Genomic DNA, 51,782 nt, shown 5'->3' with positions numbered 1-51,782 from the left:
CCTCACCCTCCCGCGAGAGTACGAAAAGTGCCCTTAAGAAGCGGGTTTAAGGGCCACAAGTGTGCTCTCGCGGTCGTGCGACGACGGTCGTCGCGCGGGCGACGTGGGGGCTACGACGGGCGGGGGGAACGGATGCGCGGAGCAGGCGCTCAGGATTCGGTGACGGTGCCTGCGACGACCTTCCAGTGCCGGTCGGTGTGGACCGTGGCCAGCATCCGCCGGTCGTGGGTGACCAGGAGGAGAGTGCCCTCGTAACTCTCGAGGGCCTGCTCGAGCTGCTCGATCGCGGCGAGGTCGAGGTGGTTCGTCGGCTCGTCGAGGACAAGGAGATTGATGCCGCGGGCCTGGAGCAGGGCGAGGGCCGCGCGGGTGCGCTCCCCCGGCGACAGCTCGCCGACCGGCCGGGTGACGTGGTCGGCCTTGAGCCCGAACTTGGCAAGCAGGGTGCGCACCTCGGCGGTCGACAAGTCGGGCACGAGCTCTTCGAAGCCCTCGGCGAGCGGCCGCGAGCCGAACAGGAGTGATCTGGCCTGGTCGATCTCGCCGATCCGTACGCTCGCTCCGAGGCTCGCCGTGCCACTGTCGGGCGCCGACCGGCCGAGGAGGGCGCCGAGCAGGGTCGTCTTGCCCGCCCCGTTCGGCCCGGTGATTCCGATCCGCTCCCCCGCGTTCACCTGGAGCGACACCGGCCCGAGGGTGAACCCGCCCCTGCGGAACACGGCCTCGTTGAGGGTCGCGACGACCGCGCCCGACCGCGGCGCCTCGCCGATCGTGAAGTCGAGCTGCCACTCCTTGCGCGGTTCCTCGACCTCGTCGAGGCGCTTGATCCGGCTCTCCATCTGCCGCACCTTCTGCGCCTGTTTCTCGCTCGATTCAGCGGATGCCTTCCGCCGGATCTTGTCGTTGTCCGGCGACTTCTTCATCGCGTTGCGCACGCCCTGGCTCGACCACTCCCGCTGCACCCGGGCGCGGCCTACGAGGTCGGCCTTCTTCTCGGCGAACTCCTCGTAGTGTTCGCGCTTGTGCCTCCGGTCGGTTTCGCGCTCCTCGAGGTAGGAGTCGTAGCCGCCGCCGAAGACCCGGTTGGCGCCCTGGGCGAGGTCGAGTTCGAGCACCCGGGTGACGCAGCGGGCCAGGAATTCCCGGTCGTGGCTGACGAGCACGACCCCGCCCCTGAGCCCCTGCACGAACGCCTCGAGGCGTTCGAGGCCGTCGAGGTCGAGGTCGTTGGTCGGCTCGTCGAGGAGCACGACGTCGAAGCGGCTGAGCAGCAGGGCGGCGAGGCCCACCCGGGCGGCCTGGCCACCGGAGAGGGAGGTCATCGCCGCGTCAGCCGCGAGGCTGAGGCCGAGGTCGGCGAGTTGGGCGGGCATCCGCTCGTCAAGGTCGGCGGCGCCGCTTGCGAGCCAGCGGTCGAGCGCTGCTGAGTAGACGTCGCCGGGGTCGCGGTCGTCTGGGCCACCGCCGGCGGCGCCATCGCCGCCGGTGCCATCATCGACGGGCGCCTCACCCGCGAGCAGGGCGGCGGCGGCATCGAGCTCTCGGCTCGCTTCGGCGCACCCGGTTCGGCGGCCGATGTAGTCCGCGATCGATTCGCCGGGCCTGCGGTCCGGTTCCTGCGGCAGCCAGCCGACGAAGGCATCCGCCGGGGAGAGCCCGACGCTGCCGGCCTGAGGGGCGAGTCGGCCGGCGAGCAGCCGCAGCAGCGTCGACTTGCCGGAACCGTTGACCCCGACCACCCCGACGACGTCGCCGGGCGCGACGGTGAGGTCGAGAGAGTCGAAAAGGGTACGGTGCGCGTACCCGCCGGCGAGGCCCTTGGCCACGAGCGTTGCGGTCATTACTCCATGGTCTCATTGCGCCTGTTCTTCCGGCACCGCGTAGCCTGTTACTGCCCCGTGACCGGCACGACGGCAGTTCGAAGGGCTTTCTTGTGGACACCACCCTGCTCCGGCGTTTCGTCACGACCGCCGAGGCCACCAACTGGGGTGCCGCGGCGAAGACCCTCAACATGACCCGGGCCACCCTGCTGATCTCCATCCGCAAACTCGAGGAGGAGGTCGGCGGCGAGCTGTTCGTCACCGTCGACGACGTGCCCACCCTGACAAGCGCCGGTCTCGAGCTGCTCGAGGTCGCGCGTCCCGTGGTGCGGAAGCCCGCAGCACCGGCTGCGCCCCAGAAGCAGAACCAGGCGAAGGCCGGCGGGAAGGCGAAAGCCTCCAAGGGCCAGGGCCGGGCGCCCGCGGTCAAGGGGGCGCCGAAGCCCAAGGGCCGCCGCCAGTCCCGCTGAGCGGCGTGACCGGCCCGCCCGATAGGGTGGTCTCGTCCACCCCGAGGAAGGGCACGATCATCAGAGAACCACGGCGAATCGATTCAGAGTCCGTCCAGCGGATGGCTTCCGCATGAACTGGGTGATCGCCGGGCTGCCCCTGCACCCCCTGCTCGTGCACGCGAGCGTGGTCCTGATCCCGCTGGCCGCCCTCTGCACGATCCTGACCCTGGTCTGGCCGGCCGCCCGGCGGCGGCTCGGAATCGTCACGCCGCTGCTCGCGTTCGCCGCGCTCGGCGCGACCCTGCTGACCGTGCAGGCCGGAGAGGCCCTGGCGCAGATCATCACCCCGACCGCGCTGAGCGGGGCGCACGTCGCCATCGGCGAGACCGTGCGGCCGTGGATCTTCGGGCTGTTCCTCGTGGCTGCGGCCCAGTGGCTCTGGTTCCGCTATTTCGGGACCGGGCAGAAGTACGGCGCCCGAATTCCCTCCGCGGGGACCCGTACGGCCCTGACGGTCGTACTCGCTGTCGCGGTCGCCCTGACGAGCGTCGGATCCGTGGTCTCGGTCGTCGTCGTGGGTGATTCCGGCGCCAGGGCCGTGTGGTCGCCGGTCGTCGACGGCACGAAGTAGGGACTGACGACGGGCCTGGTTCCCAACCTTCTGCGGGGCCTTGACCGCGACTCGCGACGGGTGTACTACGGACGCCGTGAGGGCTCGGACGGGTTCCGGGCATGCCGTCCAAAGGAGGAATCATGGCGTCCTTCACCCTTGACTCTCTGCGTGAACGCGTCCGCGGATCCGTGATCGGACCGGACGATCCGGGGTACGACGACGCGAGAGCCGTCTACAACGGAATGATCGACAAACGTCCGGCCGTCGTGGTCAGGCCCTCGCAGGTCGCCGACGTGATGACGAGCGTCGCCTTCGCCAGGGAACACGAACTGCCCGTCGCTGTTCGCGGCGGAGGGCACAGCGCCCCCGGCTTCGGCACCGTCGACGGTGGCCTCGTCGTTGATTTCACGGCCCAGACCGGTGTTCGGGTCGATCCGGCCACGGAGACAGCACGTTCCGGGCCCGGGGCGACCTGGGCGGACTTCAACCACGCCACCCACGCCTTCGGCCTGGCCACGACCGGCGGCATCATCGGCTCGACGGGCGTGTCCGGGCTCACCCTCGGCGGCGGCATCGGGTACCTCTCCCGGCAATACGGGCTGTCCTGCGACAACCTGCTCTCGGCGGATGTCGTGACCGCGGACGGACGGTTCCTCGTGGCGAGTGAGACCGAGAACGCGGACCTGTTCTGGGCCCTGCGCGGCGGCGGCGGCAACTTCGGAGTCGTCACCTCTCTCGAATTCCGGCTGCACCCGGTCGACACGATCTACGGGGGCCTGGTGATCTACCCCGCTGCGGAGGCCGAGACCGTCGGCCGCTTCTACCGGGACTTCATCGCGAACGCCCCGGAGGAGTTCGGCGTGTTCCTCGGCTTCCACCAGGGACCGCCGGTGCCGTTCCTGCCCGAGCAGTGGCACGGCAAGCCCGTCTGCGTCATCGTCGGCGCCTGGACCGGCCCCCTCGACGAGGGCGAGAAGCGCTGGCAGCCGATCCTCGACGCCGCGCCCGTCGCCGGTTCCTTTGTCGGGCCGCTCCCGTACCCCGTGCTGAACGGCCTGTTCGACCCGATGCTGCCCAAGGGCATGCAGGCGTACTGGAAGGCGGACTTCCTCGCCTCCCTGACCGACGACGCGCTGGGCGTCGCCGTCGACTTCGGCAGCCGGGTGCCGAGCATGGAGTCCGCGAACCACTACTACCCGATCGACGGGGCGGTGCAGCGGGTCGCGCCGGGGGCGACGGCGTTCGCCTACCGGAGCGTTGCCTTCGCGCCGGTCATCGCCGGGATGTGGCACGATCCCGCGGACAATGCGGCGAACATCCGCTGGGTGCGCGAGTACTGGGAGGCGCTGCACCCCTTCGCAGAGCCCGGCGGCTACATCAACTTCATGGACGCCGACGACCAGGGGAGGATCGCGCAGAACTACGGCCCGAACTACGAGCGGCTCGCGGAGGTGAAGGCCGTCTACGACCCGGACAACGTCTTCCGCGTCAACCAGAACATCAGTCCGCGCGTCGATGCCCAGTCTGCCGGCACGGCATCGGGAGGCACCCCGGCACCAGCGGCGCAGCAGGGCGGCGCCACGAGCGACGAGGACTGACGAGTGGTCGCCTGACCTTGACCACGCTGACCCGGGTCAGGCCTTCTTGACCACGCTCGACTTCAGCTGCATCGCACCGACGCCGTCGATCTTGCAGTCGATGTCGTGGTCGCCGACGCCGTCGACCAGGCGGATGCCGCGCACCTTCGTGCCGACCTTCACCACGGTCGAGCTGCCCTTGACCTTGAGGTCCTTGATCACCGTGACGGTGTCGCCGTCCGCGAGAACGGTCCCGAAGGCATCCGTGATCACACGCTCGGCGGATGCCTCACCCGGTTCGACGGTCCCGGTCGCGTCAGAGGCGGCCCACTCGTGCCCGCACAGCGGGCAGACGAGCAGTGCGCCCATCTCGTAGGCGAGGTCGCTGGAACATTCGGGGCACGGGCGCAGGGTATCGGTCACTTCCCCACCGTAGTCGAGCGGGGTCGCGACCCGGTCGGCTAGCGCCAGCTGCCGATGATCAGGCCCATGATCGTGAGGTTGAGCACGTCGCTCGCGACCTCGATCAGCCAGACCCGGAACCCGACCCCGGCGAAGAGCCGGTGCGACAGCGATGAGGCCGCGGCAAGCCCGAGGCCGAGCAGGAAGCCGGTGAGAGCGCCCTGGAGCGGGCCGAAACCGGGAGTGGCCGGCGCGACGAACGAGATCACGACGGCGACGCTCACGGCCTCGACGAACGCGGCGACGGCCGTCGCGCCGAAGACGACGGCCATGTTGCTGCCGGCGCCCGGCACCGCCGCCGGGTCGTTGCCCATCAGCTTCCACCAGACCGGGAAGAACGTCTTCGGGCCGAACCAGATACCGCCCGCGATGAAGGCTGCGACAGTGGCGGCCAGGATGGCGAGCCAGTTGAGGTGGGTCAGGTCCACGATCGTTCCAATCGGTCGTCCGGTACGAAGAACTCGACTGTATCGACAAGCGGACGTCCGCAGCCAGCCGCCGCTCGCGGGACGCCGGCATCGAGCGTCGCCGTAGGGCGAGAATGCCGCAGCGGCGAGGCTAGGCCTTCGTCTTCGCGGCCGCCTTGGCCGCTCGCTTGGTCTCCCGCACCCGCGCGAGCGACTCGGCGTCGACGATGTCGGCAACGGATGCGTGTGAGCCGTCCTGCCCGTACGGCGCCGATGCCTCCTGCCAGCCCGGTGCTGCGAGAGCGAATCGTTTCCCGAGGATCGCCAGGAAGATCTTCGCCTTCTGCTCACCGTAACCGGGCAGCGTCCTGAGCCTGCGCAGGACCTCGGCGCCGTCCGGGGCCCCGGAGGTCCAGATCGCGGCGGCGTCGCCGTTCCAGTCCCTCGCGACGACCTCGGCGAGAGACTGCACCCTTGCGGCCATCGAGCCGGGAAAACGGTGCACGGCCGGCGTCGTCCGGAACACCTCGACGAACGAATCGGAGTCGAACGCCGCGATCGTCGCGGGGTCCAGGGTGCCGATCCGATCCCGGATCTTGGCCGGCCCGGCGAAGGCCGTCTCCATCGGGACCTGCTGGTCCAGGAGCATCCCGACCAGGAGGGCGAACGGGTCCTCGCTGAGGAGCGTGTCTGCGGCGGCGTCGCCGGTGATGTGCAGCGTCATGCGGCCATTGTGGCACCGGGAGCGCAGGCCTGCGCGGAGTGGCCGTGAGCGCCCGCAGGCGCCCCGTGCGCACCCACACCGGCAGCAGCAGGGACCACCGCGCCTGCTGGCGCAGCCCTCGCCTGAAACGGCAGGCGCGGGCCGCCGATTCGGGCGCGGCGGCGACGGTACCCCTCTTGAGGGGCGGGTGCAGTGAGCCGACCGGAGCGGATGCCTCCAGGTTCACGCGCGCGTGTCATACTCCGCGGGTGACGCTCTTCGAATCCGACCACGGCTGGCCTCCGCCTCCAGCGCGGCGACCGCCCCGGTGGCGGCTGCGGGGCATCGCGTTCGGGCTGGTGATCGCGGGCGCCGCCGCCGCGGGATTGGTTCTCACGGCGCTGCCGTCGAATCCGCTTTCCGCGCTCACGTCCTACTCCCTCTCGACGGAGACTGCACAGATCGCCGACCGGATCGGGTTCAGCGATGAAGGGCGTGAGATCTTCCTCGCCACGCACCCGCAGCTCCTCGACAGCAGCGACTTCCGTCGCGTCTGCGACGACAACCCCGATGGGGCACACGGTGGCGACTTTGCCACCGTCGGGTGTTACTACGGGCTCGGAGAGAGCTTCGGAAGGATCGCGATCTTCCGCCCCGGCGACGCCCGGCTGGCCGACCAGATCGTGGTGACGGCCGCGCACGAGTTCCTGCACGCCGCGTACGCCCGGCTCACCTCCGGGGAGCAGGCTCGCCTCGACGCGCTCCTCGACACACGCTGGTCCACTATTGCAGCGGACGACCCAATTCAGGCCAGCGTCGATTCTTCGGTGGGGTCTGCAGCGGAGAACCGGTCCACGGAGGAATTCGCGTATTTCGGTACCGAGATCGCCGATGCGGTCGACCCGGCCCTCGAGGCCTACTACGCCCCGTATTTCCGCGACCGCGGTGCGCTCGTCGCGATCCACGACGCGGACCGCGCCCTCTGGGACGGACTCCAGGCCGGCTACAGTGCGAAAGCGGATGCCCTCGCCGTCCAGGAACAGGCGAACGCTGACGCGAGCGCGCAGTTGCAGGCCGACCGCACACAACTGGCCGCCGACCGCGACGGGTACAACCGGCAGGCCGATGAGTACAACGCTCTCTCCCCGGAGGTCCGCGCCCGCACCTACGTCGCCGACTCCGACGCCACGTCGGGCGGTGAGCCGTACGGCAGCTACCTGGCCGGCAGGCTGGCCGAATTCGCGACGAGGGAGTCAGACCAGTCGCGGCGCCGGAGCGAACTCGACGCGGCCGAAGCCGCGGCCCCGGCGGCGCGGACGGAAGTGGAACGACTGTATGCGGACTTCGAGGCACTCACTGTCGCCGCCGTACCCGCCACATGATGCGGGGCGGTTATTGCCGAAATCCGACCGAGGTGCTCTGATGAGCGAATGAGCGAAACGCCTCTGCCCGTCCTCGCCACGAAGCTCTTCATCCCGTCTCCCCGACCGAACGCCGTCTCCCGCCCTCGTCTCCTCGAGCGTCTGCGGGAGGGGCTCCACTCCGGTCACCGAGCGACCCTGCTCTCCGCGCCGGCCGGATTCGGCAAGACCACGGTGGTGAGCCAGTGGATCGCCGACATCCTGGACGGCGAACCGGACGCTCACGTCGCGTGGCTCTCGCTCGACGCGAGCGACAACGACCCCTCACGATTTCTCACCTACCTCGTCGCGGCACTGCACCGCGCCGATGCCTCGGTCGCAGCGGATGCGTACGCACTTCCGCTGTCGTCGATCGAGGGCACCCTGGGCGCGCTCATCAACGATGTCGCCGCAGCACAGTACCCGATGGTCCTGGTCCTCGATGACTTCCACCTCATCGAGGACGGTACGATCCGCGACGGCCTTGTCTTCCTGATCGATCACCTGCCGCCGAACCTGCACCTGGCCATCATGAGTCGCTCAGACCCCTTGCTGCCGCTGGCCCGGCTGCGCGCTCGGGGTGAGCTGACCGAGCTGCGTGCGGCTGACCTCCGCTTCACCCCCGATGAAGCCGCGGCGTTCCTGAACGAGGTCATGCACCTCGAGCTCTCCCCCGTGCACGTCGCAGCCCTCGAAACCCGGACGGAGGGCTGGATTGCAGGCCTGCAGCTCGCGGCACTGTCCATGCGGGATCGCTCGGACGTCGGCGGGTTCATTGAGGGTTTCACCGGCAGTCACCGGTTCGTGATCGACTACCTCGCCGAAGAAGTGCTGCAGCGCCAGCCCGGGGACGTCCGCGACTTCCTCTTCGATACCGCGATCCTCGGCCGGCTGAGCGCCCCCCTCTGCGACCAGGTCACCGGCCGTTCCGACAGCGGCGAGATGCTCGCATCCCTCGAACGGGACAACCTCTTCGTCGTCCCCCTCGACGACCGGCGCGAGTGGTACCGCTACCACCACCTCTTCGCGGATGTGCTGACGGCCCGCATGCTGGCGGACGGTGCCGAACGGGTGCCGGACCTGCACCGACGCGCCAGCGAGTGGCTCGAGCAGAACGGGCTGCTGGAGGACGCGATCGCTCATGCCCTGGCCGCCGGGGATTTCGGGCGGGCCGCCCGGGTGATCGAGTCGACGGTGCCGGGCGTGCGCAGGAGCAGGCAGGATGCGACCCTGCTCGGCTGGCTCGCGCTGCTTCCCGACGACGTCATCGGCCGCAGGCCCGTTCTGGGCGTCTACCGCGCCTGGTCGCTGCTCGTGTCCGGCCAGGTGGATGCCGTCGAACCCGTGCTGGCGGACGCCGAACGGGCACTCGGAGCGACAACGGACGACGGCACGCCAGCCCACGATTCAACGGCCGGCGAGGAACTTCGGATACTCCCCGTCACGATCGCCCTGTACCGGGCCGCGGTCGCGCAGGCGCGGGGCGACGTCCCGGGAACCCAGGCGCAGGCTCGGCGGGCGTTCGATCTCGCCGGCCCCGACGACCACTTCGGGCGCGGCGCCGCCGCCGGTTTCCTCGGACTGGCGTCCTGGGCCGTCGGCGACCTCGGTGCCGCGGTCGACGCGTTCGGCGAGGTCGCCACGAGCCTCCGTCGGTCGGGCAACCTCGCCGACATGCTCGGAACCACGATCGTCATGGTCGACCTCCTCACCCAGCAGGGGCGGCTGCGGGAGGCCGAGCGCGCCTGCGAGGACGCCCTGCGGCTCGCCGCGGAGCAGGGAGAGCCGGTTCCCCAGTCGACGGCCGACCTGCATGTCGCCGTCAGTGAGCTCCGTCGCGAACGCTCCGACCTGGCCGCGGCCCGGGAACAGCTGTTGATGAGCCAGGCACTCGGCGAGCGGGCGTCACTGCCCGAAAACCGGTATCGCTGGTTCGTGGCGATGTCCCGGATCGACGAGGCGGAGGGACGACTCGACGGCGCCCTGGATGCGCTCGGCGCCGCGGAGCGCCTGTACCGGCCCGGGTTCTTCCCGGAGGTGCGGCCGCTGGGTGCGATGAAGGCCCGGCTGTGGATCAAGCAGGGACGGTTCGATGAGGCCCAGGGCTGGGCAGACGGCCAGGGGCTCGCGACAACGGATGCGCCGAGTTACCTGCGCGAGTTCGAGCACCTCACGCTGGCGAGGCTCTCGATCGCGCGGCACGCGTCCGATCCACAGGCCGGCTCCCTCGATGCCGCTGTGGCCCTGCTCGACCGGCTGCTCTCCGCGGCGGATGCCGGTGGCCGGGCCGGACGGGTGAACGAGATCCTTGTCCTGCAGGCATTGGCGCACTCGGCGGCCGGCCACACCGACCTGGCGCTCCGCCCGCTCGCGCGCGTCCTCGCCCAGGCAGAACCGGAAGGGTACCTGCGACTCTTCGTCGACGAGGGCGAGCCGATGGCGGCGCTGCTCCGCTCGGCGACCGTCGCGGGAATCGCCCCGGGCTATGTCGGCCGCCTCAGCGACGCATTCGTTCACGTCGACGGCCCGCGGGCATCCGCCCGGCCGCTCGCCGAAGCGCTGAGCGAACGGGAACTGCACGTGCTCCGGCTGCTGGCGACCGAGTTGAGCGGGCCGGAGATCGCCCGCGAACTGTACGTCTCCGTGAACACCCTCCGCACCCACACCCGGCACATCTTCGGCAAACTCGAGGTCACCAGCCGGGCGGATGCGATCCGTCGCGCTGGTGAACTCGGCCTCGTCTGACAATCACCACCCCGATCACCACACAGGGTGATGCCCCGTCATCACATGTCTCCCTAGATTCAGGGTGTCTTCAGGTAACCGCCTGGGCCACACAGAGCATCGGAGCCTCCCATGAGCATCACGCCATCCACCCTCACCCGCGCGGCCGCCGGAGCGGCCGCACTCGCCGGGCTCATCTACATCGTCATCCAGTTCATCCACCCCGCCGACGTGGTCGCCTCACTCTCCACCCAGATGTGGATCACGGTGCACGTCCTCAGCTTCGGCATGGCCGTTCTGGCCATGATCGGCCTCACCGGAATCTACCTGCGGCAGGTGCAAAAGTTCGGGCTGCTCGGACTGATCGCGTACCTGATGTTCGGACTCTTCTTCATCCTGCAGGCGTCCTTCAACTTCACCGAAGCCCTCATCGCGCCGCTGGTCGCGACCGCAGCCCCCCAGCTCGCCGTGGACATCGTCGGCCTGTTCGGCCGTTACCCGGCCGTGAACGACCTCGGCCCTCTCGCGGCGCTCCCGCAGGTCGGCGGTCTGCTGTACGTCGTCGGTGCGCTCCTGTTCGGCATCTCCATTTTCCGCGCCCGGGTCCTGTCTCGCGGTGCCGGCATCCTGTTGATCGTCGCAGCGGCCGTGACGCCCATCGCGGGCGCACTTCTCCCGCACGCCCTCGAACGCATGGCCGCCATCCCCATGGGCCTCGCCCTGATCTGGCTCGGATACTCCCTGTGGACGAACCTGCGCACAACGACGGCACCCCAGAAGGTGACCCACACCGGCGCACGCCTCGACACGACGCCGACGGTCTGACCCGGGTTCGCCGGACGACCGAGGAGCAATGACATGAAAAACCCACACGGGGCGCCCCTCGGGCGCGGTGGACTCGACACATATGAGATCCGTCTGCAAGGTCAGCTGGATGCCTGCTGGACCGACTGGTTCGACGGCTTCCGGCTGACCGAAGAGAGCGACGGAACAACAACCCTCACGGGCACGATCGTGGACCAGGCCGCCCTGCACGGGCTGCTGCGACGGGTCGGAGACCTGGGCGCCACGTTGATCTCGGTCAACCTCCTGACGAGAAGTGACCGATGACGAGGGACAAGATCACCCGAGCCGGGCCTACACACGACGCGGCAACATCAGGCCTGTCGACACACGACAGGAAGCCAAAAGGCCTGCCGACGCAAGGCCTGTCGACACACGACACGGCGACACCGGACAGGCCTACTGGCGCCGTTCCCGGCGCGGATCGAACCCGCACGCGGGCGCGGGCTCCCCGGCAGCAATGGCTCGCACCGGCCGCACTGATCCTGCTCAGCCTCATCCCGATTCTCGCCGGAGCCGCACGCCTCACCGAGCTGACGGGGGGCGCCGCCGCCACCGAGGACAACGCACGGTTCCTCGACTCCCCCGTACCCGTCACGACGCACATCGTGAGCGTGACCGTCTTCTGCCTCCTCGGCGCCCTCCAGTTCGTTCCCGCCCTGCGGCGCCGGGCGGGCAGGTGGCACCGCGTGGCGGGACGGATCCTCATCCCCGCCGGCCTGCTCTCCGCGCTGTCCGGCCTGTGGATGGTGGCGTTCTACCCGCACCCGCCCGGTGACGGCATCGCCCTCGGCGTGATTCGGCTCTTCTTCGGGTCTGCGATGGCCGTGAGCCTCCTGCTCGGTATTCGCGCGATCGTGCGCCACGATTTCGTCAGGCACGGCGAGTGGATGACGCGCGCCTATGCGCTCGCCGTCGCCGCCGGCACCCAGGCCCTGCTCCTGATCCCGGGGGCGATCCTTTTCGGGCCCAAGGACGAGCTGTCCCGCGCAGTCCTGATGGGTGCCGCCTGGGTCCTGAACCTCGCGGTCGCCGAGCATCTCATCCTTCGGCGCCGTCGTCGCCGGGGCTAGCCCGCGTCGGCTCACGTCCTTTTCTAAAAGGGTGTCGGGTTGTCGGTTTTGTCGGGTGTGGGTTCGAGGTTCCAGACGTCGACGACCGGGGTCGGCGGTTTGGGTGCGGGTGTGGGTTTCCGGGGTGGTCTCATGTCGGCGGAGGGTTCGACGATGTAGCTGTACCCGGCCGGGGACGTCCACTCGATCCGACCATCACCCAGATGTCTCGGCGACCACCTCGTGTAGCTCTTCACCGCGTGGTGGTACGGGCACAGGTGGGCGAGGTTCATCGCGTCGGTCTCGCCGCCGTGCTGCCACTCGACACTGTGGTCCAGGTCAGACCGTTTCGCGGAGCGGCGGCAGCCGGGGAAGGTGCAGGTTTCATCCCGCACCTCGAGCCATTTCTTGAGCGCGGCCGGGACCTTGTAGGTGTCGCGTCCCATCGAGAGCACGACCCCGGTTTCCGGGTGGGTGAGGAGCCGGGTGAAGCTCGGCGCACCCGCCGCGAGCCGCCGCGCGGTGTCGGGGTCGATGGGTCCGTATCCGGCGAGGTACCCGGGTTCCGCGCTTTTGCCCAGCAGGGTCAGGACGGGAACGGTGACGTTGACCTGCGCGGCCACGCCGGCTCCGAGGCCGTCCGGGGTGACGCCGCCGATCAGGACGTCGGTGAGCACGTCTACGGCGATCTGGGTGAGGGTGCGGGTTTCCTTGGGGCCTTGCAGGGTGAGGGCCACGTCGAGGGTGCGGTGGTAGGCGGCCTGCACTTTCTCGGCGTCCCCGGTCACATACAGGGAGGCCATGCCGTCGTTGAGGGCCTGGAAGACCACGTGCCGGTCCTCGACGCTTTTCTGGTGCCTCGCGGTGATGGTTTCCGGGTGGGTGCGTTCCCGCACCCGGCGGGCCCGGTCGGCGAGTTTTGCCACGGTCAGCACTTCCGCAGCGGGCACGAGGACGCCTTCGAACACCGCGCGGGCCCGGGCGGCCTCCTCCGGATCGTCCCCCATTCGGATACCCCAGGCCTGGTCCATGATCACTTGTGCGTGCCGGTAACTGATCGACCCGGAGGTCAGGGCTTCCCTCGTGGCGGGGAGGTCTTCGGCGAGGGTGCGGCTGGCCTCGATCAGGGTCTCCGCCGTGCGCCGCGGCAACCGGAGCAGCGCCCCGACCTCGCAGGCGAACTCCTCCTTCGTGGCTTCCTCCGGCGACCACAGCGGGCGCCGCCCGCCGGCGCGTTCTGCGGCTTCCGCGCGGGCCCGGCCGACATCGGCCAGCACCCGCTGGGCGGTATAGATCGCGTCGGCCCGGCGAGCGGTGGCCTGATTGATTTCGCGGTCCGCGTCCCGGATCGCGTCATAGAAATCGGCCAAGGACGGCTCCACGAGACCGAGGTGCGGTGGATTCACATTCGGGTCGGGAGGGGTCCCGGGCGGGGGTTCCGAGGTGCTGTCGACCGGGCTGTCCACCGGGCTGTCCACCGGGCTCTCCAGAGGGCTTTCCCGGTGGGGTTCTGAGGTATTTTCAGCTGTCATGCCGGTCACTCTACGGACCACAACCGACATTCCCGGGACATCCACCACCCCACAAGCCACCTGTGGATAACCCGGTCAGAACCACTTTGTTGAGGAGAGGCCGTCACGCAGACCTCCCGCGTCCGAAGCGGCCGCAGCTACGCCGACGCCGATCCGCATCGACGGGTCAAAGACTCAGTACTCGCCCTTGATCACGAAGTACGAGCCCCGAATGACACCGGCCAGCTTCGATTTCTGCCGTGCGAATTTGAAGCGCGACGCCAGTTCTTCGGGCACCTCCATGCCGTCGGCGAGCTTGAACCCGACGGCACGCTTCTGACCATCCTCGATGCCGTACATCACGTTGATCGACAACCCGGACTCATAGAACACGTAAGCCATCCGAATCCCCTCGACTTCGAAGGAGGTCACCTCGAGCGGGCGCGAGGCGATGACGATGTCGCGCTCCTCCGAGAGGATGTAGCTTACCCACTCGAGCACGTCCGGAGCATCGCTCACCGGGCTGACGGTGAAGACGTGGTCGTACTTGTTCCTGAAGTAGCGCGCCTCATTGGCCCGTAGGCCGGCGAGCGCTTCGACCACCGGCGACGACTCAAGTCCGACGGACGATACGTTCACGAAGTCGACAATGTAGGACATGCGGCCCCTCTTCGTTCGTGGTGCCGCCCACGCTAGCGCCGTATCCGCCTTCAGAGTATCGAACTAGCCACAGAGTTCTTTGGCGATGCCGGCCTGCGGCGACACGATGATCTGGCTCACCTTGTCCTCAAGCACCACAAAATGGATCCACTGCCCCTGGCCGCTGGCCAGTACGTACTGGGCGATGAGAGTGCCGGCATCCTGGTACGTGATCGAAGGGTACGCGATCGTGAGCTCGTCGAGCGTGGCACCGATTCCGATTCCCGCACTCGTCCGCGACGACGAGGTGGCGGAGTCAGCAGCATTCTCCCCGGTCTCCACGACGACCTGCTGGATGATGCCATCGCTGCCCTGATCGGCGATGACGAAGCTGGGGGTTCCGGCCTCGGTGAAAGTGACGACCGAACGAGCGGGGCAATCGTCCCAGACGGTTTGGGTGAAGGCGGTCATCGACTCCTTTGTCGAAGTCATGTCGGCCCCAAGCACCAGTGGTCCGACACCGGCGAACCCGATGATCCACGAACTCGGGTCGCTCGGGTTCAGTGGAGCCACCGTTGCGGTCACCGCCGGTGCAAGCGTGGGCTCGATCGTGCTGGCGGTCGAAGCTGCAGAAGCGGTCGGGGCCGGTGACGGCGCATCCGCTTTCTGGCTGGCGCATCCGGACAGCAGGATGGCCAACGCCAGCAGTCCCGCGAGCCGTGCGGTGGTGTACCTGGATGCGTCGTCGAACATGCCGATTCCCCCGAGTCCGTGCTGATCAACCTAGCCAGAAGGCTAGCGCACCCAGAGTCCCGGCCCGTAGAGGCCAAAATTGCGACTGACGTGGGACTTCGACTCTGGCGGCTGGGCACCCGGTTGCACAGTGGAATGAACAGTGGTTCCGTGGTTCCACGGATGCCGGAAACCCCCTCCCATCACCGCAACGACATGCACCATTCGACCTTCGAGAAGAGGAACCCGAACATGAATCTCGATCTTGCCGGAAAGACAGCCGTCGTCACTGGTGCCAGCAAAGGCATCGGACTCGCGGTGACCACCGCGCTCGTCGCCGAGGGAGCGCAGGTGATCGCAGGCTCCCGATCGTCGTCCACCGAACTCGACGCTCTGGGCGACGCTGTCCGATTCGTTGCGGTTGATCTGTCGACCCCGACCGGCCCGGACACGCTGATCGCCGAAGCCGCCGATGGCCTCGATATCCTCGTCAACAACGTCGGTGCGCTCACACCGCGCACCACGGGGTTCCTCGACGTGACCGACGAGGACTGGCTCACCACCCTGAACCTCGATCTGATGGCCGTTGTGCGCACGACCCGCGCGGCCATTCCCCTGCTGATCGAGAGAGGAGGGGGAACCGTGGTCACCATCGCGTCTGTGAACGCCTACCTTCCCGACCCTGGAGTCATCGACTATTCGGTCGCGAAAGCGGGGGTCTGGAACCTCTCGAAGGCTCTCTCCAAGGAGTTCGGTGACCGGGGCATCCGCTTCAACACGGTCAGCCCCGGGCCGGTCTCGACGCCGCTGTGGTTGGGCGAAACCGGGGTGGCGTCGACGGTCGCCAAGGCCATGGGCGTCTCCCCCGACGAGGCACGCAAGCGCATCATCGAAGCCGGCGGCGGGTTCGTCACCGGCCGCTTCACCGAACCAGCGGAAGTAGCCGACCTCGTGATCCTGCTGGCCAGCGGTAGGGCCGGCAACGTCACGGGTGCCGACTTCAGAATTGACGGCGGGCTGACGAAGGAGCTCTAGAACGACAGCGTGAGACGTTGCCTAGTGGGCAGGGAACATCCTGCTCATCGGAGGGTGGCCGTCGACCCCGATTCCGCCTTCGGATCCGCCGGCGAGGGCTGGATCAGGGTGTGCCTGGCCGGCCGGCAGGAACCGCTCCTGACGGCGCTCTCCCTCCTGCCCATACCCTGACCCTTCCCCCGGAGGATGCCCCAGGCCACAACGGGCCGGGCGGCTACCGCCCTATTCCCGGCCGTCCTCCAGCGGGATGAGCATGGTGCGGAACGGACCAGCGACGGCGTGGAGCTCCCAGATGCGATCGGCGACCCCGTCGATTCCGTTGGCCAGCTGAAGCTGGGGGATGCCGCCGGGAATCACCAGCTGGTTGACCCTGATGCCCTCATCCGCCAGGGCGTCATGGAGCATCTCGCCGTAGGCGCTCTCGGCAGGGAAGGCCACCGAGGTGCCGGCAAAGCCGGCACGGGCCTTCACCGAGGTTCCGCCGTTGATCAGGATGATGCTGCCGCTCCCTGCCGCCCGCATCGCTGGCAGCACGGCACGCGCCGCGTGGATGAGCCCGAGTGCCGAGAACTGCATTGCCTCCAGGGCCAGCTCCGGAGTCATCTCGAGGACGGGCTTCAGGTAGTCGCGCGACGGGAGCGGGCTGTACTGCAACGCCGTGATAGGTCCGAGCTCCGCTCCGGCACGCGCCAGGGCGACTTCGAGCGACACCGACGTGAGGACATCCGCTGCGTAAGCCCTCGCGGTGAAGCCGGCGGCGGTGAGCTCGGCTGCCATGGTGTCCAGTTTCGACTGGTTCCTGGCGATCAGGGCAATGGAGAAGCCTTCGCGCCCGAACTTTCGCGCTACGGCGGCTCCGAGCCCCGGTCCGGCTCCGATGATGGCGATGACAGGCACGAGGGTCTCCTTCGATGGATGCTGTTGCTGGTGCTGGTGCTGGTGCTGCGATGACTATCGCAAGGAGCCCGAGCCTAACGTCAAAGTGCACCTCCACCCGATTGAGCCATGGAATCGACCACCGGCGCCGACCGAAGTATGTCCGCCGACCATGGTTGCTCAGTTGAGACGTTTCTTCTCGCTTCCCACTTCCCGCTCGGGATTGGTCATAGACCTGATGCACCCACGAACACCTGTGCGAGGATGTCCCCGGACGCAGTAATTTGCCTGATGAACAAGGGGGACGCATGACTTTTCGGAGAGTGACGGGAGGGCACGGCGCGGCGCTCACAGCACTGGCCCTGGTTGCGAGCATTCTGCTGCTGACCGGGTGTGCGGGTTCGTCGGATCCCGTCCGGGGTACCGCGATTCCGGCGGCAACAGCGACGGCCCCCACTCCATCAGAGCGTGCCTCTGCTCCAGCAGCGGTGACGGACATTTTCGTCAGTGCCGCGTCAATCGAACTCCGCGATACATCAGGGGAGACGCTGTCCACGTTCGACTATTTCCAGTCGGCAAGCGAGGTGGTCGCCGGGCTCTCCCAGGCTCTGGGGAGCGAGCCCATTGTGGAGAATTTCGAGGGCCGCAATGATGTGCCACCAACGACACGGTATCAATGGGGCGGCTTCGTCCTCAATGACCCCGTGACTGGCGGGACACCACCATTCAGTTCGAATACGTGGGTACGAGTGTCAGCCGAGGCCGTGAACGGTGTTCACATCGGCACCGTCGACGGAATCGCCATCGGAGACAGCGCCGCAGAACTCGAGGCACGATATCCCGACACCTCGTTCCGGCTGCCGTCCGGAGGCCAATCTGAACTCAACATCGGCGTTGGGTTCGTGCCACTGCCACCCTCCGACGACAGTGCAGGATCCGCGCGCACGTTCTCAGTCCAGCTCCTCGCTCCCGACCCACTCGGACCCATCACACAGCTCACGACGCCCTCGCCGAACTGGGGTGCCTGAGAGCCCGCGAGATCTGCGACGCGGCCGGACGTGATTACGAAGTCTCCTGAACCCACAATGGCGGCGAAATCACCGGCGCCGGAACCGCCTTGACTCAATCAGGACTCAATCTGCAGTGCGGACTACACGTTGAAGCGGAACTCCAGGATCACGCCGGCGGCCTGCGGGGCGGTCCAGCCCTTGTGGATCGTCCAGGCGCGGGTCTCCTTGGGGCCTGCGGTCAGGTAGGTCAGCTCGACTCGTCCAGGCTAGATCGTGACCTGTGACGTGAGCGCTTACCTGTGGATACCGCACCCAGGCGAGGACAGAAATCGCCGCAGAACAGTCGTAACCGGCGCGCCTGTCCCACGGCGTGGCGTCCCGTGCCGTCGGTGAAAAAGAACGCGACGTGTCATTCCTGTTCTCTAAGCTGGGCACGGGGCCACCGCGCATGTTCCTCTGGACAAAGGAGCAGCATGTACGAAGATTTCTCTTGGGCACCGATCCGACCGGACCACCGCCGGCGAAACATCACCGCCTCCATTTCCGTGGGATTGGTCCTCGCGCTGGCCGGCGGCCTGTTCACAGTGAATACGGAGCGCGCGCTCGATTACGACGACGCGCAGTCCTCGCATACAGCAGCCGTAAAGATCCTGGATTTGCAGCGGACGTCGGCGCTCACCCAGATCGACGCAGCAGCCACCTCCCTGGCCACGGCGAAAACCACACTGGCGTTGCACGTCGCTGAGGTCCCGGCCGCTGACGTCCGCGCTGCTCTCACCACCAGCATCCAGGCCCTTGACGACCAGATCAACGCCGCCTGGGCTGAAGTCCAGGAGGCTGACGCTGCTGCTCTGGCGCCCGTCCGCGGTGATGATCTGCTCTCCCCCGGCGCGGGGTTCCGTGCTGCGACCACCGCCGTCAGCGTCCACCATTTCCCGGTCTCCTCTGGTCTCGCGGCCGCGATCGCCGCCCTCGACGCACCGTCGTCGTCGATAACTACCGCCGTCCTGACCTGGCAGAGTGACCAGGCGAAAGCTGTTGCTGACGCCTCAGCCAAAGCGTCGGCCGCAGCGAAGAAGGCGGCATCCAACGCGGTTTCTGCCGCGAAAGCCAAGGCGGGAACCCCGGCAAAGGCGGCCACCCCGGCCATCCCGATCATCGATCAAAGCCACGCACCGTCCAGTCAGGCGGAGGCTCCGGTCCGTCCGGCCGTGGCCACCGGCCCCTTCACGTTGAACGTCCGGGTCACCGGCGGCCAGACCGAAGTGGACGCATGCAACGGCGCTGTGGACGTCGCCGCCTACCTGGTCGCCGTGATCGCTGAGCATTGGTATTGCGGTGGGTCTGTCTTCCCTCAGTCTGCGGGGACCGTGATCACTCTCACTGGGATCCACGCGGGCAGATACCGTGTGGAGGGTGTGGTGGCTACGTTGAACCATGACACAGCCTTCGGCCGCGACATACCAGCAACCTACGACCTTCTCTTTCAGACCTGCCAGAACAACAACGACAAGACCACGTCCTTCACCGCGCTGACGAAGATCGGATGATAGGCAGACGATAGGGAAACAGCCCATCCGTCAACCCGCCGCACGGGCTAGACGTTGAAGCGGAACTCCACCAGATTACCGCACGGATATACATGATGGCCTAGAGTGAGGCCATGACCACCCGAGCCGCAGTCTACCTCCGCCAATCACTCGATAAACAAGAGGGCATTGACCGCCAGAGGAAGCGCACAGCGCAAGAGGTAAAGAATCGTGGCTGGGAGCTCGTCGGCGAGTACGTCGACAACGGCATTAGTGCGAGTAAGCCACGCGGGCCTGGCACCGACTGGGACCGGATGCTCACAGACATCCAGGCAGGCAAAATAGACGTCGTCTGCGCCGTCGACATGGACCGTCTGGTGCGGATGATCGATGATTTGGTGACGATCAAACTCTCCGGGGTCACCGTACTCACCGTCGACGGCGAGCTTGACCTGGGCACAGCAGATGGCGAACTCCGCGGAACACTAGGCGCCGCGGTCGCACGCTTTGAAGCAAAGAGGAAGTCGGAGCGCCAGCTGAGAGCGAACGAATTCCGTAGAGCCGGTGGTGTCCTGTTCACCGGCGGCGTCAGGCTTACCGGCTACAACCAGGACGGCTCGATCAATGAGGAGGAAGCGTCCCTGGTTAGCCGAATCTTCGCCGACTTCATCGCAGGAGGGACACTACGCGGTATCGCCTCGAAGCTCTCTGAGGAGGGAGTGACGCCGAGGCGTGCACCATCCACTAGAACCGGTAGCAAGCGCACAGGCCGGAACGAGAAACTCCCCGCTAGACGGTTTGAGTCCTGGCCTCCGTCGTCTATCTCGTCGATCCTAAGCAACCCGCGGTACGCCGGTAGGGCTTCTCTGGCTGGCAAAGCAACCGGTGTTACCGGGAAGTGGACGGCGATCATCGACGACGCCACGTTCGACATGGCGCAAGGCATTCTCTCCGACCCGCGGCGAAAGACGAACCAAGCCGGAACAGCCCGCAAGTACATCGGGTCGGGGTTGTGGGAGTGCTACCAGTGCCACGTGCCGGTTACCTCAACAGGGCAGCGCTACTGGTGCAGGGCCGGCGGGCACGTCACCCGCTCAATGGCGCAGGTCGACGCGTTCGTTCTCGATGTCGTGCGCGACAAACTGGGCAGGCCTAATTTCGCGAAAGCGTTCACTCCGGTCGACGACATCGCTGTGCGCCGGCTGGCCAATGAAGCATCCGCCGTCCGCAAACGCCTAGCCAACTTCGACTCTGACTATGACGCCGGATTTATCGACGGACGCAGGTTTGCTGAATCCACTGCAAAGGCCAGGGCGGAGCTCGCTCACATCAACAGTGAGCGCGCCAGGGTTTCTGACGGCTCGGCGACCGGCGATCTGTTGGCGTCCGCCGATCCGGTCGAGTTCTTCGACGCGGCAGGTCTGGAACGTCAGCGCTCGATCATCTCCGAGATGCTCACAGTCCGTCTGCACCCCTCCCCCCGCGGATCAAAGATCTTCCGCGAGGAGACCGTCGAGATCATCTTTCGCATGCCTCAGGACTGACGCTCGAGTGCCCGGTAGATGGTCGGCCGTGACACGTCGAAGTAGGTGGCTAGAGCCTGGACGGTCTCGCCGCTGTCATACCTAACCCGGATGTCCGAGATCTTCCGATCGCTTAGCTTTGCTTTGCGCCCGCCGACACGGCCGCGGGCCCTGGCGGCGGCGAGCCCGTCCATGGTCCGGGCCTTCATGAGTGAATGTTCGAACTCGGCAAATGCACTGATCATCGTAAAGAAGAGACGGCCCTCAGCCGTAGACGTGTCTACAGGCTGCTCGAGAACCTGCAGGTTAACACCTCGGGCATCTAGCTCGGTAACACATTCCAACAGGTCCTTCGTTGAACGCCCCAGACGGTCGAGCCGGGTGACGACCAACGTGTCCCCGCGCCGGCAGGCTTCGAGCGCCTTGTCCAACTCTGGTCGGTGCGCCTTCGTGCCAGTGAAGGTATCCAGGAACAACCTGTCGACTCCGGCCGCAGTTAGCGCGTCCTCCTGGCTGGAGTGCGACTGATCGGCTGTACTTACTCGGCCGTACCCAACGCGATATGTTGTCATGCGTCGACCGTAACACAAACGGTGGATAGTTGACATAGATTTCGTACACGGGTTTCGTACACCAACACGCCGTCGAACGTATCCGGTCGAGAACGCGTACGAAGACGATCGTTTGTGAAGCTCCCGCGCATGTAGGTTGTATGCCCACCACCCGTTCAGCCAAAGACCTCAGCATTTTCAATATCACGACGGATGCCGACGAACAGATCATGTTTGTCAGGCATAACGGCTCCGCCCGCAGCGCCGCGAGCGTTTCGTCCGATTCACCGTACGAGCAGTGCATCGGGGTATCGTTCGAGCTCGGAGAGACCGGGAAGCTCAACTGGCTCAGTGGCCGCGGCCACACAACCGCCGGCCTGGTCATCAACGTCGAGCAGATCTACGACCTGGAATTCGAGCAGATGCCGTGATGGACAACGGCGAAGGTCCCGCGAGAATCGATTTATCAAGCCACCGTGGATTTTCTTATACCGCCGTAACAGACGCCGAGATAGTCGTTGTCCGGCTCTATCCGAGCGGATCAATCCGGCTCGGCCGCGGCGTCGCTCGGGGTAGCGCCGGACCGCACCTGATCACTGATGGCCGGATGCAGCACGTCGAGATGTTCTCGCTCGCCCGAGGCGCGATCGGTTGGTGGACCTGGCGTGACCCAGACGACCAGATCGGCGACGGCGGCGAGACCTCAGCACCTGTCCTTTGGATCGACGCGGAGCCCCTTCCGGAGATCCGTCCGGAATGGCGGACCTCCTGACCGAGCCAGGCCCGCGCATGAAGCAGGCATGAACCAGCTCACAAGCGCAGACTCGCCCGGCATCTACACGGCTACCGGCGACGGCATCGTCGGCATCATAGAGATCAAAGCCGACGGCCACACGGTTATCGCCTGGTTACTGCACGAGGTCGCCGATGACGACGACAGCTACCCGGAAGACGAGTGGCCAGGTGGTCCGATCGTCGGCCTCCACCTCACAGTCGGTGAGCCCGGTATCCTTCAGGGCGCCGGCACTATCGGTGATGTGGAACTCGGGGTCATCCGAACCATCACGAAGCTCAGTCCGCGGGTATCCTGACCGATATGAATTCCTCGATGGGACGCGAGCCGGCCAAACTGCCGGTGGGCGACGAGGCGTGAGCGGCTGGTGCCGAGTTGCGCGGGGACGAGGATTGGCTGGGAACGGAAGAGGTTGGGCTGAGTTCGGAGGCATGAGAAGCCCTGCAAAGACACCGCCTGGTCGGGCTTGCCGGTGCTACGCGACGGTGGTAGCGCTGAAGTGAATGCGGCCGGCGTCGTCGACTTCTGAGCCGATTCCGGCGCTCAGTCCGGCATTCTGGCACCAGTCGAAGACTGCCGCTTCAACTGTGTCCAGAAACATATCAGCGTCGGCGTTCGTCGTACTTTCAGCAGCGTAGAAAGGCTGATGGGGTACTGGCCGAAACCGTCGACGTAGAGGTCGAACGTCGAGCTTGGAGTAGGCCTTCCCGACCCTCGGCGGAGAAGTCGGGCCGCATTCATCGACGCCGCGTTCCCGGCGGGCCGATGCCATCTCCACGCAGCGCTGAGCGAGCTTGGCCCGTTTACAAGCTTGGCCCGTATACATTTGTCTCCTCGCAGTCTGGGCAGACGGTAAGGATCTCTTCTGCTCCGCTCACGATGCCGCCGAGATCCGGTCGTGAGTAGGTAGGTGTGCGGTTCGCGACTCGGCGAACTCGAGCTTGGCTATCGTGACGATAGTCACGTACACAGCGTCGTCGATTGCATTCCTTGTGGCCTGCAGTTCGGTGAGTTCGGCTTTCAGGGCTGCAACGCGGGGTGCGGCGGCGGTCAGTACGGGCATTCGTGAGTATCCAATTCGAGGTTGTGGGGCGGAGGGTTTCGTGTCCTAAATGGACTGCGCGTCTCCGGACCCAAGATTCAGGACTTCCAGCCCCTGGATTGCGATCATTTTGGCTTTCGCGATGGATTTCTTGTGCTTCATGAGTTCCTTTATCCGCGCGTTGACTGCGTCGCTCGGCAGAGGAGCAGCAGCCAGGATGTTCAGGGTGGAGTTCATGATGTTCTTCACTGCGAGCGGGTCGGCGGTTCCTGCGGCGCTGCGTTCGACCAGAAGCACGCCAGCGTCACCGGCGGAGTTGCCGAGGATGAGGCTCGTGGTCTGTTTGAAGATTGCGATTGGGATGTTCAGTTGTTCTGGGATGCTAGCCACTCGGACTTCGACACCGCCGCGCATGACTGTCCGAGCAACGGCACAACGCGTCACGGCGTCGTAGGCGCTTCTCGCCGAGGTCGTCTCCGAACCTCGCTCAAGGATCACCTCGACGAGAGCCCCTGCTGTGTGGAAGTCGATGCCGGTCAGACACAGCAGCTCGACCACCCCGTTCAGAGCAGCGGAGCAGAATGCAGTCGCGTCAGCGCCCGCGGCCCGCCGCTCCGCTTCAATAGATACGGAGTCTTCCTGCAACCCCATGGTCCTTGAACCGTCGTCCGCGAACACGACCGTCAAGGGGTTGCAGGTGCCGTCGTCGTTCACTTTCCCCGTGAAGCCGTTGCGCCGATCGGAATCATGGCTCTCACGGAGCCTGTCCAGCTTGTTGACGTGACCGAGCCGTGTCGCCAGGATCTTGTTCGTGTAGGCCCACGGGGTGAGGACGTCAGCCATCTGCGGGCTGCTCCAAACCTCCCACAGATATGAAACTAGGTCTGTGGCAAGCACCGCTGGCACCGCACCCGCAGCCGTCGCGAGGTCGTACTTACGAGCGAACCCCTTAAATTCAGTCACGCCGGCTTCGAGGAGCGCGGCGGCCCGAGGTGTTCGCCATACTTCGGTCTTCTCGCGGTCACTGGCGTTGAGGAGGTCCGCACGGATTGCGGCCAGCTCACGGGCGAGGTACAAATCCAGCGCCGCAAGGTGCGCAGCGTTTATGCCAGCACGGCTTGTGGGAGCGATTGCCTTCCGTGCCTGTGCAGTTGTGACTACTGGTCGTACGGTTGCTTTTCGTGCCCGGTCCACTGGTGCCCCTTGGGATATGGGGCATCACCTTTGTTCTGCCCTCCCTCTTGGGGCATGTGGCGACCAGAGGGGCACTCAGGAAGGCGTTATGGAACTGTTACAAATTCCCTGGGTGCGTCGAGCCGCGGAGCGGCGATCTGCCGGCGCGGTAGTCAGCGGTTTGGCTGGGCCCAGCGGCCGAAGGAGACCTTTGCCTTGCTGGTGAGGATCACTCCCTCGCCGAGGTCGACCGTCATCGCGGCGAGCAGCATCTCGGCATACTCAGCCGTGCGTCCGGTCGGCGCCAGGGTGAATAGCTCGTCATGAAGCGGGATGAACAGGCTCTCCGCTCCCATCGACGCGACTGTCGCGCGCACTGCCGCTCCGTAGGCATCCCGAGCCGAACTTTGGACCTGCAGATTCGTCGCGATCGCATGCCGGGTCTCATACGTCCGCCCGTCGAGCACAGGGAGCGGCCGACCCCAAAGGGTGGTCAATACCTCACCGCGGCGACTGCGCTCGGTCTGCTCCGCACAGAACTCGACGACATCGGGGAAGAGCCGTCTCATGCCGGCGTGTGTTGCGGCGGCCTGTGCGGCGCCGGCCGTCTTGGCAAGCGTGGCTTCCTTCTGCCCATAAAGGAAAGCGATGAACCGAACTTTTTCGGTCTTCCGGTCCTGCCCGGTGAATGCCGCCAGATCGGCGTACGGGTCCCCGTCGAGGACGCTTCGGGTGAAGGCCTTCGAACCGATGAGGCGGGCCAGCACCCGCCCCTCTTGATTACTGTGATCGACCGAAACGACGTCGTGGCCGGGCTCTGCCAGGAACAGGAACCGCAGCTCTTTCATCACGCTCATGAGCCCCGGCGCCCGCCCGCTCATTCGCCCCGTGGCCGCGAAGTTCGTCCGCCACACCGGGTGGACCCGACCTGCCGGCGTGATCTTCTCCACGAGGCCATCGAGGATCTGTACGCGTTTCAAAGTCGAGTGAGCCTTGACGTAGCGGGCCCACGCGTCCGCGCTGGCCTCGGGCATGTTGGTGATGTCGCACTTCCCGGGCAGCGCCCAGCCGTACTCACCGGTCCGCGTGTAGCCGACTCCGATCCGGTCGAGGAATTCCGACTTCTTCCAATTCGAAACGCGGATGTCGACGCCGATCTCGCGCTTGACAAGGTCTAGTTCACGGTGGCGGATCTGGCGTTGTTCCTGCAGGGCGAATCGATCGATCAAGTAGCCGCGCCGGGCCACGTCGCGCCATAGTTGATCTTCACTTTCGACTTGCCGTGAGATTCGCTTTGCAGCTGACGAAGCGGCGCTGTGCGCCTGCATGAGGACGGCGAGAGGGGCGCCGGCCGCTGGCATCATCTTGTCCTTCAGCGGTGCCAGAGCCTGGTCCAGGACCCGCCCGTTGCGGATCCTCGGGTTGCCGAGAGCCAACAGGAACTCCCTGTGATCACTGTCCATTTGGGCGGCATCCTCGGAGTAGACCGGGCGATCGTCGAGAGCCGCGAACATCGATAATCCCTCCTCGACACCGGCGGCAGTGAACGTTTCACCAGCCGCCGAGTACAGGCGAACTGCTGGCCGTCCGGTGCTGATCCGGACGGCCAGAGGTCCGGTGTTCGCGGCGAGCCACTCGGCGATCGTCACCGCTACTCCCCCGTTCTGGCGCCGGTGGTGGAGAACAAGGTCCACGCGACGGCGATGCACTTCACGCCGAGGCCGTTGATCCTCACGAGCTTGTGTTTGTGGCCCGCATCCGTGATCGCGATCGGTGCGAAAGCCTGAAACAGTGCCGCTTCAGTGATGGTGCGGTACTTCGGATCCATGCGGAGGATGGCCGCGGCATCCCGGGGCTGGAAGGCGAGGAAGTCCACGTTTCCGCCGCGTCCGGAACGTCGGACGCCCAGCATCTTCTTGTGGTCCTCCAACGTCACGGCGACGAAACCGAGGTCCTCCAGCGACTGCGGGCCACCAGCGTCCTGAACATATGTCTGGCCGCCAGCCACCGAAGCTCGGAGGGCGTCGAGCAGTGGTTCCCAGGCGGGCGCTTCATTGGACTGAAGGTTGTTCGTCCCGTGGAAAAGGGCAGTTGCTCGAACCGCCGCGTGAATGTCCCGGAAGAGGTCTTCACGCTCAGCATCCGTGATCGCCTCAATCTCCAGGAGATACTCGAGCCAGATCAGGTTTCCGCACTCGACGAGCGCTGCGACCTCATGGACGCGGCGCGACACCGGAATGTTCGAGAGGAATCCGACCGCCTTTGCGTGCTTCTCTTCCCACGTCTTGCGCCACGCGTCCATGCCGATCTTCGCGATCTGCAGGGCGACCCAGCGGATGAAGAAGGAGAACGCGAGCGCGGGCAGCCCGTTGTTTGCGAGAGCCTCGAACTCCTTACTGTTACCGCTGGCGAAGATGTTCACGCCGCGGTCCATGATGATCGGGTACAGCCGTTCGCGGGATGAGTCGAGTTCCTCCGCGTCGGGGATCTGTTCGCCGACCAGGAGGATGGCCGGGGAGCTGAGATCAGGAACGCCCTGTTCCCATTCGCCGGTGCGTGAGTTCTTCGCGGAGACCGTGTGGCGGGCGTGGCCGCCGGCGTAGCCACAACGGATGAGGCGCTCCAGGGCTTTCTCCTGGTCTTCGTTGCCGTTGCGGCTGGTGCGCTTTCGACTGTCGTCCACCGCGAAGAAGAGACCGTCCAGGCCGCTGCCGAGGCGTCCGATGTTGGGGACGCTGCCATCGACTGTGGCCATGGAACGCCCCGCGGGAGCAAAGGCACTGGAGAGGTGCGCTGTGAATCCGCTCATCACGGTGCTCTTGCCGCACCCCTTCGGGCCTGCCATGAAGGCGACGGCGCCCACGCCCATGCCTGCTGCGCACCAGATCGCCGGGCCCCACATGCCGGCCCAGAAGTTCGGGTTCGTGAGTTCACGGCTCATCGCCAGAGTGTTCAGAGCAGCAGTGCGCTCGTTGTCGGTCACCGCGCTCAAGTCGAGAAGCCCGATGTCGTTGTACGCATCCGAGAGTTGAGAGTGTGCGCGCGCCGTGAGGCCGTTGGCCGTCATGAAACCCGTCGGTGAGAGGAATCCCCACTGACCGTCGATCTGCTTCCAGCCGGTTCTCTTGAACACGGGGCTCTCAACGACCTCGTCGGCGTGGTGGGCGCGGATCGCTGCATCGATCGCCTTTCCGACCCATACGTCCGTCGCAACCACAATTGACGTGCCCTGGGGAACCCGGTTGAGGTACCGGCGCGGATACTGGAGGTCCTCGTCGCGGACGCCGGGGACCTTGAATGGGCGGATCCCGTTGCTCGTCATGACCGAGATCTCGAGGTCGTGGGTGAACTCGGCGGAAAGGCCCTGAGGATCACGGAGGTCATCGACCACCTTGTGCGTAGTGAGGCGGCGCACAGCCGCCTCCATGATCACCTGCATGGTGAGATCCGCCCCGGTGAAGGTAATCCCGGCTTCAGAGTCGGTGACCGGGGCAATGCTTGAGCGGATGGGCGCAGCAACGGGTTCGGCCTTCGGCGCTCGCCCCAGAGTCGGGGCCGCCCGCGAGATGAGTGCGGCCAGATACTTGCCCCGGCTCTCGGCCGTCTGAGACCGCAGTGACAGTTCGACGCTGAAGGCTCCGAGCTTGAGGAAGGTCACCGACGCGGCACCCAGGCACGTCAGGTGTGCCGCCAGATTCTCGGCTTCGTCGTACAGCGAGCGCTTCTTCTCGATGTGTCCAAGAGCCAGTGTCACGTTCGTAGTGCCCTCTGCGCTGATGAGCCGGTTGAGACCAGGGTCAGGAACGCCAGTCTCCTTCGATACCCACCCCGTGGTCGACTGCAGGCCAGCCACGATGACGCCAGGGACCGCGGCGGCGATCGCCGCCTCCCAGTCCTCGTCCGTTGCCGTGATCAGGACGTGCTTGACCTGCCCGAGCAGCGTCTCGTGCTCGGGGGTGATGCGGATGGTCGGGGTGGCTGCTGACTCTGAACTTGTGTTGTCCATGTTTCCCTCCGGGGATTTATTGGGCCTCAACGAGTGGAGGCCTGTACATGGACTGCGCGAGGGCAGGCCCAAGATTTTTGTGCCGAGAGGGGCGGATCTGAAATTAGGGCCAAATTCGAAATAACAATGAAGTAGTGGCAGCGGCAGGAGATGGCCGAACTTCGGCGTCTTTACGGTGTTCTTCTCTCTTTCTCCCTCTTTCTACAGAGAGTTATTTCACCATTTCGCTAATTCATCGAGGAAGGAGTGACACCCCCATCGACACAGACAGTCACTCAAAATCGGTGTCTGTCCGGAAAGACAGCCCCCACCCGAACCCGTTGGAAGAGGCGCAATAGTGAAATAGACCCTCGGTCCCAGGGATTCATTGGGCGTGGGGAGTATGGCCAGGTGAAATAGGCCTGAAGTAGGCGTTCTAGGGCGGGATCTTGGGTCCCCGAACGCGCAGTCCAAGCAGAGGTCCCCACTCGCAGGGACCGTTGCACGGAGGACTGCAATGCTCAAATCAACCAGGCACGAAGACCGAACGAGGGCCGCCATGCCCCCCGGAGTCAAGCTCGACCGCGCCGTTCACGCCCACTTAATTGCCCAGATCGGGGCCGGCCACTCGCCTGAGGCCACGGACGCCGACCGCATCAACTCGCTCAGTGCCCGCAATAGCCTCATCACCGCATACCTCGCTTGGATCACGCGCCAGGCGACCCGCACATCCCCCACCGCTCAGGCCTCAGAGGATCGTGCAGCAGAGGCTACCCTCCGTTGCCTCGAAGCCTTGGACCGATTCGAACCCTCACAGGGAGTTCCGCTCCATAAATACCTTGAGCGTTCCCATTCGACCCATGGAGAAGCAGTGGCCCGAGCAGGAATGCCCGGAGATCTGGCCAATCGAAATGAACGGCGCGCACTCATCCGCCGCGGCCTCTCAATCCCGCGGCCGTCATCCTTGGACGCGCCGATCGGCGGCGGGGTCGAATCACTGATGCTGTCAGACGTTGTGAAGGACGGTCGAGCAGGGCCAGAGGAGCTGATGGAGGAAGCAGATATGAAGGAGCAGATCCACGCCGCCCTTGATCTCCTCAGCGAGGAGCACCGAGCCCTCCTGGTCGATGCCTTTGGGCTGGACGGACGCCAACCCGTCCTCCTTAGCGGACTTGCACGCGAACGCGGCATCACGCCAGGCAGCGCCTCGCGGCGCCTGGCACGGGCCGGCGCGGCTCTTGCAGCCGCCGCCCCACACCTGAAATTCCTCCTCGAGAACTAAGGTCAGCCCAGCCCCAATCGTTGCTTCACCGGAGGTGCGCCCTGACCTGGATCGGCCACGCTCCCCGATCCGCGTCGCCCCACCCGGAGCTCAGTTCCCTCAGCAGGCCGATCCCGGCGCCGGCTGCCCCGGCCGCTGCGGAAGCATCCCAATCTCATCAGACTGCACCGAGCCCCGTGGTCTCGGGCCAGTGGCCGGCGGAGCGTAATCGTCACTCCCTGCCGGCAACTACGCACGCATACAATGCGTATCACGGCGGCGCCCAGAGAGTGGGTGAAAGCCGTGTGCAGTGTGCAGGCGACACCCCGGACGGGCTCGTCTTCCGCGTCAGCTGGAGGCCCACTCGTGCGATCCATGATGCGCGTTGCGTGAGAGTGGTCGTCGGGGTCAGGACGCCGTTGGAGCAACGGGCCAGGCAAGCAGTCGTGCTACTTGCCTTCGAGCGAGTCGCCGAGAATAGGGCTGCGTGGCGGTATGCCGCGGGCGCGTCCGTGATGGCCGCACGGACCGTTTTCGGAGCACGAACGCCGACGGCCGCCCGAGGAAAAACCGTTTCCCTTCCCTCCGATCAGTTGCGTCGGATTCGACCTCCGCATGCCGATAACTCGATGCGCCAAGCATAAACTCCGCACGGGTCTGACACGGATCTTTCTGATGGCGTCGACGCTTGTGACTATAGGGGGAAGAAATACAGGTAGTGCCAGCCTCACGGTCCTGGGCGATACTCAACGGTCCGGGCGCCCATACCAAGATAGCCAAATCCAGACGAGAATCATCGGCTAATTCTTGCCCGCCGTGCAATATTTGAAGATGCCCGCGCATCTATAGAGGAGCGCACGGTTTTGCCGTAGTCCACATCTGGACGCGACCCGGCACGAGTCTCTGGAGGGACAAACACAGTGTACGAACAGCTCATTCGATCCGCCCGACCACAGGTCGGCACCGTCGGCAAGATCAATGCATATATCAACTCAATCGACTCTCGGAGCGCCGCCCGGCTTCGCGCTTGCATGGCTGATCCACGCATCTCGGCAGTTGCCATTCGCGACGCTTTGCGGGAGAACAGTTTCGAGGCCGGGCTGACCACGATTCGATCGCATCGAAGAGACGCTGCGTTTGCTGGGAGAGCGACGTGAATGCGCGGATGTGTCGGCAACGCGCCGTCCGCGTCAAGAATTCTGACCTTCGATGACGCGCAATCTCGCCCCAGTACCGCCAAGAGTTTCGCACTCGGCGACGCACCCGGCGCCACCGGCAGTTGACGTCTGTCGCTGCAAGACAAGGCCGCGCATGCGCCACTAAACCCAGACCAGCCGACAGCGCAGCGAACTCCTCGCGCCGTCGGCTAAAGGCCGGCAGTTCACAACCCTCCCTCTGTTGCTGCCGGCCCGGAACGGCCGGCTGCTCGAGTGCCAATCGGGAAGCCGGCCGTTTTCTCTTTGCAAATCAGGGCCTGCACTAAGGCTTCGGCGCGGCCGCAGCGATCAACATTGAAACCACGAACACCGTCCTCCCTTGTGGTTGGCGGCGGCCCATTCGCCATCCTGGCCGACCGTGGCTTCTGCGGCTTCCGGCTCTGGGAACAGGCGGCAGCGACGGGCGCTGACCTGCTCTGGCGGGTCAAAACGAACCTCCGTCCACGGCACCTGGAAACCCTCGCTGACGGCTCGTGGCTGGCCACCATCATCCCGGCCTCCGGCCCGGGGCGGCAGTCGACACCGCCCTTGACCGTGCGGGTCGTGAACTACACGATCGACGACGGCCGCGACAGTCCCGATGGCTACCGGTTGCTGAGCACGATCCTTGATCCGGGTGAGGCATCTGCGGAAGAGCTCGCGACCGTGTACTCAGAACGGTGGGAGATCGAGTCTGTGTTCGATGAGTTGAAAACGCATCAGCGTGGCCCGCGCATGGTGATGCGGTCCAAGTCCTCGGACCTGGTCAAGCAGGAAACCTGGGGCCACCTCTGCTGCCACTACGCGATCCGAACCCTGATGATCGAGGCCGCACAACACGCTCAACGCGACCCCGACCGGGTCTCCTTCATCGCCGCCCTCCGCATCGCCCGCCGCTGCGTGGCCCAGGGCGATTTTCCCCCTCCGCGACCTGACCACACCACAGCGGTCTGGCGCCACGTGTGTTTTGTCAACTTGAAGCCGGCCATTTGAGCGCTAATTAACCTGCCATTGTGGCGCGATTTCCGGCCATTTGATCAGGGTGGTCAGAACGGCTGGTTTTCTGGGTCGTTTTCGTCTTCGCCGACGTCGGGACCGCGGCTGTTTCCGTCGCTCCATCCAGCTGCGGGATCGGCGAAGTCGTCAGGCCATGGGGCTGGTCGTCCGTTGTCATCCCACCAGCCTGTCTCGTGGTCGGCTGGTGCGAGGGGGCGCTCTGGACGGGTGTGATCATTCATGACGGAGTCCTGACTGGTGAGGATACGTGATGTGGTTGGCGCGGCCGTGTGGGCCGTATTCCGGGTGGCCAGTCTGGCGGCGGGTCATTTCATGAGGGCGTGTTTGACTCGGTAGGAGTCGCCACGGAATTGCAGGAGCCGGCCGTGGTGGACGATGCGGTCGATGACAGCGGCGGCCATGTTGTCATCGCCAAACACGGCTCCCCATCGGGAGAATTCGAGGTTTGTGGTGATGATCAGGCTTCGTTTCTCGTAACCGTCCGCGATGACTTGGAATAGGAGCCGGGCGCCCTCGGTATCGATCGGAAGATATCCGAGTTCATCGACTTATGCAGATGTCTGCATAAGTCGACTTATGCCGACTCCGTGATTATGCCGATGTTGTCGTGGTGACGGTCGAATCGTCCAGTGTTTCATTGGGTCCTAACGCCCGGCGGCTGCTGGGATGTCGGCATAATCACAGTCCTTCCAGGAACGCGAGGAGTCTGTCGGCGGGGTGATATCGGCCGGCCTTCGATTCCACCGGAGTGGTTTTCGCCAGAGCGCGTTCCTTGATCGTCATGTCCGCGTGGATGTAGGGATCGGTGGATCGAGTATCGGCGTGGCCCAGCCAGAGCGCGATGACCGTGGTGTCCACTCCCGCGTGCAGCAATGTCATGGCCGTGGTGTGCCGCAGCGCGTGCGGGGAGAGCTTCTTCGAACCCAACGTCCCGCAGGCGATGGCCGCTCTCGCATGGTGGGCGGTCAACCGGTGTTCGATCGCGTCGCGGCTGAGGCGCCGACCGGTGCGGGTGCAGAACAGCGGAGCGGTGGGAACACCTGCTCGTTCAGTCAGCCAATGTCGAATAACTGTCGCTGTCGCCGTGGTGAGGGGGATGGCCCTTTCCTTGCGTCCTTTTCCCTGACATCGGACGTTCGCGCCGGTGCCGGTGCTGACATCGGCGCAGTTCAGGTCGGTCAGCTCCGAAACGCGCAGTCCGGTCTGGATGCAGAGCATCAGCCAGGCGTGGTCGCGGCGGCCTTCCCAACTGTTGAGATCCGGAGCGGCCAGCAGGGCATCGACCTCATGGGCGGTGAGGTAGGACACGGTGGCTTTGTCGAACCTTTTCGGCGGAATCGCCAGGACCCGGGCGATGATGTCGGCGTGCTCGGGGTGCTGCAGTGCGGCGTAGCGGAACAAGGATCGCAGCGCGCCCAGGCGGGCGTTTCGTGTGCGGGCGCTATTTTGCCGGTCCGTTTGCAGATGATCCAGGAACTCGCTGATGGTGGTGTGATCCAGATCTGTCCAGTCCAGTCGCGACGGAGCCTTCCCAGTTCTCTCCTGAAGGTAGGTGAAGAGCAGCCGCAGCGTGTCACGATAGGCGGCGATGGTGTGGCTGCTGGCCTGACGCTGCTTGGCGAGGCGGTCGGTGAAGAACATCTGCACCGTCGCCGTGATCACGGTCACGAGGTCACCTGCCCATTGCCGGGTTCGAGGTGGCCGGCGGCCAGCGCGAGCAGCTCGGGGGCGGCGGAGAGATACCAGTAGGTGAACCGGGGGCTCGCGATGCCCGAGGTAGGTGGACAGGTATGGCAGGCGGGCATGGACGTCGGCGCCGCTGCGATACCAGTTGACCAAAGTGGTGATCGCGAAGGTGTGGCGCAGCGCGTGGAGGTGGGGCCCGCGGGCGGCTCCGACGCCGATCCCGGCGTCAGAACACAGGTCATGGAAGATGGTTTGGACAACGGGATAGAGCAACCGTTTTCCTGTGACGGGACTGCCCCCGGTTTGGTTGACTCCTGACCTGTGGAGATTCGTCTTCGCTGGAAAGATGTCACCATGCCCAAGCCCTACCCACCCGAGTTCCGTCGCGATGTCGTCGCGGTCGCTCGCAAGCACGAAGCCCCGCTGAACCAGATAGCGAAGGACTTCGGCATCTCCGAGTCGTGCCTGGCGAACTGGCTGAAGAAAGCCGACGTCGAAGAGGGGGTGAAGCCCGGCGTGACGGAGAAGGAGTCGGCTGAGCTGCGGGAGGCGAGGAAACGGATCCGGCTGCTGGAGCAGGAAGCCGAAGTAATGCGCCGCGCGGTCGCCTACCTCTCCCGGGACGTCAACCCAAAATGATGTACCCGCTGGTCCGCGAACTGGCCGTCGACGGAGTCCCCGTCACGGTGACCTGCCGGGTATTGCGCTTCTCCAAACAAGCCTTCTATCAGTGGCTCCGAAACCCGGTCTCCCAACGTGATTGGGACGACGCCCACCTCACCAACGCCGCCTGGGACGCCCACCAGGACGACCCCGCGTTCGGCTACCGGTTCATCTCCGACGAGCTCAACCATGCGGGCCTCACCGCCGGCGAGAACCGGGTCTGGCGGCTCTGCTCGCAGCAGCGACTCTGGTCCGTGTTCGCGAAGAAACGCGGCCTGAGGCGCAAGGCCGGCCCGCCCGTCCACGACGACCACGTTCAGCGGAACTTCACCGCGACACGCCCGAACCAGCTCTGGCTGACCGACATCACCGAACACCGCACCGACGAGGGCAAGATCTACCTCTGCGCGATCAAAGACGTCTACTCGAACAAGATCGTCGGCTACTCCATCGACTCCAGGATGAAGGCGTCCCTGGCCGTTGCCGCGGCCCGGAACGCGATCGGTCAGCGCACCATCGACGGCACGATCCTGCACTCGGACCGAGGCTCTCAATTCCGCTCCAACGCGTTCCTGCGTGTGCTGAAGAACAACGGCATCACCGGGTCGATGGGCCGCGTCGGCGCATGCGGCGACAACGCCGCGATGGAGTCCTTCTTCGCGCTGCTGCAGAAGAACGTCCTCGACCGGAAGCGGTGGTCAACCCGAGAGGAACTGCGCCTCGCGATGGTGATTTGGATCGAGCGGACATACCACCGCAAGCGCCGGCAACGCCGCCTCGGCAAGCTCACCCCGATCGAGTTTGAGACAATAAACGTGGCCCTCAAAGCCGCCTGAAACCACTAACCCTTTGAGTCAACTGAACTCGGGGCAGTCCCGACCGTGACGAAGAAGCTCGTGGTGATTGGTGTCGGAAGGTGCTTGTCCCGCTGGGCTGCGTAGGCGCGAAGCGCAGCAACGGTGCTGGGTTGCAGGGGAACGTTGCGGGTTTTGGCGAACTTCGATTCCCGGATCAGGACGACTCCTCCGGTGAGGTCGATATCGGCGCCGTCCAGCCGGATCGCTTCCCCGATGCGCAGTCCCGTCACCGAGAGCAGACCGATCAGGGTGGAGTAGGTCGCCGCGGGCAGCCGTGAATCCAAGGTTCGGTGTGCCTGGTCCATGAGGGCGGTGATGTTGTCGGCGGTGAAGATGAAGGGTGGACGCCACTGCCGTTTGGATGGGAAGAGGCCGATCGGTGGGACTTCCGTCGCGGGGTCGATGCCGGAGAGGTAGCGGGCGAAACCACGGACGGCCGTCATCCGGTGGGGCCAAACGACGCTCCCCGGCTGGGCCGGCTGCAACTCAACCCAGGTGATCGCGTGGCGAATCGTGACCGTTGGCTGTTCGTTTGCCTCCATCCAGGCCACGAACCGGGGAAGTAGCCGGCCGGCATCAGCCAGCTTGTAACCCAGATTGTGACGCAGCTCGAGGTAGTGGTCCAAGGATTCGGTGAGCATGGTCATGAGTTCTGCCCCGGCCAGTCCTGGGCCATCTCGCGCAGCGAGGCGATATCGACCTTCGCATAGATGGCGGTCGTCGCCAGATCCCGGTGCCGCAACACCTGACCGATATCCACCAGCGGTGTTCCCTTCGCCAGCATCTCCGTCGCCAACGCATGCCGCAGCCGGTGCGCCTTTCCGGCCGGGCAATGTGCCCGACGGCCCGCCCGCCGCACCACATCTCCGACAAGATTCGCCGGGATCGGTTTGCGCGGAGCCCGTTCGGTGATGAACACCTCCCGGCAAGGTGACGCCGGCCGTCCCTGCTGGAGATAGTCGGCCAATGCCTCACCGGCGTCGACCGGAAGAGGCATTCGGTCGCGGCGGCGCGCTTTGCCGCGGACGGTGATCTCCCCGGCGCGCCAGTCGATATCATCCAGGCGCAGCCGGGCGACCTCGATCGACCGCAATCCCAGCCGTGCCAACAACAGCATGATCGCCCGGTCGCGGCGGCCGGTGCTCGTGCTGCAATCGCAACTGGCCACCATCGCCTCGACCTGCTCGACGCTCAACGACACCGGCAGGTGTGCATCGCGCCAGCCAGCGACCGAGGGAACACATCCCGCCAAATTCCAGCTGGTCCGTTCAGTTATGAAGAGGTAGCGCAGCAGTGATCGCATCTCGGCGACCCGGCCGCGCGCAGACCCCAGACTCACCCGCCCACTCTCGGCCAGAATGAAGGCCGAAACGTGGGTGCCCGACAGTGTCGATGTGTCGACTAAATGCCCCGCAGGTTGTCCGATCTGCAGGAACCGTCGCGCTAGATTCTCATACCGAAGCACGGTCATGGTTGCGAGGTCCTTCTCCTGGAATAACCACTGACGGTAATCCGTGAGGACGCTCTCCAGCGGAGAGACCGCAGCGACGGGAAGCGGTGCAAGCACCCCTTGCTCGCGCAACAGCTCCAACATCACCGCGAAATTCGGCCAGTAATATTTCTGGCGGAAGCCGGCCTGTGTACGTGCGGCCACGAAGACCGCGACGCGGCTTTCATTGAAGTCGGCGGCGGCCAATTGCTCGTCGACCAACCATCGGCCGACGTCACCGACGACCTTCAACATGTTTCGCCGAGTGCCCGGCGTGTAGCCGGCGGAAGCTAGTTTCGAATCCAACCCGGCAATGTAGGGCGCCATCGCGCCCGGCTTCCTGCGAGTTCCTGACATCATTTCGTCCCCAAATTGGAGGCACGATACCTCCTCGGGGATAGCTTCAACCGAAGCCGCAATTATGCCGACAATATTCGGACGCACCAGTAGCGGATCCCAGCACTACCGGCACTATTTCCGAGCGTCCCCAGCAACATCGGCATAATCACGGAGTCGGCATAAATCGATTGCGACAAGCTGGTTTTTCGCTATGTTGGCCAGCTCCCGGTCAAGGCGGCCTTCGTCTTTGGCGCGGCGCAGCTGCATCACCAGCGACGACGTGGTGTAGAAGCGGGCCGGGATTCCTTGCTGGCAGGCCGCGGCGATCAGCGCGCTGGCGAGGTGGGTTTTGCCGGTGCCGACGTCGCCGTAAAGCACCAGGTCCTCGGCGTGGTTGATGAACTCCAGTGACGTCAAAGCGTTGCGGCCATAGTCGCCGGGGAAGTTGACGTTGGAGTAGTCAAACCCCGTCAGTGATTTCAGCGTTGGCAGCCTGGCGGCGCTCAAGAGCCGTTGGCGGCGCGATTCCTGCCGGGATTCGTGCTCGGCGAGGAGCATCCCGTGGAGGTATTCGCGTTGTTTCGGAGTGCCCCGCTCGGCCCATTCGGCCAGCACTGTGCCGGTCAGCGAGGATTGCCGGCCGGTATCGATGATGTCCTGGACGGTGACGAGGCTCATGCGATTTCTCCCGTCACGGTGTTGACGGCGGTGAAGATGTCATAGACGCTCAAGTCCACGTTTTCCGCCGTCGGTGCCGTGCCGTCGGCCATGCGCCGGGCGAGCATGCCCAGCGCAGCTGTGTCCGGGGCTGCCCAGGTCGCCGACAATTTGCCCGTTACCTGATCCCGCGCGGCCGCAAATGCCCCCACGCCAATATCGGCACACCGCGATCAGCCGGGTACAGGGGGGAGCCAATTAATCATGTCAAAATCATTGTCACTGACCCACCTCGCGAGCCGCGTGAACAGGTAATGGTATTTGATCCCACTGGCTTCGGACCGGCTGGCACGACAAGTTCGGGCGATCTGGCCCCTGGAGATCACGCATACCTCGGCTATACCGATCAGGAGCAACCATCAGGAGGGTCGATCGGTCACTTGGAGGGCGCGAGGTGTCGTCGAGGTCGAAGGCCACCAGTCGGGGAAGAGCCGTCATGACCAAATGCGGCTACGGGCGGCCGAGCCCGTGGTACTGCCAGCCGGCGGCCCGCCAGGCGGCCGTGTCGTAGGAGTTGCGGCCGTCGATGACGACCTGCGACCTGACGAGGCTTGCCGCCCAGACCGGGTCGAGCTGCCGGAACTCGGGCCATTAGGTCACGAGCACGACGGCATCCGCGTCACGCAGCGTTTCCGAGAGCTCGGTCGAATACGTCAGCTGCGGATGCCGCAACCGAGCATTCTCGATGCCCTGCGGGTCCGTCGCCACGACGTGGGCACCCAGCCCGTGCAGCTGAACGGCAACGTCGAGCGCGGGCGAATCACGCACGTCGTCCGAGTGCGGCTTGAAGCTGATCCCGAGCACGGCAATCTTGGCGTTGTACACGGGCCGGCCGAGGCTCGCAACGGTCAGGTCGACCACACGCTGGCGGCGCCGCAGGTTGATCTTGTCGACCTCCTTGAGGAAGGCGACCGACTCACCGCGGCCAAGCTCCTCGGCCCGGGCGGTGAACGCGCGGATGTCCTTCGGCAGGCAGCCGCCGCCGAACCCGACGCCGGCGCCCAGGAACCGGCGGCCGATGCGCCCGTCGTAGCCGATGGCATCCGCGAGCTGGGTGACGTCGGCGCCGGTCACCTCGGCGATCTCCGCCATGGCGTTGATGAAACTGATCTTGGTGGCCAGGAACGCGTTCGCGGCGACCTTGACGAGTTCCGCGGTGGCGAAGTCGGTGACGACGAGCGGGGTCTCGGCGGCGAGAGCCGCGGCGTAGATCTCGCTGAGCAGCGCCGTGGCGCGCTCCCCCGCTGCACCCGCGGCGACACCGTAGACGAGGCGATCGGGGCTGATCGTGTCCTGCACGGCGAAGCCCTCGCGGAGGAACTCGGGGTTCCAGGCGAGTGTCGCCCCGGTGCCGGATGCCTCCACGAGCCCGGCGAGGCGGCTCGCGGTGCCGACCGGCACCGTGCTCTTGCCCACGACCAGGTCGCCGTCGCCAAGGTACGGCAGGAGCGCCTGGATGGTGGCGTCGACGTAGGTGAGGTCCGCGGCGTAGCTGCCGGGCTTCTGCGGGGTGCCGACCGCGAGGAAGTGCACACGCGAGCCGGCGACCTCGGCGATGTCGGTGCTGAACCGGAGTCGGCCGGTGGCCATGGCCGAGGTGAGGATTTCCGGAAGGCCCGGTTCGAAGAACGGCGGGACCCCTAAGGCCAGCTGTGCGATCTTCCGGGCGTCAACGTCGATGCCGACGACCTCGTGGCCGAGTTCGACCATCGCGGCCGCGTGCACGGCTCCCAGGTACCCACAGCCGATGACGGAAATCTTCATGAGAGCAACTCCGTGGCTACACCATACCGGGGCCGGGCGAACGCCCCGGGCGCTGCTCCATCGAGCGGTCAGCCGTGCCCCGTCCACGCTTCCCGACGCGCGGCCGCTGACACCCCACACTGCGGCACCCCACACACCAAACGGCCCCGCCCCGAGGTGCGGGGCCGTTCTAGGGGGAACCTCGAAACCCGGCAGGGCAGGCTCCGATCGAGCAGGTTACGCGTTCGCGCGCTGGCGACGAACGATCGTCATCACGACGACGAGTGCGATGCCGAGGAGGAGAACGCCTGCGGAGCCCCAGATGAGGAGCATGGGAGCGTTGTAGCCGGTGCTGGCAAGCGCCTTGCCGGTGGTGCCTGCGTCAGCGGCACCGATGGTGATCGAGGCGGTAGCAACGTTGGCAGAGGTGACGCCCGTGGCGGTGACGGTGTAGGTGCCGGTCGCGTCGGCGGGCAGCTTGACGTTGACCGAGGTGGCGCCGGATGCGTCAGCGGTCTTGACGAGCGTCGCGGTGGCTGCCTTGACAGCGGACAGCGTCGCCGTGCCGGAACCGGTGCATGCGAACGAAACCTGCTCGCCAGCGGTGAAGGCTCCAGCAGCGAAGCTGACGACGACGGTGCCGCCGGCAACCGCAGAGCCAGAGACCGTGACCTTGTCAGCAGCAACGTAACCAGCGGCGGTCGCCGCGGTCGGTACTGCGAAGAGGGCGAGGACCGCGAGTGCGATGACCGCGAGAGTCTTTTTTACCATGGTGAAATTTCCCCCAGTTTGATGTTGGTCTTTGTGCTGACGCTGGTGCGCGTCACGAGGCACCCTCTTACCATAGGGGAGATTCACAGCTTAAGTCTCCCCCCATTGTTTCGCTTACATGAATTCCCGGTGTCATCTGGGCAAGAAGTGACGATGTGTCAGGTTTCTCGCCCAGCCAGCCGAACTGCAGAACGGTGCTCTGCCCGGGTGACAGCTCCACCGTGACCGCGCTCACCGGGTACCCCGCGTCAGTGCCAGGGTGGTAGCCCACAACCCCGCCATCCCGCGTCATTCCCAGGTTTTCCATGCCGGGCGCACCGTAGACCGAGACGACCGTCTTCACGTTTCCCCGCGGCACCCCGAAGACGGCGCCACCGGTGACGTAGTCGGAAAGCGTCGTGGCGGCATCCGCCGGGGCGGTGTTCGTGAGTGTGACCGTGACCCCATAATTGGGGCGTTCGTCTTTGCGGCACGTCGCCTGCCCGAGGGCAACTTTCATGTCAAGGTACATCCCCATCTTTGCGCCGGTGCCGTCGTTGAGATACACGCCGAAGCGGGTGGCGCTCGCGTCGCTCACCGGCAGCCCGCCGGCGAGGGTGGTGTCGGCGAGCACGGCCTGGTCGTCGGCGTGCGCGCTCCACACCAGCAACCGGTACTCGCTGCCGGCCTGGGCGAGCGCGGTGATGAGGGCTTTCGGGTCGGCGTTCCCGCTCGACACCGCCGAGAACACGGATGATGCCGCCGCCGCGAAGAACTTGTCCTGGTCGGCGGGCTTCTTGTAGCGGGCGTAGACATCGCTCAGCAAAAGTTGCACGGCGTTGTCGGCGGTGAGCATGTCGCCGGTGGGCAGCGTGATCGGACCGGTGGCCCGCAGCAGGTAGCTCAGCGCGACCGGATCGATGGAGACAACACCGTCGGCTTCGACGCCGAACTGCCGCTTCCACATCTCCCGCGCAAGCGGCCCCGTCTGCGCGAAATCGGGGGTGAAGTTGACGTCCTGAATGTACTGCCCAGTGTTCTCGCCGTAGAGACCCCGGGTCTCTTCCGCCAATGGGAGCACGGGCGTCTTGTAGAGCGGGAAGTCCGTGCTGGATGCCTGCTGCGCGAGCTTGATCTGCCCGCCCTCGGCGTGGATGAGAGCGACCGCGCCCGCGATTCCGCCGGTGGCGCGCAGCTCGGCCGGGTTCTGGAACAGCAGCACGTAGTTGCGCGGCCCGGATGCCCCGAGCATGTTCGGCACAAGGCGCACCGCCCGGTCCACATCATCAACACTTCCGGCCGCCTTCGTGACCGCATTCGTCAGTTGGTCGGCCGCACTACGCACCACCGGCAGCGTCGCCGAAGTGTCGATCGCCGCGACCTGTGAGGCAGCGGAGGTAAGCGCCGCGTTCGCCACGGCGAACTGCGGTTGGGCATCGACCAGCGGCTGGACGTTGATCGCGCCGTTCACCGGCTTGAAGTCGCTCAGCTTGACCGCCCCGGCCACCTGCGCCAGCGGCGTGACGGCGTTCTGCGCCACGCCGTCGACCACCGCGGCTAGCTGCCGCACGGCCACAAGATTCGGCCCCAGAAACGGAACAACCTCGAAGGCCCGCCAGACCGGATCGCTCGTCAGGCTCGCTGCGCTGGCCGCATGCCTGCTGAGCTCGGCCGCGGTCGCGCCCGCAGACGCGCCATCGCCGGACACAACCTGATCCTGGATCTTCGAAGCGAGCGGGATGGCGCTTTCGAGTTCGCCCTTGGCGAGCTCGGCTCGGATCCCTATCCAGGCGCAGGCCGTCAGGCCGACGACCGCGACGCCCGCCAAGGAGAGTCGTAAGACTCTTCTACGAAGCCGTCGGCTTGAGGAGCGAGACGTTGAGGGCAGTGGGGTCATTGTTGTCGATTCGTTATGAACAGCACGAGGACAGGGCAAGCTGCCCCTTCGCGAAGTCCTTGTTCGCGATAAGACTCAAATTCAAACGTGCCATGTCGCTTCGAGTTGCGATCCTAGACGGGCATCACCATTTTTGGACTCAACGCAAGCATGTATGTATGTATCGTCTATTTGCGGCATCGGCGCTGCGCAATTCCAATTCCAACTTGCGTTCAAGACGAGACTGCCAAGACCCCGCGAGGACTTGCCTGCGATGCGTAACCATGGGGGTTACCGGACTGCCACCGCCACGCATCACGGCATGCATCCTCAAGAGTTCGATGTGTAGACCAACCGAGTTCTCTTGTGGCCTTTGTGACGTCTGCGTAGGAACAAGAAACATCGCCCTCTCGAGCAGCTACAACTTCATAGGGTATGGCCCGATTCGCAACTCGGGAGAATGTATTGATCACGTCAAGAACACTGGAGCCTATGCCCGAACCCAAATTGTAAGTGGAAACACCGCTCTTAAGATGCGCAAGTGCTGCCAGATGGCCTTCCGCCAAGTCCATGACATGAATGTAGTCGCGCACTCCGGTCCCGTCCGGCGTGTCATAGCCCCCACCGAACACAGACACGAAATCACGAAGTCCCACTGCAACCTGACTCACAAATGGTAGCAGGTTGTTTGGGGTCTGCTTTGGATCCTCACCGATACGACCGCTCGTGTGCGCACCCACCGGATTGAAGTAGCGAAGCACGGCAATTTGCAATGCTGAATCCGCGACGACTGCGTCGCGAATAATCTGCTCAATCATTGCTTTCGTTTGTCCGTATGGGTTCGAAAGCCTGTAGCTGACTTCGCTCGATTCAGACACGGGGACATCTTTGGCTACCCCGTACACGGTTGCTGAGGAGCTGAATACGAGCTTTTTCACCTTGGCTAAGGCCATAGTTTCCAGCAGAACCATCGTGGACATGAGGTTGGTTCGGTAGTACAAGAGTGGATCTCGTACGGACTCGCCAACCGATTTAAGCCCTGCAAAGTGTATGACTGCATCAATCGACTCACTTGCAAACACCTTCTGAGTCGACGCCGCGTTGGTCAGGTCAGCGATGTGTAGAGTAACTTGCTTGCCGCACAATTCTTCGACACGACGGATAGGCTCCCGACTGCTATTTGAAAAGTCGTCTAAGACGATGACTTCGTGTCCTCGTTCCAGAAGAGCGACAGCCGTGTGCGAGCCGATGAATCCGGCTCCGCCAGTTAGAAGAACTCTCACCGTTTCCTAATTTCCCGAACAACATCGAGCATTCGCTCGCGTACACACGCTACAGGCAGAATGGTTGGCATCAATCTCAGACGCCCTCCGTCGTCGCGCGAATAGACATCGAGTCACACTGAACTCCCAAGGGCGCGCCGACCGACTCGTCCGGCGCGATCAAGAGAAACTAGTTGAATTGCGACGACAGAGAATTTCGAGACCGCAAAGGATATGGCGATTCCGGTGAGCTGCATAGGCCCGACAAGAAGCAAACCAAATAATATTAGTACGACTAGTTGGACGACCCCGGCCGTCATGAGCGCGAATTCTTCGCCACGGATTAATAGGAGCGGGCCCGTGACCGCAGCGATTGCGCCAAAGCCGAATCCCAAGCCCAGAACGACGAAAACCGAGTCAGGAATCTGAACAGAAGGTGGTGAAATCTGGTTCACGATTACGCCCGCGACCACGCCCAAGCACGGCCATACAACCAACACACTGGAAAACAGCGCCAGGTACCAACCATTCAATTGATACTTAGCTCCGACAAATCGTTTTAGAGCCGTTTGTCCAATGCTCACGTTTAGTACCGACAAACCGAGCATCGGACGTTGTGCGAGTTGGTAGTGGCCGACCAGGGCCACCCCTCCAATTCCTGCAATCATTGTGTCAGCATTACCTGTGATGGCATTCGCGATGTGAAGCACGAGCAAAGCCGCACTCTTTGCTCTCGTCGAGCTTCCTACGAGGATTCGCCTCAATTCCGATCTCGGCACGCGGCGCCGGCTTTGCCTTCGCGAGTCGTACAACAGCAACGAGCCCCCTGGCACAATCCTGGAGGCCCCCATAGCCAAGAGCAGGCCCGCCGTCGATGCATTCGAGATTCCAAACCAGAACCACGCGCTTGCCAATAACCCAGCGACGGTAAACAGTATCTGAATAGAGACAAACTTGGTGGCGACCAATGATTGCGTCGTTGACACAATTGAATACGTCGCCTGACCGGCTGCAAGGACAAAGGTCGCCGCGGACAAGACCAGATCACCGGATAGGCAGCCAAGTAAGACGGAGCCAGTCAGCGCGAGGACAAGGGTGAGGCCCAGCCTTGTGGGTGCAAGGGATGACAGAACTGAAGTTGTTTCATCGATTAGTGCCCCACGGGCGTGGGTGTCCTGCACAACTCGTTGCGTGATCAGGGTGTCAACAACGACGACCAAGATTCCCACGCCCGCCGATATGAGCGAAAAAGTACCCAGGACTTCCCCAGATGAGCGATACGCGAACACCAAGAACAAGACATAGGTCGCGAGACTCGAAGCGGCATTGCCTGCAGCGAAGGTTGCAACGCTCCCCAATGCTTTAACTTTCGTTGGCGAGAATGTCATACTCTCGAACCCACCTGTCTGCTACCGATTCCGGGCTACGAGCAGACAGGATTGTCTCGCGAAATCTCAAGGAGGGGATCAAGGCAGACAGCCCTTTGGGTTCCATTGCGAACTTTAGCCGATCAACCAATCCCTCGACCGACGAAAACAGCTGATCCGGACTATGGGCAAGACCCTCGTGGCCACTGATCCTGCTCATCAAAGCCGGGACACGAGCCGCTATCGCCTCGATTACGGCCAGTGGCTCTCCTTCGAACGAACTAGCCGTGACGAACAAGTCGCCAGATCTTACGTCTGACCAGGGGTCCTTTTGGAAGCCTCGGAACGTGACGTCTAAGGCAAGCAGACCAGCCAGGATCGATAAGTGCCTCCGCGCCGGACCGTCGCCAGTGACGACGATCGGACAGGCCACCTTCGCCCTCGATGCCGCGTTCAGGATCCAGCTCACGCGCTTACCGTCATTCAACCTACCAATTACAACAATTCTCTCCAAGGCTGCAGGTAAATCGCGAGCCGGAAGTTCGGGGTTTGCAGGATTGTAGATCACAGAGATCCCAGCTTTTCCCCCGGTGTAGCAGGCAACGAAGCGAGCACTATGAGCAGTCAGGATTCGTCGAACTACTCGGCCGACGATGGGATGTTGTTTCCACGGTTCGCGCGTATGTTCAGTGACGATTATCGGCACTCTTCCCAGCCAATGCATCCACTTAGCGATCGCGACGATCAATTCAGGTCTCTCGCAATGAACATGGATGATGTCCGGCCTAAAATTTAGGACTTGTTGCCTCAATTTCCAAGCCGACCTGAGCCATCCGAGAGGGTTATCGCCATACGGATTTGCAAGCGAACGAGAAGGATCGGATTGTTCGCCCGGCCAAGCGATTTCGCATGACGCTCGCTGAACTATGACACCACGCCTCAGAAGCGGGGGAATGATCCTGGCGACGCTCGCTTCAGCTCCACCACCCTCCAACCGGATAAGCACCGCGAGTACTCTCATCGCGGCTTGCCGACTGTGGACAAGATTCGATTGAGTTTTTCATTCCAAGTCTGTGTTCGAGCAAAAGCAAGCGCAGCTGTTGAGGCAGCTGCGTATCGCTGGGCATCGTAGTAGAGCGCCGCGCACTCGTCAGCCAACTCCTCAACAAGAGTACGACTGTTCACCAATTTCGTCGGACCGAACGCGAGGGTCTCTGGTATCGCCGACCCAAAACCTTGCACACGTAGGCCGACTGTTGGCATACCTTGTGAAGCCGCTTCCAGGACGCTGGGACAGGAAGAGTCCCTCATGCTATGAAAAAGCAGTAGATCTGCACCCTGATGGAGCGCGCGAGTTTCAGCCCAAGGAACCCGTCCTACCGATTCGTAGGCATCACCGAGATCTAGGTCGCGAGCTATCCGTTCTAGCTTGGCCGCCATGGGCCCGGCACCGACGACTTTGAGGTGAACGGGAACACCCATCTGCACTAGTCGGCCTAGAACCCTAAGCGCGATGTCCGGACGCTTGGAAGGTACTAGCCGTCCGAGCCAAAGGAGATTCAAAGGCCCGCTGATTGGCGGGCGAACCGACGTCGAAATAAGTGCCTCTTGTACACCATCAGCAAGCATCATGGTTCCACCGAGCACACCGGCTTTCCTCAGGAAAGCCCTCGACTCCATATTCGTCCAGATCGACCCCAGTGGCTGAGCCGATCTGCGTGCGAAGATCGCAAGGCGCAATCTCGCGACGGGAAATGTCGCCGATCTAAACAATTCGGAGGGAATTGCACCAACGGTAAGACCTCGAAAGATTGCGTGCTGCCCACCGCCCAAAGGTCCCCAGATCCACCGCGTATGAGTGTCTTCTTTTCTCAATATCGGAAATGGCGGTGGCAACCGGACTGATCCCCAACTCACGTGGTGGACAATGCCGACATCCGGATCACGCGTGGCCAGCACGGACGTTGCGTCGTGGGTCCATATCCGGTAGGCCCTCGCAGCGTCCACCAATCCCCGGATCCCTTCCGGTGCCTTTGTGGACGAGGACTCTTTCCCCAGTCGAATGAGGTCAATGCCCCGTTCTTGCCAGACGTGTGATTCGTCCTGTTCATCAGACGAAGCCTGAGTGAGAACGGAAACCTCGTATCCTCTATCCGCATATGCCTTCGCCCACTGCCAAGCGAGGCCAGCTTCAGTTCCAACATTCGCCTGCGCTTGGTACGCCGTGATAATGACCTTCATGTGGTCCCCTCTTAAAATGTTCGGCCACGTCTCTTACGGCTTCACTCCAGTTAGGCAGCAATGGTGCATCGAATCCAGTCGACGCAAGAAGCCGCGCTCGTCGTATTGCTTCATCCGCGTCGAGCCCGTCAGCGATAACTAAGCCGTCACACTTTGGGATCCCGTTCAGTCCCTCGACGAGCGCAATCACTGGAAGCCCCATGACGAGCGGAACAAGCACCTTATTCTTGACACCCGCGCCACTGCGCACGAGCGATAGGACTGCCAGGCTCCCGTCCAGCGCTCCCGAAAGGTCGTCTACCCAACCTCTCGCGGTAACTAAGCGGCCATAGCTGACGACCGGTAGGCCGGGACCAATAAGTTCAAGCTCGACATTGAAATTAGTGCTGAGGGCCGCGTGCCACTCAAGCGTTTCACGGAGCATTATCTGATTAGGGGGATAGGACCAGTCCGCAATCGCGCGTATTGGCCCGTCTACATTGGGGATCAGCGTTACTCCTGAATACTCCGAGCTCACTGAGTTTGGCACAATGTCTGCTTGCAAACGCGCGGGGAGGTACTTTGTATCGGACTCATAGTCAGACAGGGAAATGTAACTTACACCATCGCAGGATCTGCCAACATATTCCAAGACGAACTTCGCAAGACACCGTTTTAAAACGGTTATCGCCATGGACATGATCCAACTCTTTGCGCTCGTGATGTTCGACAACTGGATCCAACTGTCGCATACGTCGACATGAATATAAGCACCGGGAAACTTCTTCCGGAGGCGTGGTGCAATACCGCACGCCAGCGGCAGTCCCCCGACAAAGAAAATAGGATGGTGCGGCTCCGTTGTCTCAGACATACTGGCCGGATCAGGGAGTTGACAGCGCCAGAATTTGAACAGCTCCGGCCAATGCGGCCGCGTGCTCACCGTCGCTATCTGAACCACGCTTACGCCATTTGCACCGAGTCCCTCAATGAGCCCAATCTCCCGAACTCTGGCCCCCAGCGCCTCTTGCGGATGACGGCTCTCACGGACGTAAACGATTGTCATAGATTTCTCAACAGAAATTCCACTGATTGTCGCGGTCCCCTTGAGTTTGCTGTCAGCTGAGCTGCAACGTAGTAGCCAGCACCGGAGTGGTCGATTTTCGCCAACGCCTCACTGACAGTCGACAAGTTGTGAATCAAGTCATTCGGCAGCAGACCCGAAGCAAGCGGCCCGGTTAGAAACTCTGTCGGTCCTTGTCTAGCTGTGGTGAGTACCGGAATGCCTCTTTGAAGTGCTTCAATATGCGCCAGCCCGAGTGACTCATCTACGGAGGTCGACAGAAAGACATCAGCCGTGGTCCAGACATGTTCTGCGTCACCGTCGTCGAAAACCTGAATTGAGCGGAAGCTTCGCAACTCATCTCTGACCGAACGCTCCAGTTCGGTTTTCGCCGGCGGTACGACCAGGATTCCCGTCGCGCCAAGAGCTTCGACCGTCGAACAAAATAGTTCCAGGCGCTTGACGGGGTCGAGTCGAGCGATTGTGCCAAATACTATGTCCACGACACGTGACTTCACCAAAGGGTCACGAACACTCGATTTAGATACTTCTCTTGGCCCCAAGGGCAGAAGTAGCGCCCCTTTGACTCCAAGTTCATTTGCGCGAGCCAACAAAGCGCCGTTCACGCAGAAGACCCGCACGCGGAACGCGCGCAGCACGAGAGCACGGATCAGACTCAACTGCCAAGTGCCATGAATCACGAAGATCCGGACCCGGATGCCGTCTAGCACGATTGATGTCCACAGCGACCTGAAGTCGTTGGCAATAACCACCCCGCGAGGAGCTGGGAACGAACGCGATATAAGGCGCCCGTTGGATGCTTTCCTAGCAAGTGAGCTCGTTTTTGGAATCCTCCACAGCAGGGCATGCCCTTTGCCCACAAGTTCCACCGATACGTCGTAGAGAAATACTTCTCCCCCACCCCACACATTCTCACGAGAAGAAAGGACGAACTCCATTCTGATAATCCCTCGTTCCTTCTATTCGATCCGGTCAGGTAAAGTTGAATTTGCTTCGAAATTCAAATTGCCTTCGACGGGAAGCGCACCCCTTTTTCCGATGGTAGTCGAGTCCTCGTTGCCCAGATTGCTCAGCAGCTCCGCGAGAGCAGATAACTCCGATTGTGCAAGGTCGCAGATTTGAACCAATCAAGACCACAACTCTTCACTTGGGCTGGCCACGGAAACATCGGGGACGATTGGATAGCGGAAATCGCAAGTCAACACATTGAGAATGGCGACGAAGTCAAGAAACGGCGCTCCGTAAGGTTGCGCTGTAGGGGCCAGTATTGTCTTACCGGGGCGCACAACTTAGAACGAGACTCAGCCCCACTGTTGCTTTGGGGTGGTGGTTGGCTCGCTGCGCATCGTGCGAATTCCACGACATTGAAACGCTGGCAGCGGCATCTTGACCAGCACCAAGGGCCGACCTATGGATTAGGACTCGGACTCGGTCCGTTCGACATGGATACACAGAGGGCGGGCAACGTCATTACCCAGATTTCAGAACCGATCCACGTCCGCGCAATCTCTGACACCGTAGGACTTGGACATGCGACGAAACTTAGTTCGGACATTGCATTTCTATACCGGCGAGCCTGGCACCTGCGTTCAGACAAGGAGAATGGTCTAGGCCCAATAGGGATGTCGTTCCCTCGATATTTTCCTCATTGGTTGATAAACAGGGCCTGGCTTACCAAGGACTGGTACCGGACGGGCGTGCGTGAACTCTTGGCGCGCCTAGGAGGGCCTAGCAAGGTCGTTTTTATTGAGTTTGATCGGTCTCGTTGGGGATCGGATTCGCACTACTGGAGAGATCTTGGTATCCGGAGTGTTCTTCCGAGAACTCCAAGCGAGGCAGTTGAAGCGATGGCGCGACTTTCGGGGTTGTATGCTGGGCGCCTACATGCTGGCATAATCAGCGCGCTCCTTGGTCTACCGACTTGCGGATTTTCTTATCACCACGAGTTTGAGGCGCTCGCAGAAATAGTGGTGCCCATGGCCGGTTCAAGTTCCGCACCCGAAAGTGGTGAGTGGAATCCTTCTGTGGCCCAGCCTGGATTGATACGTCAGGTTCGCGAGAGAGGTCTGGACGCATTGTCAGACTTGACAAGACTCGTGGCCCCCGCATGAGCATGTCTAGCTTTGAAGTCAAAGGAATCGATAGACCTGTAACGCAGGAATCGGCTGTTTTCGGTCGAGCACTCTGGGTACGAGTCGCCAGATCATCACTCTACGTTCTCACTGTTGGTTCTTCCGTGTCCACGCTCCTTGGCTTCAACTCCATGCCCGCGGCTGCCTCCATGGCCATTTCGATTTCGACCGGATCGACTATAGCTTTGCTTTTTGTTGCAAGCTTCTTGCACTTCGTTGAAGGCCAGAAGCTGACCAGGACCATATGGTTGGTCCTCGGTTGTATCGCACTCTCAGGCGTGATCCCCCTCATTCGGAGCTACGGAGTAGAAGACGCGTCAAAATCGTCCTGGTTGGCGGCTCACGCCTGCCTCTTCGGCTTCTGCCTTCTGTGGCGTGCATTCACTATCGACTCGTTCTACCGTTGCTTGGGCATCACGATGATTTTGTCTCTCGCTAGTATCGCGCTTGGACAAAGCGCCTTTTCAATCGATGCTCGCAATGTATTTGTGGAGGGGCGGCTGACGGGAGTCTTTGGCCATCCGAACTTGAGCGGGATGGCGGCTGCACTGACGATCGTGTTGGCCGCACATCGACGAAAGGTAGTTTCAGTAGTAGGAATTAGTGCGATTGTCGTCGTAGTTGGTTCACTATCGCTCACGTCGCTCGTCTCGTTGGCATTGGGGCTCATCGTCGTGTGGACGCGGCCCGTGCGCGCAGTTAAGCTAGTCATCCTTGCTCTTGTAACTGCGAGTTACTTTGCGCCTCTGGTCCTCGCTTCGCTCAGCTCGAGCGAAGCCGACTTGCACCTATTTACTGGTCGCGTCGCAGTCTGGGAATGGGTGCTAAGCCAACACTTTGATCCCACGATCGGAGGTGGACTCTCGGCGTTTACTTCGCTCTCAAGACTTGGTCAGATTCCTTGGGTACACGCCCACAATCAGCTACTGATGGACGTCGCGACTGGAGGAGGAACTCTTGCCGCGCTGACAGTTATCTGGATCATCGTCCTTGGCCGATCGGCCGTTAACGCCGAGTCGGTTTTGCCACTAGCTGTCTGGGCGATGCTGATAATTCATTCAATTACGGAAGTTCCATTCTTCGTTGACTATCCCGGCGGACGCTTACTCCTGCTCACACTCTCAATTGGAGCCATCATCTCCTCGCAAGCCCGATCAGCGGTGCCGTCTCGATATCGAGATGAAACGCCGTTGGGCGGGGCGCGCACAGAACATTCGCGATGAACTTCCTGCGACGTCTAGTGATTCAACTGGATTCCGACTAGCCGTTCACGCCTTACGTCAACTCCACAAGACTTATTGCGGAAGATCCTTGCGTCCGCGCCCCAATTCTGTCAGCGCTCTTCGAAAACCCGCGTCGCGGGCCTGGTCGCCCAGGCGCCGGAAGACTTCGCTGATCCGTGGTGCCCGCAGCGCGCGGGCGTAGTACTCCGTCTGCGACGCAGCTTCGGAGCCGGTCATGACGCGACCGCCAACACGGTCGGCGATGTCAACGCTGAAGAGCTCGTCGTAGCGGGCCAGTGAGGCCATCTCGACGACGGCCGCGACCGTGGGTCGGCGCGCGCTGACGGCTTGGTGTTAACGCCGACTGAAAACAGGTGAGTATTCGAGTCTCTGAGCCCCACCCGATCGTGCGGTTGAGCCCCACTGGTCGTGCGGAAGAGCACCAGTGGTG

Annotated in this window: 47 protein-coding genes and 3 pseudogenes; 20 read left to right on the top strand and 30 right to left on the bottom strand. The window is 63.7% G+C overall.

The window, feature by feature from the left end; all coding sequences use genetic code 11:
* Positions 1–149: 149 nt before the first annotated feature.
* The gene (locus tag QN350_RS06575; RefSeq protein ID WP_322139310.1) at positions 150–1,841 is read right to left on the bottom strand and encodes an ABC-F family ATP-binding cassette domain-containing protein; all 1,692 of its coding nucleotides are present in this window, start codon (positions 1,839–1,841) and stop codon (positions 150–152) included.
* A 92-nt stretch (positions 1,842–1,933) separates the two neighbouring features.
* Between QN350_RS06575 and QN350_RS06570 the strand changes: the two genes are divergently transcribed.
* The 3 genes from QN350_RS06570 to QN350_RS06560 all read left to right on the top strand — a co-directional run bounded on the left by QN350_RS06570 (position 1,934) and on the right by QN350_RS06560 (position 4,483).
* On the top strand, positions 1,934–2,290 hold the full coding sequence (locus QN350_RS06570) for a LysR family transcriptional regulator (protein WP_322139309.1): 357 nt from the start codon (positions 1,934–1,936) through the stop codon (positions 2,288–2,290).
* Positions 2,291–2,402: 112 nt separating this feature from the next.
* Entirely contained in the window at positions 2,403–2,903 is a 501-nt protein-coding gene (locus QN350_RS06565) for a DUF2231 domain-containing protein (protein WP_281534310.1), read from the top strand.
* Positions 2,904–3,025: 122 nt separating this feature from the next.
* Positions 3,026–4,483, top strand: a complete 1,458-nt coding sequence (locus tag QN350_RS06560) for an FAD-binding oxidoreductase (RefSeq protein ID WP_322139308.1) — start codon at positions 3,026–3,028, stop codon at positions 4,481–4,483.
* Positions 4,484–4,519: 36 nt separating this feature from the next.
* Here QN350_RS06560 and QN350_RS06555 read toward each other — a convergent pair whose 3' ends face one another.
* The 3 genes from QN350_RS06555 to QN350_RS06545 form a co-directional block, all read right to left on the bottom strand.
* Positions 4,520–4,885 (bottom strand): zinc ribbon domain-containing protein YjdM, encoded by a 366-nt coding sequence (locus tag QN350_RS06555; RefSeq protein WP_322139307.1) that lies wholly within the window; start codon positions 4,883–4,885, stop codon positions 4,520–4,522.
* A 38-nt stretch (positions 4,886–4,923) separates the two neighbouring features.
* On the bottom strand, positions 4,924–5,352 hold the full coding sequence (locus tag QN350_RS06550) for a DUF1761 domain-containing protein (protein ID WP_322139306.1): 429 nt from the start codon (positions 5,350–5,352) through the stop codon (positions 4,924–4,926).
* A 130-nt stretch (positions 5,353–5,482) separates the two neighbouring features.
* On the bottom strand, positions 5,483–6,055 hold the full coding sequence (locus QN350_RS06545; protein WP_322139305.1) for an HhH-GPD-type base excision DNA repair protein: 573 nt from the start codon (positions 6,053–6,055) through the stop codon (positions 5,483–5,485).
* 248 nt (positions 6,056–6,303) lie between these two features.
* On the opposite strand from QN350_RS06545, the gene QN350_RS06540 reads away from it, so the two are divergent.
* The 5 genes from QN350_RS06540 to QN350_RS06520 all read left to right on the top strand — a co-directional run bounded on the left by QN350_RS06540 (position 6,304) and on the right by QN350_RS06520 (position 12,074).
* Entirely contained in the window at positions 6,304–7,416 is a 1,113-nt protein-coding gene (locus QN350_RS06540; protein WP_322139304.1) for a hypothetical protein, read from the top strand.
* 48 nt (positions 7,417–7,464) lie between these two features.
* Positions 7,465–10,179: a LuxR C-terminal-related transcriptional regulator gene (locus tag QN350_RS06535; protein WP_322139303.1), complete on the top strand. Its 2,715-nt coding sequence runs from the start codon at positions 7,465–7,467 to the stop codon at positions 10,177–10,179.
* 111 nt (positions 10,180–10,290) lie between these two features.
* Entirely contained in the window at positions 10,291–10,983 is a 693-nt protein-coding gene (locus QN350_RS06530; protein WP_322139302.1) for a hypothetical protein, read from the top strand.
* 33 nt (positions 10,984–11,016) lie between these two features.
* Positions 11,017–11,268, top strand: a complete 252-nt coding sequence (locus tag QN350_RS06525) for a hypothetical protein (protein WP_281534300.1) — start codon at positions 11,017–11,019, stop codon at positions 11,266–11,268.
* Positions 11,265–12,074 (top strand): DUF2306 domain-containing protein, encoded by an 810-nt coding sequence (locus tag QN350_RS06520; RefSeq protein WP_322139301.1) that lies wholly within the window; start codon positions 11,265–11,267, stop codon positions 12,072–12,074. Before QN350_RS06525 ends, QN350_RS06520 begins: the two co-directional genes overlap by 4 nt.
* Positions 12,075–12,097: 23 nt before the next feature.
* On the opposite strand, the gene QN350_RS06515 is transcribed toward QN350_RS06520, so the two are convergent.
* From QN350_RS06515 to QN350_RS06505, 3 genes are all read right to left on the bottom strand, one after another.
* On the bottom strand, positions 12,098–13,423 hold the full coding sequence (locus QN350_RS06515; protein ID WP_323507860.1) for an HNH endonuclease signature motif containing protein: 1,326 nt from the start codon (positions 13,421–13,423) through the stop codon (positions 12,098–12,100).
* 336 nt (positions 13,424–13,759) lie between these two features.
* Complete coding sequence (locus tag QN350_RS06510) at positions 13,760–14,224, bottom strand: phage tail protein (RefSeq protein ID WP_322139299.1); 465 nt, start codon at positions 14,222–14,224, stop codon at positions 13,760–13,762.
* Positions 14,225–14,287: 63 nt separating this feature from the next.
* Complete coding sequence (locus QN350_RS06505) at positions 14,288–14,674, bottom strand: hypothetical protein (protein WP_322139298.1); 387 nt, start codon at positions 14,672–14,674, stop codon at positions 14,288–14,290.
* Here QN350_RS06505 and QN350_RS06500 point away from each other — a divergent pair.
* Together QN350_RS06500 and QN350_RS06495 are read left to right on the top strand one after the other, a co-directional pair.
* The gene (locus tag QN350_RS06500; RefSeq protein ID WP_322139297.1) at positions 14,661–14,981 is read left to right on the top strand and encodes a hypothetical protein; all 321 of its coding nucleotides are present in this window, start codon (positions 14,661–14,663) and stop codon (positions 14,979–14,981) included. The genes QN350_RS06505 and QN350_RS06500 overlap by 14 nt on opposite strands.
* A gap of 206 nt (positions 14,982–15,187) precedes the next feature.
* A complete protein-coding gene (locus tag QN350_RS06495; RefSeq protein ID WP_322139296.1) occupies positions 15,188–15,970 on the top strand; it encodes an SDR family oxidoreductase in 783 nt (260 codons plus the stop codon).
* A 222-nt stretch (positions 15,971–16,192) separates the two neighbouring features.
* Here the strand turns inward: QN350_RS06495 and QN350_RS06490 are convergent, their stop codons facing one another.
* On the bottom strand, positions 16,193–16,867 hold the full coding sequence (locus QN350_RS06490; protein WP_322139295.1) for an SDR family NAD(P)-dependent oxidoreductase: 675 nt from the start codon (positions 16,865–16,867) through the stop codon (positions 16,193–16,195).
* A 287-nt stretch (positions 16,868–17,154) separates the two neighbouring features.
* Between QN350_RS06490 and QN350_RS06485 the strand changes: the two genes are divergently transcribed.
* On the top strand, positions 17,155–17,874 hold the full coding sequence (locus tag QN350_RS06485) for a hypothetical protein (RefSeq protein WP_322139294.1): 720 nt from the start codon (positions 17,155–17,157) through the stop codon (positions 17,872–17,874).
* 146 nt (positions 17,875–18,020) lie between these two features.
* Here the strand turns inward: QN350_RS06485 and QN350_RS06480 are convergent.
* Positions 18,021–18,104 (bottom strand): annotated as a pseudogene (locus QN350_RS06480) (DUF933 domain-containing protein); the annotation flags it as partial.
* Positions 18,105–18,329: 225 nt separating this feature from the next.
* Between QN350_RS06480 and QN350_RS06475 the strand changes: the two are divergent.
* Positions 18,330–19,406 carry a hypothetical protein gene (locus tag QN350_RS06475; RefSeq protein ID WP_322139293.1) on the top strand — a complete coding sequence of 359 codons (1,077 nt, stop codon included), beginning with the start codon at positions 18,330–18,332 and terminating at the stop codon, positions 19,404–19,406.
* A gap of 113 nt (positions 19,407–19,519) precedes the next feature.
* Positions 19,520–20,929: a recombinase family protein gene (locus QN350_RS06470; protein WP_323516007.1), complete on the top strand. Its 1,410-nt coding sequence runs from the start codon at positions 19,520–19,522 to the stop codon at positions 20,927–20,929.
* On the opposite strand, the gene QN350_RS06465 is transcribed toward QN350_RS06470, so the two are convergent.
* Positions 20,920–21,480 carry a recombinase family protein gene (locus tag QN350_RS06465; RefSeq protein WP_323516005.1) on the bottom strand — a complete coding sequence of 187 codons (561 nt, stop codon included), beginning with the start codon at positions 21,478–21,480 and terminating at the stop codon, positions 20,920–20,922. The two genes, QN350_RS06470 and QN350_RS06465, sit on opposite strands and share 10 nt — an antisense overlap.
* A gap of 140 nt (positions 21,481–21,620) precedes the next feature.
* On the opposite strand from QN350_RS06465, the gene QN350_RS06460 reads away from it, so the two are divergent.
* Genes QN350_RS06460 through QN350_RS06450 form a run of 3 tightly spaced genes read left to right on the top strand, consistent with a single transcriptional unit; the run spans position 21,621 to position 22,550 of the window.
* On the top strand, positions 21,621–21,890 hold the full coding sequence (locus QN350_RS06460; protein WP_323516003.1) for a hypothetical protein: 270 nt from the start codon (positions 21,621–21,623) through the stop codon (positions 21,888–21,890).
* Positions 21,890–22,231 (top strand): hypothetical protein, encoded by a 342-nt coding sequence (locus tag QN350_RS06455; RefSeq protein WP_323516001.1) that lies wholly within the window; start codon positions 21,890–21,892, stop codon positions 22,229–22,231. The genes QN350_RS06460 and QN350_RS06455 overlap by 1 nt, the downstream gene beginning before the upstream one ends.
* A 28-nt stretch (positions 22,232–22,259) precedes the next feature.
* Positions 22,260–22,550, top strand: a complete 291-nt coding sequence (locus tag QN350_RS06450) for a hypothetical protein (RefSeq protein WP_323515999.1) — start codon at positions 22,260–22,262, stop codon at positions 22,548–22,550.
* Positions 22,551–23,126: 576 nt separating this feature from the next.
* Here the strand turns inward: QN350_RS06450 and QN350_RS06445 are convergent.
* The 4 genes from QN350_RS06445 to QN350_RS06430 form a co-directional block, all read right to left on the bottom strand.
* Positions 23,127–23,315: a hypothetical protein gene (locus QN350_RS06445; protein WP_323515997.1), complete on the bottom strand. Its 189-nt coding sequence runs from the start codon at positions 23,313–23,315 to the stop codon at positions 23,127–23,129.
* A 45-nt stretch (positions 23,316–23,360) separates the two neighbouring features.
* Positions 23,361–24,488, bottom strand: coding sequence for a hypothetical protein (locus tag QN350_RS06440; RefSeq protein ID WP_323515995.1), 1,128 nt, complete (start codon positions 24,486–24,488; stop codon positions 23,361–23,363).
* Positions 24,489–24,640: 152 nt separating this feature from the next.
* Positions 24,641–26,116: a DNA polymerase gene (locus QN350_RS06435; protein WP_323515993.1), complete on the bottom strand. Its 1,476-nt coding sequence runs from the start codon at positions 26,114–26,116 to the stop codon at positions 24,641–24,643.
* Positions 26,117–26,118: 2 nt separating this feature from the next.
* Complete coding sequence (locus QN350_RS06430) at positions 26,119–28,473, bottom strand: hypothetical protein (RefSeq protein WP_323515991.1); 2,355 nt, start codon at positions 28,471–28,473, stop codon at positions 26,119–26,121.
* Between the two features lie 496 nt (positions 28,474–28,969).
* Between QN350_RS06430 and QN350_RS06425 the strand changes: the two genes are divergently transcribed.
* Together QN350_RS06425 and QN350_RS06420 are read left to right on the top strand one after the other, a co-directional pair.
* Positions 28,970–29,734, top strand: a complete 765-nt coding sequence (locus tag QN350_RS06425; protein ID WP_323515989.1) for a sigma factor — start codon at positions 28,970–28,972, stop codon at positions 29,732–29,734.
* Between the two features lie 1,490 nt (positions 29,735–31,224).
* Entirely contained in the window at positions 31,225–31,902 is a 678-nt protein-coding gene (locus tag QN350_RS06420) for an IS4 family transposase (RefSeq protein ID WP_416347722.1), read from the top strand.
* Between the two features lie 329 nt (positions 31,903–32,231).
* Here the strand turns inward: QN350_RS06420 and QN350_RS06415 are convergent.
* Both QN350_RS06415 and QN350_RS06410 read right to left on the bottom strand, forming a co-directional pair.
* Positions 32,232–32,474 (bottom strand): annotated as a pseudogene (locus QN350_RS06415) (ATP-binding protein); the annotation flags it as partial.
* A 130-nt stretch (positions 32,475–32,604) separates the two neighbouring features.
* The gene (locus QN350_RS06410) at positions 32,605–33,594 is read right to left on the bottom strand and encodes a tyrosine-type recombinase/integrase (RefSeq protein ID WP_134558624.1); all 990 of its coding nucleotides are present in this window, start codon (positions 33,592–33,594) and stop codon (positions 32,605–32,607) included.
* Positions 33,595–33,966: 372 nt separating this feature from the next.
* On the opposite strand from QN350_RS06410, the gene QN350_RS06405 reads away from it, so the two are divergent.
* Positions 33,967–35,111, top strand: a protein-coding gene (locus tag QN350_RS06405) for an IS3 family transposase (RefSeq protein WP_323515987.1) whose coding sequence is annotated in 2 segments (ribosomal slippage) — positions 33,967–34,246 and positions 34,246–35,111 — 1,146 coding nt in all. Because the reading frame shifts where the segments join, the coding sequence is not laid out codon by codon here.
* A 5-nt stretch (positions 35,112–35,116) separates the two neighbouring features.
* Here QN350_RS06405 and QN350_RS06400 read toward each other — a convergent pair.
* The 13 genes and pseudogenes from QN350_RS06400 to QN350_RS06350 form a co-directional block, all read right to left on the bottom strand.
* On the bottom strand, positions 35,117–35,779 hold the full coding sequence (locus QN350_RS06400; protein WP_323515985.1) for a tyrosine-type recombinase/integrase: 663 nt from the start codon (positions 35,777–35,779) through the stop codon (positions 35,117–35,119).
* Complete coding sequence (locus QN350_RS06395; protein ID WP_323515980.1) at positions 35,776–36,948, bottom strand: site-specific integrase; 1,173 nt, start codon at positions 36,946–36,948, stop codon at positions 35,776–35,778. Before QN350_RS06395 ends, QN350_RS06400 begins: the two co-directional genes overlap by 4 nt.
* 144 nt (positions 36,949–37,092) lie before the next feature.
* Positions 37,093–37,638: an ATP-binding protein gene (locus QN350_RS06390; protein ID WP_323515978.1), complete on the bottom strand. Its 546-nt coding sequence runs from the start codon at positions 37,636–37,638 to the stop codon at positions 37,093–37,095.
* Positions 37,635–37,829 (bottom strand): hypothetical protein, encoded by a 195-nt coding sequence (locus QN350_RS06385; RefSeq protein WP_323515975.1) that lies wholly within the window; start codon positions 37,827–37,829, stop codon positions 37,635–37,637. The genes QN350_RS06390 and QN350_RS06385 overlap by 4 nt, the downstream gene beginning before the upstream one ends.
* A gap of 298 nt (positions 37,830–38,127) precedes the next feature.
* Positions 38,128–39,441: pseudogene (locus QN350_RS06380) on the bottom strand (UDP-glucose dehydrogenase family protein).
* A gap of 216 nt (positions 39,442–39,657) precedes the next feature.
* On the bottom strand, positions 39,658–40,191 hold the full coding sequence (locus tag QN350_RS06375) for a sortase (RefSeq protein ID WP_323515973.1): 534 nt from the start codon (positions 40,189–40,191) through the stop codon (positions 39,658–39,660).
* Between the two features lie 67 nt (positions 40,192–40,258).
* The gene (locus QN350_RS06370; RefSeq protein ID WP_323515972.1) at positions 40,259–41,998 is read right to left on the bottom strand and encodes a DUF4012 domain-containing protein; all 1,740 of its coding nucleotides are present in this window, start codon (positions 41,996–41,998) and stop codon (positions 40,259–40,261) included.
* Between the two features lie 281 nt (positions 41,999–42,279).
* Entirely contained in the window at positions 42,280–43,329 is a 1,050-nt protein-coding gene (gene galE / locus QN350_RS06365) for a UDP-glucose 4-epimerase GalE (RefSeq protein ID WP_323515971.1), read from the bottom strand.
* Positions 43,330–43,442: 113 nt separating this feature from the next.
* Positions 43,443–44,696 (bottom strand): hypothetical protein, encoded by a 1,254-nt coding sequence (locus tag QN350_RS06360; protein WP_323515970.1) that lies wholly within the window; start codon positions 44,694–44,696, stop codon positions 43,443–43,445.
* The gene (locus QN350_RS19965) at positions 44,671–45,696 is read right to left on the bottom strand and encodes a glycosyltransferase (protein ID WP_416347721.1); all 1,026 of its coding nucleotides are present in this window, start codon (positions 45,694–45,696) and stop codon (positions 44,671–44,673) included. Before QN350_RS19965 ends, QN350_RS06360 begins: the two co-directional genes overlap by 26 nt.
* On the bottom strand, positions 45,693–46,304 hold the full coding sequence (locus QN350_RS19960) for a glycosyltransferase family 4 protein (protein ID WP_416347723.1): 612 nt from the start codon (positions 46,302–46,304) through the stop codon (positions 45,693–45,695). Before QN350_RS19960 ends, QN350_RS19965 begins: the two co-directional genes overlap by 4 nt.
* A gap of 562 nt (positions 46,305–46,866) precedes the next feature.
* The gene (locus QN350_RS06355; RefSeq protein ID WP_323515968.1) at positions 46,867–47,958 is read right to left on the bottom strand and encodes a hypothetical protein; all 1,092 of its coding nucleotides are present in this window, start codon (positions 47,956–47,958) and stop codon (positions 46,867–46,869) included.
* Entirely contained in the window at positions 47,955–48,914 is a 960-nt protein-coding gene (locus QN350_RS06350) for a glycosyltransferase (protein ID WP_323515966.1), read from the bottom strand. The genes QN350_RS06355 and QN350_RS06350 overlap by 4 nt, the downstream gene beginning before the upstream one ends.
* 1,298 nt (positions 48,915–50,212) lie before the next feature.
* Here QN350_RS06350 and QN350_RS06345 point away from each other — a divergent pair.
* Entirely contained in the window at positions 50,213–51,331 is a 1,119-nt protein-coding gene (locus tag QN350_RS06345; RefSeq protein WP_323515964.1) for a hypothetical protein, read from the top strand.
* Between the two features lie 72 nt (positions 51,332–51,403).
* On the opposite strand, the gene QN350_RS06340 is transcribed toward QN350_RS06345, so the two are convergent.
* Entirely contained in the window at positions 51,404–51,637 is a 234-nt protein-coding gene (locus QN350_RS06340) for a hypothetical protein (protein ID WP_323515962.1), read from the bottom strand.
* Positions 51,638–51,782: the final 145 nt, after the last annotated feature.

It is taken from the genome of Cryobacterium sp. 10I5 (genome assembly GCF_035019865.1).
Lineage (GTDB): Bacteria > Actinomycetota > Actinomycetes > Actinomycetales > Microbacteriaceae > Cryobacterium > Cryobacterium breve_A.
Note: the sequence above shows the minus strand (reverse complement) of the source record. Positions and strands in the feature narration are given on the sequence as shown.

Coding starts and splice junctions, on each gene's coding strand:
- QN350_RS06505 (WP_322139298.1), bottom strand. CDS start 14,674: ATGACCGCCTTCACCCAAACCGTCTGGGACGATTGCCCCGCTCGTTCG.
- QN350_RS06575 (WP_322139310.1), bottom strand. CDS start 1,841: ATGACCGCAACGCTCGTGGCCAAGGGCCTCGCCGGCGGGTACGCGCAC.
- QN350_RS06375 (WP_323515973.1), bottom strand. CDS start 40,191: ATGGTAAAAAAGACTCTCGCGGTCATCGCACTCGCGGTCCTCGCCCTC.
- QN350_RS06450 (WP_323515999.1), top strand. CDS start 22,260: ATGAACCAGCTCACAAGCGCAGACTCGCCCGGCATCTACACGGCTACC.
- QN350_RS06460 (WP_323516003.1), top strand. CDS start 21,621: ATGCCCACCACCCGTTCAGCCAAAGACCTCAGCATTTTCAATATCACG.
- QN350_RS06360 (WP_323515970.1), bottom strand. CDS start 44,696: ATGACATTCTCGCCAACGAAAGTTAAAGCATTGGGGAGCGTTGCAACC.
- QN350_RS06475 (WP_322139293.1), top strand. CDS start 18,330: ATGTACGAAGATTTCTCTTGGGCACCGATCCGACCGGACCACCGCCGG.
- QN350_RS06535 (WP_322139303.1), top strand. CDS start 7,465: ATGAGCGAAACGCCTCTGCCCGTCCTCGCCACGAAGCTCTTCATCCCG.
- QN350_RS06400 (WP_323515985.1), bottom strand. CDS start 35,779: ATGACCATGCTCACCGAATCCTTGGACCACTACCTCGAGCTGCGTCAC.
- QN350_RS06390 (WP_323515978.1), bottom strand. CDS start 37,638: ATGAGCCTCGTCACCGTCCAGGACATCATCGATACCGGCCGGCAATCC.
- QN350_RS06395 (WP_323515980.1), bottom strand. CDS start 36,948: ATGGCGCCCTACATTGCCGGGTTGGATTCGAAACTAGCTTCCGCCGGC.
- QN350_RS19965 (WP_416347721.1), bottom strand. CDS start 45,696: ATGAGAGTACTCGCGGTGCTTATCCGGTTGGAGGGTGGTGGAGCTGAA.
- QN350_RS06455 (WP_323516001.1), top strand. CDS start 21,890: ATGGACAACGGCGAAGGTCCCGCGAGAATCGATTTATCAAGCCACCGT.
- QN350_RS06510 (WP_322139299.1), bottom strand. CDS start 14,224: ATGTCCTACATTGTCGACTTCGTGAACGTATCGTCCGTCGGACTTGAG.
- QN350_RS06430 (WP_323515991.1), bottom strand. CDS start 28,473: ATGGACAACACAAGTTCAGAGTCAGCAGCCACCCCGACCATCCGCATC.
- QN350_RS06530 (WP_322139302.1), top strand. CDS start 10,291: ATGAGCATCACGCCATCCACCCTCACCCGCGCGGCCGCCGGAGCGGCC.
- QN350_RS19960 (WP_416347723.1), bottom strand. CDS start 46,304: ATGCTTGCTGATGGTGTACAAGAGGCACTTATTTCGACGTCGGTTCGC.
- QN350_RS06520 (WP_322139301.1), top strand. CDS start 11,265: ATGACGAGGGACAAGATCACCCGAGCCGGGCCTACACACGACGCGGCA.
- QN350_RS06425 (WP_323515989.1), top strand. CDS start 28,970: ATGCTCAAATCAACCAGGCACGAAGACCGAACGAGGGCCGCCATGCCC.
- QN350_RS06445 (WP_323515997.1), bottom strand. CDS start 23,315: ATGCCCGTACTGACCGCCGCCGCACCCCGCGTTGCAGCCCTGAAAGCC.
- QN350_RS06525 (WP_281534300.1), top strand. CDS start 11,017: ATGAAAAACCCACACGGGGCGCCCCTCGGGCGCGGTGGACTCGACACA.
- QN350_RS06470 (WP_323516007.1), top strand. CDS start 19,520: ATGACCACCCGAGCCGCAGTCTACCTCCGCCAATCACTCGATAAACAA.
- QN350_RS06485 (WP_322139294.1), top strand. CDS start 17,155: ATGACTTTTCGGAGAGTGACGGGAGGGCACGGCGCGGCGCTCACAGCA.
- QN350_RS06355 (WP_323515968.1), bottom strand. CDS start 47,958: ATGACAATCGTTTACGTCCGTGAGAGCCGTCATCCGCAAGAGGCGCTG.
- QN350_RS06545 (WP_322139305.1), bottom strand. CDS start 6,055: ATGACGCTGCACATCACCGGCGACGCCGCCGCAGACACGCTCCTCAGC.
- QN350_RS06350 (WP_323515966.1), bottom strand. CDS start 48,914: ATGGAGTTCGTCCTTTCTTCTCGTGAGAATGTGTGGGGTGGGGGAGAA.
- QN350_RS06495 (WP_322139296.1), top strand. CDS start 15,188: ATGAATCTCGATCTTGCCGGAAAGACAGCCGTCGTCACTGGTGCCAGC.
- QN350_RS06465 (WP_323516005.1), bottom strand. CDS start 21,480: ATGACAACATATCGCGTTGGGTACGGCCGAGTAAGTACAGCCGATCAG.
- QN350_RS06565 (WP_281534310.1), top strand. CDS start 2,403: ATGAACTGGGTGATCGCCGGGCTGCCCCTGCACCCCCTGCTCGTGCAC.
- QN350_RS06340 (WP_323515962.1), bottom strand. CDS start 51,637: ATGGCCTCACTGGCCCGCTACGACGAGCTCTTCAGCGTTGACATCGCC.
- QN350_RS06560 (WP_322139308.1), top strand. CDS start 3,026: ATGGCGTCCTTCACCCTTGACTCTCTGCGTGAACGCGTCCGCGGATCC.